The sequence below is a fragment of the Chryseobacterium sp. JJR-5R genome, assembly GCF_034047335.1.
Taxonomy (GTDB): domain Bacteria; phylum Bacteroidota; class Bacteroidia; order Flavobacteriales; family Weeksellaceae; genus Chryseobacterium.
In genome coordinates, this window is sequence record NZ_CP139137.1 from 1153425 (window position 1) to 1211095 (window position 57671).

The 57671-nt window shown below is 40.5% G+C and carries 50 protein-coding genes, 1 tRNA gene and 1 pseudogene (2 of these 52 cut by a window edge); 18 read left to right on the forward strand and 34 right to left on the reverse strand.

From position 1 onward, the window contains the following. Positions 1-270 carry the 5' end (the start) of a ketoacyl-ACP synthase III gene (locus SD427_RS05420; protein WP_320560260.1) on the reverse strand. The gene continues 792 nt to the left of window position 1, outside the view, so the window shows 270 of its 1062 coding nt (coding positions 1-270); its start codon is at positions 268-270; its stop codon lies beyond the left edge, outside the window. Positions 271-880: 610 nt separating this feature from the next. Next, positions 881-1180 carry a helix-turn-helix transcriptional regulator gene (locus SD427_RS05425; protein ID WP_320560261.1) on the reverse strand — a complete coding sequence of 100 codons (300 nt, stop codon included), beginning with the start codon at positions 1178-1180 and terminating at the stop codon, positions 881-883. Positions 1181-1239: 59 nt separating this feature from the next. Between SD427_RS05425 and SD427_RS05430 the strand changes: the two genes are divergently transcribed. Both SD427_RS05430 and SD427_RS05435 read left to right on the forward strand, forming a co-directional pair. After that, positions 1240-1581 carry a hypothetical protein gene (locus SD427_RS05430; RefSeq protein ID WP_320560263.1) on the forward strand — a complete coding sequence of 114 codons (342 nt, stop codon included), beginning with the start codon at positions 1240-1242 and terminating at the stop codon, positions 1579-1581. A gap of 170 nt (positions 1582-1751) precedes the next feature. After that, positions 1752-2015, forward strand: a complete 264-nt coding sequence (locus SD427_RS05435; protein WP_320560264.1) for a hypothetical protein — start codon at positions 1752-1754, stop codon at positions 2013-2015. Between the two features lie 636 nt (positions 2016-2651). Here the strand turns inward: SD427_RS05435 and SD427_RS05440 are convergent. The 13 genes and pseudogenes from SD427_RS05440 to SD427_RS05500 all read right to left on the reverse strand — a co-directional run bounded on the left by SD427_RS05440 (position 2652) and on the right by SD427_RS05500 (position 20935). After that, on the reverse strand, positions 2652-3563 hold the full coding sequence (locus tag SD427_RS05440; protein WP_320560265.1) for an NAD(P)/FAD-dependent oxidoreductase: 912 nt from the start codon (positions 3561-3563) through the stop codon (positions 2652-2654). 31 nt (positions 3564-3594) lie between these two features. Further along, positions 3595-3825 (reverse strand): annotated as a pseudogene (locus tag SD427_RS19050) (GTP-binding protein); the annotation flags it as partial. 25 nt (positions 3826-3850) lie between these two features. Continuing rightward, positions 3851-4189, reverse strand: a complete 339-nt coding sequence (locus SD427_RS05450) for a MerC domain-containing protein (protein WP_320560267.1) — start codon at positions 4187-4189, stop codon at positions 3851-3853. Positions 4190-4816: 627 nt separating this feature from the next. Beyond that, positions 4817-5815 (reverse strand): acyl-CoA thioester hydrolase/BAAT C-terminal domain-containing protein, encoded by a 999-nt coding sequence (locus SD427_RS05455; RefSeq protein ID WP_320560268.1) that lies wholly within the window; start codon positions 5813-5815, stop codon positions 4817-4819. A 288-nt stretch (positions 5816-6103) separates the two neighbouring features. Beyond that, positions 6104-8233, reverse strand: coding sequence for a hypothetical protein (locus tag SD427_RS05460; protein ID WP_320560269.1), 2130 nt, complete (start codon positions 8231-8233; stop codon positions 6104-6106). Between the two features lies 1 nt (position 8234). Then, positions 8235-10940 carry a DUF6603 domain-containing protein gene (locus tag SD427_RS05465; protein ID WP_320560270.1) on the reverse strand — a complete coding sequence of 902 codons (2706 nt, stop codon included), beginning with the start codon at positions 10938-10940 and terminating at the stop codon, positions 8235-8237. Between the two features lie 59 nt (positions 10941-10999). After that, the gene (locus SD427_RS05470) at positions 11000-11692 is read right to left on the reverse strand and encodes a tail fiber protein (protein WP_320560271.1); all 693 of its coding nucleotides are present in this window, start codon (positions 11690-11692) and stop codon (positions 11000-11002) included. Between the two features lie 97 nt (positions 11693-11789). Further along, complete coding sequence (locus tag SD427_RS05475; RefSeq protein WP_320560272.1) at positions 11790-12425, reverse strand: hypothetical protein; 636 nt, start codon at positions 12423-12425, stop codon at positions 11790-11792. A gap of 13 nt (positions 12426-12438) precedes the next feature. Next, complete coding sequence (locus tag SD427_RS05480) at positions 12439-13941, reverse strand: hypothetical protein (RefSeq protein WP_320560273.1); 1503 nt, start codon at positions 13939-13941, stop codon at positions 12439-12441. 12 nt (positions 13942-13953) lie between these two features. Beyond that, a complete protein-coding gene (locus SD427_RS05485) occupies positions 13954-18030 on the reverse strand; it encodes a hypothetical protein (protein ID WP_320560274.1) in 4077 nt (1358 codons plus the stop codon). A 29-nt stretch (positions 18031-18059) separates the two neighbouring features. Continuing rightward, positions 18060-18995, reverse strand: a complete 936-nt coding sequence (locus tag SD427_RS05490) for a hypothetical protein (protein ID WP_320560275.1) — start codon at positions 18993-18995, stop codon at positions 18060-18062. Positions 18996-20010: 1015 nt separating this feature from the next. Continuing rightward, positions 20011-20090: transfer RNA gene (locus SD427_RS05495), tRNA-Leu, on the reverse strand. A 77-nt stretch (positions 20091-20167) separates the two neighbouring features. Beyond that, positions 20168-20935 (reverse strand): MBL fold metallo-hydrolase, encoded by a 768-nt coding sequence (locus SD427_RS05500; RefSeq protein ID WP_320560276.1) that lies wholly within the window; start codon positions 20933-20935, stop codon positions 20168-20170. Positions 20936-20989: 54 nt separating this feature from the next. Here SD427_RS05500 and SD427_RS05505 point away from each other — a divergent pair, with 54 nt between their 5' ends. After that, positions 20990-22417 carry a TonB-dependent receptor gene (locus SD427_RS05505; protein ID WP_320560277.1) on the forward strand — a complete coding sequence of 476 codons (1428 nt, stop codon included), beginning with the start codon at positions 20990-20992 and terminating at the stop codon, positions 22415-22417. 18 nt (positions 22418-22435) lie between these two features. After that, entirely contained in the window at positions 22436-22885 is a 450-nt protein-coding gene (locus tag SD427_RS05510) for a GAF domain-containing protein (protein ID WP_320560278.1), read from the forward strand. 111 nt (positions 22886-22996) lie between these two features. Here SD427_RS05510 and SD427_RS05515 read toward each other — a convergent pair whose 3' ends face one another. From SD427_RS05515 to SD427_RS05525, 3 genes are all read right to left on the reverse strand, one after another. After that, the gene (locus SD427_RS05515; RefSeq protein WP_320560279.1) at positions 22997-23728 is read right to left on the reverse strand and encodes a helical backbone metal receptor; all 732 of its coding nucleotides are present in this window, start codon (positions 23726-23728) and stop codon (positions 22997-22999) included. Positions 23729-23754: 26 nt separating this feature from the next. Next, complete coding sequence (mgtE, locus tag SD427_RS05520) at positions 23755-25059, reverse strand: magnesium transporter (RefSeq protein ID WP_414017717.1); 1305 nt, start codon at positions 25057-25059, stop codon at positions 23755-23757. A 385-nt stretch (positions 25060-25444) separates the two neighbouring features. Next, the gene (locus SD427_RS05525; protein ID WP_320560281.1) at positions 25445-25996 is read right to left on the reverse strand and encodes a pyruvate decarboxylase; all 552 of its coding nucleotides are present in this window, start codon (positions 25994-25996) and stop codon (positions 25445-25447) included. A 173-nt stretch (positions 25997-26169) separates the two neighbouring features. Here SD427_RS05525 and rpsO point away from each other — a divergent pair, with 173 nt between their 5' ends. The 3 genes from rpsO (at position 26170) to SD427_RS05540 (ending at position 30179) form a co-directional block, all read left to right on the forward strand. Then, entirely contained in the window at positions 26170-26439 is a 270-nt protein-coding gene (gene rpsO / locus SD427_RS05530; protein WP_027386233.1) for a 30S ribosomal protein S15, read from the forward strand. A 333-nt stretch (positions 26440-26772) separates the two neighbouring features. Next, on the forward strand, positions 26773-29106 hold the full coding sequence (locus tag SD427_RS05535) for a polyribonucleotide nucleotidyltransferase (RefSeq protein ID WP_320560282.1): 2334 nt from the start codon (positions 26773-26775) through the stop codon (positions 29104-29106). A gap of 638 nt (positions 29107-29744) precedes the next feature. Next, on the forward strand, positions 29745-30179 hold the full coding sequence (locus tag SD427_RS05540; RefSeq protein ID WP_056217291.1) for a cold shock domain-containing protein: 435 nt from the start codon (positions 29745-29747) through the stop codon (positions 30177-30179). 63 nt (positions 30180-30242) lie between these two features. Here the strand turns inward: SD427_RS05540 and SD427_RS05545 are convergent, their stop codons facing one another. The 7 genes from SD427_RS05545 to SD427_RS05575 all read right to left on the reverse strand — a co-directional run bounded on the left by SD427_RS05545 (position 30243) and on the right by SD427_RS05575 (position 35444). Then, positions 30243-31328: a DNA polymerase beta superfamily protein gene (locus tag SD427_RS05545; RefSeq protein WP_320560283.1), complete on the reverse strand. Its 1086-nt coding sequence runs from the start codon at positions 31326-31328 to the stop codon at positions 30243-30245. After that, complete coding sequence (locus SD427_RS05550) at positions 31325-31597, reverse strand: hypothetical protein (protein WP_320560284.1); 273 nt, start codon at positions 31595-31597, stop codon at positions 31325-31327. Before SD427_RS05550 ends, SD427_RS05545 begins: the two co-directional genes overlap by 4 nt. Before the next feature lie 333 nt (positions 31598-31930). Continuing rightward, positions 31931-32677 carry a tRNA(His) guanylyltransferase Thg1 family protein gene (locus SD427_RS05555; protein ID WP_320560285.1) on the reverse strand — a complete coding sequence of 249 codons (747 nt, stop codon included), beginning with the start codon at positions 32675-32677 and terminating at the stop codon, positions 31931-31933. Next, positions 32667-33101, reverse strand: a complete 435-nt coding sequence (locus SD427_RS05560; protein ID WP_320560286.1) for an AAA family ATPase — start codon at positions 33099-33101, stop codon at positions 32667-32669. The genes SD427_RS05555 and SD427_RS05560 overlap by 11 nt, the downstream gene beginning before the upstream one ends. Before the next feature lie 4 nt (positions 33102-33105). Next, positions 33106-33837, reverse strand: coding sequence for an ATP-grasp domain-containing protein (locus SD427_RS05565; protein ID WP_320560287.1), 732 nt, complete (start codon positions 33835-33837; stop codon positions 33106-33108). 188 nt (positions 33838-34025) lie between these two features. Next, positions 34026-34691 (reverse strand): SIR2 family NAD-dependent protein deacylase, encoded by a 666-nt coding sequence (locus SD427_RS05570; RefSeq protein WP_320560288.1) that lies wholly within the window; start codon positions 34689-34691, stop codon positions 34026-34028. 3 nt (positions 34692-34694) lie between these two features. Continuing rightward, positions 34695-35444: a nucleotidyltransferase domain-containing protein gene (locus SD427_RS05575; RefSeq protein ID WP_320560289.1), complete on the reverse strand. Its 750-nt coding sequence runs from the start codon at positions 35442-35444 to the stop codon at positions 34695-34697. Positions 35445-35875: 431 nt separating this feature from the next. Here SD427_RS05575 and SD427_RS05580 point away from each other — a divergent pair, with 431 nt between their 5' ends. Further along, positions 35876-36295 (forward strand): hypothetical protein, encoded by a 420-nt coding sequence (locus SD427_RS05580; protein WP_320560290.1) that lies wholly within the window; start codon positions 35876-35878, stop codon positions 36293-36295. Positions 36296-36449: 154 nt separating this feature from the next. On the opposite strand, the gene SD427_RS05585 is transcribed toward SD427_RS05580, so the two are convergent. The 3 genes from SD427_RS05585 to SD427_RS05595 form a co-directional block, all read right to left on the reverse strand. After that, complete coding sequence (locus SD427_RS05585) at positions 36450-36773, reverse strand: hypothetical protein (protein ID WP_320560291.1); 324 nt, start codon at positions 36771-36773, stop codon at positions 36450-36452. A 135-nt stretch (positions 36774-36908) separates the two neighbouring features. Next, positions 36909-39848, reverse strand: a complete 2940-nt coding sequence (locus SD427_RS05590; protein ID WP_320560292.1) for an ATP-binding protein — start codon at positions 39846-39848, stop codon at positions 36909-36911. Between the two features lie 81 nt (positions 39849-39929). Further along, on the reverse strand, positions 39930-41309 hold the full coding sequence (locus SD427_RS05595; protein ID WP_320560293.1) for an RtcB family protein: 1380 nt from the start codon (positions 41307-41309) through the stop codon (positions 39930-39932). A 97-nt stretch (positions 41310-41406) separates the two neighbouring features. Here SD427_RS05595 and SD427_RS05600 point away from each other — a divergent pair, with 97 nt between their 5' ends. From SD427_RS05600 to SD427_RS05610, 3 genes are all read left to right on the forward strand, one after another. Further along, complete coding sequence (locus SD427_RS05600; protein WP_320560294.1) at positions 41407-41739, forward strand: HopJ type III effector protein; 333 nt, start codon at positions 41407-41409, stop codon at positions 41737-41739. 364 nt (positions 41740-42103) lie between these two features. Beyond that, a complete protein-coding gene (locus SD427_RS05605) occupies positions 42104-43123 on the forward strand; it encodes a WYL domain-containing protein (protein WP_320560295.1) in 1020 nt (339 codons plus the stop codon). Positions 43124-43171: 48 nt separating this feature from the next. Next, positions 43172-43312 carry a hypothetical protein gene (locus tag SD427_RS05610; RefSeq protein ID WP_185116281.1) on the forward strand — a complete coding sequence of 47 codons (141 nt, stop codon included), beginning with the start codon at positions 43172-43174 and terminating at the stop codon, positions 43310-43312. A gap of 82 nt (positions 43313-43394) precedes the next feature. Here the strand turns inward: SD427_RS05610 and SD427_RS05615 are convergent, their stop codons facing one another. Both SD427_RS05615 and SD427_RS05620 read right to left on the reverse strand, forming a co-directional pair. After that, a complete protein-coding gene (locus SD427_RS05615) occupies positions 43395-44579 on the reverse strand; it encodes a DUF1501 domain-containing protein (RefSeq protein WP_320560296.1) in 1185 nt (394 codons plus the stop codon). A gap of 93 nt (positions 44580-44672) precedes the next feature. Next, on the reverse strand, positions 44673-46055 hold the full coding sequence (locus SD427_RS05620; protein ID WP_320560297.1) for a DUF1800 domain-containing protein: 1383 nt from the start codon (positions 46053-46055) through the stop codon (positions 44673-44675). A gap of 276 nt (positions 46056-46331) precedes the next feature. Between SD427_RS05620 and SD427_RS05625 the strand changes: the two genes are divergently transcribed. From SD427_RS05625 to SD427_RS05655, 7 genes are all read left to right on the forward strand, one after another. After that, a complete protein-coding gene (locus SD427_RS05625) occupies positions 46332-46895 on the forward strand; it encodes a transporter (protein ID WP_320560298.1) in 564 nt (187 codons plus the stop codon). 112 nt (positions 46896-47007) lie between these two features. Further along, a complete protein-coding gene (locus SD427_RS05630; protein WP_320560299.1) occupies positions 47008-48057 on the forward strand; it encodes a glucokinase in 1050 nt (349 codons plus the stop codon). A 165-nt stretch (positions 48058-48222) separates the two neighbouring features. Next, positions 48223-48789, forward strand: a complete 567-nt coding sequence (locus SD427_RS05635; RefSeq protein WP_320560300.1) for a YceI family protein — start codon at positions 48223-48225, stop codon at positions 48787-48789. A gap of 78 nt (positions 48790-48867) precedes the next feature. Next, positions 48868-49494 carry a YceI family protein gene (locus SD427_RS05640; protein ID WP_320560301.1) on the forward strand — a complete coding sequence of 209 codons (627 nt, stop codon included), beginning with the start codon at positions 48868-48870 and terminating at the stop codon, positions 49492-49494. 81 nt (positions 49495-49575) lie between these two features. Further along, positions 49576-50217 (forward strand): alpha/beta hydrolase, encoded by a 642-nt coding sequence (locus SD427_RS05645; RefSeq protein ID WP_320560302.1) that lies wholly within the window; start codon positions 49576-49578, stop codon positions 50215-50217. 106 nt (positions 50218-50323) lie between these two features. Beyond that, positions 50324-51667, forward strand: coding sequence for an ammonium transporter (locus SD427_RS05650; protein ID WP_320560303.1), 1344 nt, complete (start codon positions 50324-50326; stop codon positions 51665-51667). 190 nt (positions 51668-51857) lie between these two features. Next, positions 51858-53276: an L-serine ammonia-lyase gene (locus tag SD427_RS05655; protein WP_320560304.1), complete on the forward strand. Its 1419-nt coding sequence runs from the start codon at positions 51858-51860 to the stop codon at positions 53274-53276. 83 nt (positions 53277-53359) lie between these two features. On the opposite strand, the gene SD427_RS05660 is transcribed toward SD427_RS05655, so the two are convergent. The 4 genes from SD427_RS05660 to SD427_RS05675 form a co-directional block, all read right to left on the reverse strand. After that, on the reverse strand, positions 53360-54205 hold the full coding sequence (locus tag SD427_RS05660) for a prephenate dehydrogenase (protein WP_320560305.1): 846 nt from the start codon (positions 54203-54205) through the stop codon (positions 53360-53362). 254 nt (positions 54206-54459) lie between these two features. Then, positions 54460-56751 (reverse strand): cation:proton antiporter, encoded by a 2292-nt coding sequence (locus SD427_RS05665; protein WP_320560306.1) that lies wholly within the window; start codon positions 56749-56751, stop codon positions 54460-54462. Positions 56752-56850: 99 nt separating this feature from the next. Next, positions 56851-57240, reverse strand: a complete 390-nt coding sequence (locus SD427_RS05670; RefSeq protein ID WP_320560307.1) for a hypothetical protein — start codon at positions 57238-57240, stop codon at positions 56851-56853. Between the two features lie 106 nt (positions 57241-57346). Then, positions 57347-57671 carry the 3' portion of a response regulator transcription factor gene (locus SD427_RS05675; RefSeq protein WP_320560308.1) on the reverse strand. 386 nt of this gene lie beyond the right edge of the window, so 325 of the gene's 711 nt are visible here — the last part of the coding sequence; its start codon lies off the right edge, out of view; its stop codon occupies positions 57347-57349.

A 57671-nucleotide genomic window follows, 5' to 3' on the forward strand; every position in this document is an offset into this window, starting at 1 on the left:
AATAATATAATCTAAAGTTTCAGGATCAACTCCCGAATCTTCTATGGCAGCCTGAGCAGCAATAAGGCCGAGGTCTGAAGTTACATGCGTACTGCTGGCATATCTCCTTTCCTCGATACCGGTGATTTTCTGTAATTTGCTTGTAATAGCAGCGTTGTCATCCTTTAACAAAACACCCTGTTCATTCAGGAAAATATGATTGTCAAAAAATAACCTGGTGATGGTTTCTGATGGTATGTAATTTCCTACACCTGTGATTTTGCTTGTCATGTTCAAATAAGATTCTAATCTTTTTTTTCTTTAAAAATAAAACAGCTGAATAGGAGTTCAGCATAATATCAATAAACCTCCTCCATATTAAAAACAAAAATACGTTGCCTGATGATCTCAATTCAATTTAATTCAATCCGGCCGGACAGCCATTTATTTGTGATTATATCCTGATTATATTTTCATCAATCAATCAATCAATCAATCAATACGCTTCCTGAAATCAGATAACAGGTCCGGACAGCATGAAATACCAGAACGTTTTTGTGTTTTTGCAATTTTCGATAAAGGTAACTTATTAAAAATAAATAAACACGCAAAAAACCGATATCATAAAAATTTTAACATAATTAACGAGGACATGAATAGAATAATAACCTAAATGTAAAAATTTTAAAAGTTTATGATCATTATCCGTTTTTTTTGGAAATGAATAATGCTTTTAGTATTGATTTCTTCAGGGGCTTTTTCGCCGAAGATTATTACAGAATTGATCTGTATGATTATCACGTAAAACCCGCAGGCCCTACATCAACATACTGCTGCAGATTTATTTTTCCGGACAGAATTTTTATGATGTACGGAATTATCGGTCTGAAAAGATGTCGGCCTACAGTTCTTCTTCCAAGATGGCTACAATCCGGTCGATTACATCGCTTTTTTTAGACTTGTTTTGGTATTCAGCTTTGGGTTCAGAAACAATATGCTGTTGTTCCTTGCTGAACAGCGCGTAAAGGTCAATATCCGGATGGGTTTCAAGGTACCATGACAAAAAATTCAGAGGCATCGCATTCTTTCCTGAAAAATAAAGCTGGATAGACTGCGGCGTAACTCCATATGCATCTGCTATATGCTTCATGGTTTCTCCCTTTCCCTTACTGTACTCCCTAATTTTCTCGTAAATTTTCATGCTGATTGAAGTTTTTATTTAATGTTAAAAAAGAGTAAAACAATAATTAATTGTAAAAATTGCAACAAATTGTTGTTTTAAAAATATATAATTGTATATTTGCAGTATTATTGTCTTATGAAAGACAAGCACAAAATTACGAAAAAGGTTTAATAAATTATTTCATTTATATGGGCAAATTGTCTATCCCAAAGAATCAGAAAATGAACGGTGAAAAATTTGATTTCATTGATCAGTGGTTACCGGCGCGTTACACAAGTTCAGTAAATATAATTCTCAAAGAAGATAAGAAAGATCCTGTTTATATAAGACGGGTGAAAAAAACAAGAACTGATGACATGAAAGTTATAGATGCACTTTATAAAGTGGCACAACTTAATAAATTGCAGGTAGAAGACTGAATTCTGTATACATACAAAAAATTTCATCGACAAAGAATAACTGAACGGTCAACCTGCTGACAGGGCAGCGGCTATGGGGTAAAAGTACAGCTCAGTATTTGAGTGTGGTTATTAGTTTTTAACCGGCCGGCATGTGGCTGGCCGGTTTTTATATAACACAAATATGAATTATGGAAAAAACTGACATTACCATCACGGAATGCTTCAAATGCGGAGCCCGTTATGAAAACTATTTCAACGCATCACCCTGCTGCCGAGCCATCATTTTAAAAGTAGATGAACAAGGGAACCGTACCACCACTACTTTTCTAAGCACCCTTTCCCTGCCCTTATCTGATTACGTAAGAATAGAAAAACCGGAAAAGGAGGAAGCGGCAATATCTGAGGTTTTATATCGGGGCAGAAGTGATTTTTCAGATTTAATACAATTTTAGTTAACAGTTATGCAGGCATGCCGGGCATGGATCCAGCAGGACCTGAAACTGCCTTCATTTTTAAAATGCGTTTTCTTTCAATTTCAGCTGCTTTTAACAGTACAAAACCCATTTGATGGTCTTTCATCTGATCAATGGCTAATGACTGTTTCTGTCATTTCCGCAAAGGTAAGGTGTTCCGCAGGTCCGGTTGTTTTTCTGTCGATTGACAGGGAAGGGCACCGATACTAAAGATAGTGTTTTGACCTGTAAATGGCCTATGCATCTTTTTATCTGGTCTTTTTGCCGGGCTAAAAAACCCGTCACCACCGCGCATCATCACATCAAAACCAGGTTCTGCAGACATCTCAGCGATTTCAGCCCGGCATTTGTTCAGGCATAATTGATGCAGCAGCCTGCCGGCGCAGCATGGGTAACGGCTGCCGTAGTTACGTACCTGCTTTCTTCCCTTCCTTTTTAAATTTATGCAAGGCCGGAAGAGGGGTTTTCCCATCGGGACCTATAGCAAGCGAACCATTATTATGCTGAAACCGTCCCCGGAAGTGAGCAGAGCAGAAGCATTGGGGATTTACGTCTGTCTATAAATGAAATTTTTTCCGGTTTATACCTTATTTTCCTGAGGCAGTCACCTGAAAGTTAAAAAACTTCCTGTACCAGTTGATGGTTGGCCATTGCTCCGGCAACGTTTCCTGCAGAGACTGCATTGGCTACCGAACGCATCGATGAAGCGTTGTCTCCGCATGCAAAAACACCGTAAATGTTTGTTTTCTGAAAATTGTCTGCCCTGAGATGCCCGGTTTCCGTCAGCTCACAGCCCAGCTGCCCTGCAATATCCGAATGCTGCCGGAAGGGCAGGGAAGTATATAAAGCATCAACCGGGAAAGATTTTCCGTCTGAAAGATTAATCCCAGACAGCTTTCCGGCATGGTGGATGATTTCCGAAACAAGATCTTCAATAACCGGAATATTGTTTTTGCTGAGTTTATTCAGTTGTTCTTCAGAAAATTCACTTTCTCCGTTGGTAAATACCATCAGGTCATCCGTCAGGTTTTTAACCAGCCCCGCAATATGGAGTGCTTTGTCACCACGGGCCATAATCCCGGTTTTCTGATCCCGGAATTCATAACCATGGCAATATGGGCAGTGGATTGCTGAAATGCCCCAGCATTCTTTCAGGCCCCGGATATCCGGAAAAATATCTCTGATGCCGGTTGCCAGGATGATTTTCTTTGCTGAAAATTCTTCGGATCCGGTCCTGATGTCAAATCCTGAATTAGTTTTTTTGGCTTCAATTGCTTTCTGCCTGATAAATTCAACAGTTTTATATTTTAAAACCTGTTCCAAAGCAATCCCTGAGATTTCCGCCGGTTTTTTACCGTCCTGGGTAATGAAGTTATGGGAATGGGGCGTCTGCGCATTGCATGGGTTCCCGCTGTCCAGGATCAGAACTTTTCTGAGCGACCTTCCGAGTGCCATAGCTGCTGATAATCCTGCATAGCTTCCGCCGATGATGATGACATCATAAGGATTGGAAAATGATTTTTTCATTGATTAAATATTTTTAGGGAATGGGTCTTCAAATGAGGTTGTCTCTTAATGTACAGAAGATGCAGCCATTGCTCATTTCCACCAGTTTTTTTTCGGTCCGGAAAGCGGATTTTCACTCTGCATCAATATTAACCCCGCTCGTGTCATTTGCAATGACGGCAACTTTAAGATTGTCTTTGTTATGAATGCCATGATTGAGAAGCGTGTTTTTACCTGCGCCCGGGAAGCCGCTGAGAACGGTAACAGGAATTCTTTTTTGCATAAGTTCAGAATAAAACAGAAATCAGTCAGTGTTTGTGATTTCTAAAGTTGATGATGTGGGCTGTGATCAGGCCTGCAGCTCCGAAATAAATGAGCCCGGAATGAAGGTGGAATATAAAATCCAGTCCTACAGAAAGGGCAATCAGTGAAACAGAGACCCAGAAAAGTATTTTGAGCCCGGCGGAACGGATGGTTTTCGTAATCCTGAAAACAACAATTAAGCCGATTAACAGAAACAAGAGGTCTATTAACGGATGGTGCGAAATTCCTATTGGAATGATCATCAGTATCGGAAATAAAATACAGTGGATCAGGCACAGGGTTGCTGCTGAAATACCGATAAGGTCTAGAATTTTTAAGCTCATTTCTTATTGTAACTTTGTTGCAAAATTAGACAAAATTAACTTTAAATGCAACTTAGTTGCAATAAAAATAATGAAATAAATAAGAGAGATTAAGCCTAAAGCAGGAAATATGCCCGGATCATCAGCTTCAAGATAGCATTTTCACATGCCGAAATTATAATCTGATCGGCATTACAGGCAACAGCATGATGATATACCGTATATTGGATTGTCTTACCCGGGCAGGGCCGGTTCATAAAGTCATCAATACGGCGGAGCGGTAAAATATACGGCATGCCCTTATTTTGAAGGGAGATATCATCATGACCATATCTGCTTCAGCTGCGAAACCGTAGAAAGTAATCTGTACTGAAAATGCTGTTCCGTGATCCGGATTCCTGAAAAGTTACGGTACATGCCTGTAATTTCGTATTGAGCGGCATTTACCCGGAATACTGGTGCGGCATCAGATATATCCGCATGGGCCGGCTGATATCATAGCTTTTAATCCGTAAGCTCCATAAAATGACGGCAGCAAAAATGTATGGGATTTTGTTATCTGTATTTATCCTTTTCAAGATTTTAATCTGAGGACTCTTTTCCTGCAGTATTGAATCATATTCCCGATCCTTCAGGCTTATTAATAATTTAATGAGGATGTGCATTAATCCAATCCACTGCAAACTGATGAACTTCGTCAATGCGGTCAGTTTTAGGACTGTTCTCATCAGCCTGATCCTGAAAATAATGATTGCTGTCCGGATATACTTTATACGTAAGGTTATTTTTCCGTCTCCTTATGAATTCAAGTTTTGCATAATCCATTCCAACTATAGGCTGGTTATGATCTTTTCCCGCCGCAATATAAAGTATGGGGATATTTAATTCAAGCATATTTTCAAGGGGAGATTTTTTATTGAAGCTGCTCCATTTCAGATACGTCTCTCCATACCATTTCTTCTTTACCGACATCGGATCCGCAAATATCTTATCAAACTCTGAATAAAGTGAATCAATAACTTTCTGTCCTTCGGCGGCAGACAATTTCTTCCTTTCGATATCCAGTCTTACATTGGTTATAAAATCATACAACTGCGGCATCGCATTCCCGACAATTGAGACCACATGGGTAACTTTTTTATTGAGAACTGCTACACGCGGTGCTACCTGGGAGCCCTCAGAATATCCCATGACGACAATTTTACTTTTGTCGACAGGAATCTTTCTGCTTATAAAATTAATTGCTTTTGCCGCTGCGCCGGCTCTCCAGTCCAGGCTGTATAAATTTGTATATGTTTCATTTTCGGGATAAAAACGTCTTCCCGACGGTGAGGTCTGCAGGGAATCCCTGAACGGTATGCCAGGCTTGCTGATGAGCAGGATGTGGAAATCCTTTGCATATTTCCTGATATCCAACGGGATCGAAGTTGAATAATTTCCGGACTTTTTCTTATAATATAGGGGAAAGTTCCCTGAGCCATCCAGATAGACCAGCAGTGGCTTTTTAGCGGTACTGTCAGAACTGGCAAGATGGACCTGGAAGGTTTTAAGTTTATTATCGTGTATGGTGTAATGGCTAAAATGTTCTGTTTGAGCAAGGGCTATGCTGCCCAAAAAGAGGAATACAATACAGGAGATATATTTCATTGCGTTTTTAAGATCATTCAGGTTACTGTATGTTGGATTGTTCTGTAAAAATGATGCGTAAAATTGCAAAAAAAATGTAAGGGTACAAAAAATATTTTTAGAGGCCATAAAAAATTACTTTTGAACATCATCTTTTAAAAAGAAGACCTTCTCATATGTGTCAGATAACATCAGCCTCTTGGACATTAGAGAAACTTTTTACGCAGTACGAGGCTTTGTGTACTGTTATTTTGAACAGTTTAAATTAAATAAGCAACACAGCCGATCACAGTCCTATGTCATGAAATTTCAGGCAATTCCGTTTGTTATTTTAAAATCTACATAAGGCTGCTTATACAACAGTTCGAACGGTAATTTCCCTTCCGGTATCTCCTGACCGTTAATCATATACCCGCCGTCTTTTTTACTAATAAACTCGCCGGCATCTGACGTTTTGGAATATTCTACAGCGAAGTGGGCATTTTCATTCTTGAGATACATTTGTATTTCATCAAAATTTTCATCGGTAATGTACAGCCGTAAAGAACCGGTTATGCTTGTTACCACTTTAAAATTAAAGTTCCCGTTCAACTCTACAATAAGATGCGGCCAGTTTTTGATGATCTGAGACTGCAGGATGATACCGTACTGTTCAGTTTCATAATTGAATATTTCCCTGATGACTGCATTCCCCAGGACACAATTTTTAAAAACCCCTGCTTTTAATTTCGGTCCGGTACTGAAAATCCCGAAAAGGAATGCCAGCAGCCAGGAGTTATTAATTTTAAAATATTTACAGCTTTCACCGGTGCTTAAATCAGCATGCGGGAACAGATAATACAGTGGGAAATTTTCAAATTTTAAAAACCCGGCTACATAATTACACAAGATGGCGGGAATCTCATACACCGAATCATCGGTTGGCAGCTTCATGAGATGGGTCGTATGGTTTTGCTCCTCTATTAATTCATTCAAGGATAAATCATATTTCCATTTTTTGAGTGCCTGCAGCACTTTATTGTCGTTCATGATCATAAGGCGGCCTAACTGCCATGCTGCAGCATACGTCATGTCATACATTTTGGTATCTTCATTAAACAGGATAAGACGGTCTGCATGATCCGGCAGGTAATTTCCCGGAGAAGCAGTGTCGTTTTTTATAAACGCCTCTAAATCAAAACTATATTTCCTGTTGACTAAAGGCCCCTGGTACCAGGATACCATTTTTCCTCCGCCCTTTAGCTGGTGTTCCAGCGGAACTTTGGCGAGATTAAACAGCCGGTTGGCCGCTTCATTTTCAGTTACTAAATTAGTTTTGAATGCCTGGATCTCCAGCTCATGCAACAGTCCTTTCAGGGTTTTTCCGTTGTATTCCAGATACTCAAGGATGTGGTTGTTTTTTTCTTCAGATTTTTCCTGTTTTTCCTGAAACGTATGCGTGATATCATTATTTTCTTTTTTAATTGCTGCCGGATTCCCTCTGCCTTCCTCCACAGAAGAACGTATGGGATTTTCATCTTTAAGTTTTAGCTTGAACTTATCAAATTCTGCTTTTTTCTCATTCAGGAATTTCTCGTTTTCTTCAATGAGCCTGAGCAGCTCGCGGTATGACGGATTTTCCTTATGGCTTTCTATCATAGCTTTCAGGCCTTCGTAATCCAGTATTTCAGAATCTTCTGCTCCGGCAAAATCTTTAAAGTCCGGGTGGTTTTTAATTTTTTTTGTATCGATCTGATATAATTCTGTCCCTATGGATTCAAATGACCATTCATTCAGCACCAGGCATGAGGATGTTTTAGCTTCAGTCCGTGAAATCATGCCGGAAAGATGATTTATTTCGACATAATAGCAGACAAAAGCCCGGTATTTCGTATCAGGCTTTACCATACGGTGAGATATAAGGATGCCCGTTTCTTCCGGTAAGTTTAATGCCGATATTTCCTGATGCTTCTGAACGCGTACGTGTGCCAAAGAAGTCATCAGGTTTAACGGGGGCGTCATCTCCGGGCCGTCTTCAAAGTTCAGCAGGGTAATGATCTTTCTTTCGGATTCCAGAGAATCGGCTAAATAATCTGTGCTGCTTTCTTCTATTCTGACTTTTCCCTGTTGAAATTCTTCTTCCTTTACCAGTACCAGAAATAGGTAAGGCAGCATTTCCCCGTTAAAAGTGCACCGGTATTCCCATGGAAGCGTGCTTCTTCTGAACTGGATATGGGGAAATACTCCGGCATAATTTCCTTTTCCTTTATTAATGGGATACATGGCCAATACCTCATTCTGAGGAATCAGATTGTCGTATCCGGCTACGTAAAACTCTGTTTTCTGAGAAATCCCGGCATTCAGCCCGTTTTCCAGAAAGGCATTCACTGTATATTTCCCGGCCTGTACGGTAGGGATATGCGACAAACCGATCCCTGTTTCATTGATTTCATTTCCCATATTATACAATTCTGTATGTACCCGGAGCTGTTTTGTACCGGTACGTTTCGATGGTATTTTCTAAATCCGAGACATCGAATTCATCTTTTTCCATAAGATTTAATTCATCCAGGAAACCTTCCGGCCTGAAACCGCCGTTATTTACTTTTTCTACGGCATAATGATCAAAAGCATCTTCATAATTCTTAACTGCCGTATCGTATAAGGAAACCGGCACGGACTGAACCGGAACAACAGTCTTTGAAAATTCCAGTCTGATGCCTTTGCAGACTTCTTTTAACAGATTTTCCCGGGACAAAGCTTCATGATCCGAAATGCTGTTTTTATCATTCCAAATTGATCGGGCTACGGACTGCAGGTTTAATTCATGGGAAAAAGATGAAAAATCAATTTTTGTTTTCCCAAGAATCACTTCTATATGCAGGATATTCTTCAGCGGGGAAGAATCCGAATATACAGGATAGATTTTCTTATCAGCCAGGCCTGTACTGATTCCGGTAATCCCGGTCACCGGAATCTGGCTGTATAGGTCCAGAACGAAATCTTTGGGGTTTACAATGGTTTTCCCAGGGCCGCTACCTGTTCCGGTTTTTTTTATAATGCCTTTTGAAATGCTGCACGTCAGCATCTTGTCCGTATCGTTCAGGTACGCTTTTATAAAATCCGGCAGCAGGAGTTTCGGCTTATCTTTCTGTTTTTCCCCAAAATAGGTTTCCAGTTCGTAACCGGCAATCTTAATCAGTGCTTTTCCTCCGAAATCCGGGCCTGCCACCCATAACCGGGCAATGATATTCTGCCTGAAGCTGATGCTGAACCAGCCGATGCCCACTCTTAGTTCTATAAAAAGGCGGCAGGCGATTTCTGCTTCGTAAAAAAACGGGTTCCAGCTGATGATAAAATCAGCCTGGAACTGGATGGCAATATTTGCATACAGCAGGCCGCCTTCATATGTAAAGATGATCCCGGCTTCTATGCCTGCCATGATGCAGCCGGGCGTCAGCGCATAATATATTTTGCCATAGATATTTACGGGGCCTAAGTTCAGGTTAAAACCAAGCCTGGGAATATCATCAGGGTAATAGGAGGGTGCTTTAAATTTTGGATGATAACCGCCTACGGATAAAACAAAATCCCCGGCTTCTTCCCCTTTAAGCCATATTCCGAAAGCAAAACCACCTGTGAGCTTCAGTTCGGGAAGCAGAACATAGGATTTATCGGTAAGCTGCCCTCTTGCGATAAAAATACCGTCTTCGAGATCTGCCCGCAGGGAAAAGGCAAATTCGATATTGTATATTCCCTTCAAAGACATGGCAGACAGGCCCAATATATTCACAGAGGTCTTATTGCCAAAGGCGACAGCCAGAATTCCTGTGGTTACGATAATTTTATAGGTATCGAATTTGATCCCCGCAACAATGACATAGCTGTTTTCTTCGGCCGGTATATATCTGTTTAAATCTGCAAATATTTTCTGAACGCTGTCTTCTTCTTTTAACCCTCCGTTTTTAATAATTTTTACCAAAGGGAATTCCGCGACTTCTGAAATATCGGGCATCACGAAATTCCTGTTCAGCCCGAAACCCAGTGCAAGTCCCAGGATATTAAAAGACGGGTCTACCGGAATGGGGACTCCCAGGTATCCGAATGCAAACAGCGACGAATAGGCTGGGGTCTTGATGTATGAGCCGATGGCAACAATTTCAATCTTCCCCATTTTAAAGGTAACCAGCCCATTGTAGGTTTCTGTTTTTTCCGTCTTCCCGTCAGCCTTTTTTACTTCCACTATTTCTCTCATGAAAGCGCCCGATACCGATAAGGTAGGTGTATTGTAAGCGAGAGACAGCCCTTTTACTGCAAATTGTACTTTTGCCAGGGAATCAGGAAACCTGAAGCCGTTTAAAATATGAAACGGAATGATAATGCCCAGGCCCATGACCTGGAAAGCAAACGGCCCTATATTCAGTTCTGCCGAAAGGAGTATCTGAATACTTTTGTTTACAATTTCCGGCGTAATTTCCGTAATTCTTACCGGAGGCTTTTTCTTGGTTTCTTCTTTGCCGGGACCGGACTGTTCTTCCTGCTCTCCGTTCTTATCGGGCAGAGCATCTGCAGATGTTGCCTTTCCTGTGTTTTTTGCCGGGTAGACCAGGGTCTGTTTTAGTGCACCGGAATGGTATTCTACTCCTATATTAAAATGATTCTTTATTTTAAGGTCTTCATCTTTAATCCATACCGTATCTTTAAACTGTCTTTTTAAAAAAAATGCAGCTGCTTCAGAAAGGCTTTTTTCTTTTTGTGAGAAATAAATAAGGTCCAGCCCGGAGATCCCATACCCTTTGAGATATTCCCCTACCAGCGGAAAACCGGAAAACCCGATAGTTCCGTTCAGAGATAAGCTCAGCAGATTGAATTTCCCGGAAAGGAGGATCATTAAATTAAAGTAAGGGTACGCCAGCTCCAGCCTGGTGGCAGATAGATAATCAGCGCTCTTTTTATCTTTCAGCTTGTAGACCCCGAAGTCTGCTTCTTCAGGAATCAGCGGATCAATAGCCTCTGCAAAATCCTTATGTTCGTTGAAAATAGAGCTCAGCCGGTTCTTTGCATCAGACAGCCGGTTTTTAAGATGCATTTCGGAAAACTGCTCATTGTTTTCAAACGCACCTGTCAGATCCAGCTCGAAATCCTTGATTCCGACCTTTAATTCCAACTGAGTTATTTTGTTTTTACCCATACGTTTCAAACGGCAGCATAGCGAGACTATGCCTTCTATTTCAGTTTAATGATATATCTCAATGTAACATGGGCGGGCACGATACTGAAACTACGCCCTTCCAATCTTGACGGATTATAATACGGATCTTTAGGATCAATGTTATTATGGGTTACTCTCTTATCATATTCGATTATATGGCTGTTATATAATGCATCATTATTATTTGCACCATAAGTTCCCCATTTTGTCCTAGGTACAATTCTGGGCTCATAGTAAACATGGTTGTGGAAGGGCAGGTTTTCTGCTATCAATTGTATATTATCCGAGCCTCTTTCCTGTACAGAAAAGGAATCGGTCCCTCTGATAAATCTATTGATTAAGTTCGGTTTCCGTCCTCCTATAATTCTTTTTGCATCAGGGTAACGGTCATTAATCCATCCTCCATCGCACAATTCCCATCCGTCAGGAATCCACTGGCCGCCAAAAGCCACGATGGTACCGATGGGCACCGAGATCCATTCGTTATTGGCATACAGGCTGTTTTTAACTTCTGTTTTATCCAAATTGATATTGATGAGCTCTCTGTTCGATTTTATAATTTTCAGTTCATTTGCCAACATTTCAATCTGGCTTTTCAGCCTTAAAAACTCAACGGTTAACAGATTAGCCGTCCCTTCATTCAGTTCCAGCCGGTTAATTTCCCCGTGATCTGATTTAAAATCGTTTACATTTAGTTTTTCTGACATAATTCTGGGATTAATCCGAATACAATATTTTTCCTGTTTTGATGTAAGATCCGGTTTTCTGCTATGACATTCTTTGCTTAGGGGTTACCGGGAAAAATCAGACTGTCTTTATCATGTAAAGCATTTTTACATTGGGGGGCGTAATATTAATCGAACTGCCCCGGCCGGCCGGAGAAGTACTTGACTTACTTAGATTTTCCCTGCTGTCATAATAAAAATCAGCTCTGCTATCACTGAAGGTGCCGGACGATATTACTGCCTGTTTATTGAAAAAACTATAGGTTATCCGGTCATAGACGTGGGCATGAACCGGTAAATGTGCTTCGTTTAAGACAATATTCTTAAAACCTGCCTCTACTTCCTTATTTCTTGTTTTATTTGTTGTTCCAAAGATTACTTTATCGTCTAAGTTAGGGCCGTTTGTCCCGTCACACAGCTTCCAGCCTTCGGGGATCTCTTTTCCGGCAAATGCCACAATGGTTCCGATGGGCACCGAGACCAGCTCTTCATTTGCATACAGCTTGTTTTTAACTTCTGTCTTTTCTGAATTTATTTTTATTAATTCTTTCTTTAAATTACTCACTACTTTCAATTCGCTTTTCAGCAGTTCAATAGTCTCTTCCAGTTTTAAAACTTTAGAAACCAGATGATCAATAGTTCCATCAGTGGACGTTATGTTTTTAAAAATACTTTTACCTGATTCAAAATCGTTTAAATAGAGTTTTTCTTCCATAGAATACCGGTTATTAGTTATAATAGTAAAATATTTTTCCTGTCTTGATGTAAAATTTAGTTTTGCCGTTTCTGTATCCCGGGATGTTTCTGTATTCCAGGTAAAACGGATAAGACCCTGACGGAAATTTTCCTGAAGCAGCGTTGGCCTGTACTCCGGAAATCTCAATGTCTATCCAGTGATTTTCTGCCATAACGGCATCTTCCATTAAAGAAACTTTAAGATTACCATTACCATCTTTGGAAAGCATTAGTTCCCTGCCTTCGCTGGCTTTTACTTTGATATTGGCAGCCTGCAATACATCTTCTTTTAAAATCCCTATCTGGCGGGAAGTTATTTCAAAAGATGAGTTTGGCCGGAATGCTATGCTTTCACTTCTGTTATTCATTACTCTCAGGATAATGGTCTGCAATCTGCCGTCTCCGCCATTATACAGCGTGTCGTTACCGAAAACAAACACATCAAAAGGGCATGCCTCGGCACCCCGGCTGTCCTGTATGGAAATGGTCCGGTCTATGGTAACGGCATGATCGCCTAATACCGTTATATTTTTATGATCTGCTGTTTTCAGGGTACAGTTGATAAGTTCCAGCTGTATGAGCACCTGGTCCTGGTTCCTCAGGTTTACCAATTCTGCAAACGGAACAGGAACAGAAAGCTGATGGTTGCTTATTTTAGCAGGATCGCCTTTCAGCTGTATGCAGAAATCATCGCCATCCGTACGTACAGATCCGGTGTCTGAAGAACTTTCTTTCTTTTTGAAAAAACCTTTTTTGGCTTTCAGGATGATGTGTATGTCTTTTCCGGGATCAAATTCTACGGCGTAATTGCCAAAATCAATATCCAGAAACAGGTTCTGTTCATCATTTTCCAAAAATAAACGGTCTTTATATTCCTGTTTATTGTAAAGCCGGAAATGGATGGTACTGAAAACGGACAGATTATGTACGTTTTGATAATTTCTTATGCTGTCCAAGGCATATGCATTGACTTCCTCCTGAATATTCAGATCGGAAAGCTTAATATTAACCGTTTCTCCTCCCTGCAGTTTTATTTCTCTCACGGATTCCGGAGAAACCGCTGCATTTCCTATTTCTTTATTAAATAAAATCGTCTTTATTGCATCCCTGCTCATGGTAATGGTGATATTGTACCAGGTATTGGGGATAAGCGTTTCGGTAGGATCAGCATTAATCATTAAGACATTATTCCGGATCGACAGGCTGTACGTATTATCAATATTCAGCAGTGTATTGTCCGCAGCATCTCCTGATAGCGTTTCATAATTAAAAAACAGGTTAATGATGTATGATTTATCGGACTCAACGGCAAATGCATCAAAAGTAAAGTTTATGAAATCATGGTTTGCCAGCGATAAAAAGCTGCCTCTCCGGGTATCGAAATCAATCTTTGAGCCCGATAAGCCTGAAGAAACCGTCACGTTCTGATAGATGTTGATTATTTGCCGGTTTTCCAGACTGTCTAAAGGGAAATGATAAGAGATTATGTTGCTCATCTGTATTTTAGATTAGAGTTGAGTAGATTTAATGGATATCCAGCCTTCTTTTAATACCAATTTCGGAATATCAGGATTTGAAACCGTGAAATCCGGAATGGATATTTCGCTGCTTTCAATCCTCCGAATCAATTTTTGGTCGTCATCCGTCAAAGATTTCCGGTTTATAAATTCTCGGTATTTTTCCATATGTATATAATAGAGGTTCTCATCCGGAAAAAATGGGTCTTCATCAATCAACCCTTTATTTTTCAGGATTCTGAGATCCTTTTCTTCTACATTTTTTAAAGCCGGATCCTGTGAAATGCGGTTCAGGACGGGCTTGTTTCCGGCTGAAAGCTTTTCTTTTTTCATTTTCTGCAGATCTATCCAGGACCATTTATAACGCGTGTCTTTCAGCAATGAAATCTGCAGGCTCTCTTTAGGGGTTATGATGGGAGAAGTGAGCAGCGTAAGTTCGATTTTTCTGAGTGCATCTTTGATCTCATTATACGGCAGGGTTATATTTTTTTCAGGTAAAATCCCGGATTTAAAAAACAGGCTGGCTTTTGGATGCAGCAATGCAACAATAGATTTTTCACGGCCGTTAATTGTGGTAAACCCTTTGCTGTCTTCCGTTTTTGCGGCCATGGCAAATGTTGCAGCCAGATCATCCTGTGGAATAATATGAAGCTCCTGCAAAGTGTCCCAGATGAGGTTTCCTTTTTCAGTAAACTGTTTCAAGAGGTAAGCCTTGGAAATACTGCCTTTGTTTTCCTGTATATTTTCCAGCAGGCTGACCAGTGCTTCAAACTGGGTCCCTGCAGCATTTTTATTCTCTCCGCTTATATTGTTTGCGCTGAAATTCCCGGGATTGAGCAAGTTTGTAAAACGGTCGAGTAAAAACTTCATGTCAGGATTGATCAGGTCATTTGTGGTAAACCGCTCAAAGATATTCTGTGAACTGCGGGTAGTAATATCGGGTTTGCTAAGGGAGCTGATTAATGTATTCAGCATATCCCTGTTTAAAATATCTGCCAGCTTAGAACCTTCTTTCAACGCCTTCTTTAGTATTGCCAGGACATTTACAGCATTTGGAAGCGTGCTTCTGGAAACTTCAGCATGAAGAATACTTTTAACGGAATTATACACCTTAATGCTTTTTTGGGCACCGGAACTTATCCCTGAAACCGTCTCACTGTTGATATACAGCGTCTGGCCGCTGAAATCATCCGGATCTTTGTGCCAATAGCCGATCAGGCCGTCGTTATACTGGTTTACATCCCCGAAGCGGACCGGGAACCTAATACTGCCTAATCCGTTTTCATGGGCTGAATGATCAGATACGGCCTCTTTATTTTTAATATTATAAACGGATTTGCCTTTAGAAACCAGTTGATAATCTATTTTTGTGATCGCGATGGGTACGGATGCTATTGTTTCCATCAGAGAAGGATTCTGATCGTGTTCCGGAGCAATATGTTCTAAATTGTGCTGGATTTCCCTAATTACCTTAGCCATAAAGCCGGGTTTCTTGCTTTGTTCCAAAAACCAGTTAACGGTATTCCGGAGATCAGGATTTCCGATCTGTTCGATTGCTGTCTTATTTCCCTGGTCCGACGGGATATTGAAAGGCGTGGGTTCCCATTGGCCTTCATCATTTACTGCCCCTATGTGCGCTCCTCTGTTATCAAAAAATTCAAGATGCTGATTCAGGAAGACAGGTATCATCCAGCCGATGACCGGGCTTTTTTCCGTAGCTGAAGTATGATAATCGAATGTAACGTCTAAAGCGGCAGGCTGTAAAAGTCTCGGAGGCAGAATAACCCAATTTTCCTTATCTGAAAAGGTCTGGTTTTTTGTGGTAATGATTTTATCCGGATACAGTTTTTCTTCCCTTCCGAAACCGTCCACAATTCTGAGCCGGTTTATGCTTAATGCTCCGTTCCTGAGCGGATTGAATACAGACAAACGGTTTGTAGACAACAGGTTAATGCTGCCTTTATGCCTGTTGAGCAAGGCATGGAGTGTGCCTGCCGCTTTTTTATGGTTTTGGAATCCGTTAGGAATCAGGGGAAGCACCGCCATAGCACTGCTCCGCTGAATCATCAGGTTATTAAAATCAGAAAGGGTAAACTCGAACAAATGAGTATCATTAAGTTTAGACCTGTACTGTTCCAATAGCTGATAAATCGGCTGATTACCGGTATTTTCGTGATCAGCTGTTTCCTTTGCCCCGGTAATTTTATCAAGTACAAAATCCTTCACCGCACTGTCTACAAATGAGTTTCCGTAATAACTGTTTGCGGAGGCATGGTAAGCAATGTTATCCAGCCTGTAATTTTTGATCAGATCGGCATTCTGCTCATCCAGCTGATAGGTATCCGATAAAAAATCAGGAGAGAAATTTCCGTCTGCAGTGTTTAAATAATGCCCGTTCTTCTTTGGTAAAAACTCTGCATGCCATTCTACTTTGTAGGTTTTCCATACATTCGCTGCCACTTCAGTAACGGGAAGCACATTGTTTCCGGTGATCTTACTGATGATTACGTCTATAGGATCCTCTGTCTGTATATCACCAATTGCCGGTTCGGGGAGAATCTCCCTGTCGTTGAATGAACGGATCAGGGGATTTTTATCAGAGGCTGAAATAATAACGGTCGGAGGCAGCGCTTCATAAAAATTAAGCTTATTCTTCTTTTCAATTATTATTTTTGAAAATGCTGCATTTTTCAGTTCTTTTTTTAACGTCAATTCATCCCAACCCCTGTTGGAACCGGACCAATATTTATCGGAAACCGCCTGAATGTCATCTATTTTACTGATCAGATTATCAATAACGGCTTCAATATGCGGGTTATTTCTTATCTGATGTTCCAGCCCTGCAACTGCCTGATCAATTTTTCCTGCCAGCTGCCCGCAATATACTTCCCTGTATTGTAATGCATCAATGTTAGACCCGATCTGCTGAAGGAATGTATTCAGCTCATTATCCGCAGATTTTTCTAAAAACAGTTTTGAAAGGTAATCGGACCAGTCGATATAGGCATTCTCCAAATCAGAATGAAAATGATGGTGGGCAGCGTCACATTCTCTCTGAAGCCTGTTCAGTTCCCTGATCTCATCTGAAAATAATTTTTCAATTTCGTACGTCACCACCGTACTGTTCACGGGGAGATCATGTGCCTTGATCTGCCAGCCGGAAAATCCGCCGGTGACACTGAACTGTTTTTCATGCTGCTGATGGCGGAGGCGGGAAACCCGGTCTAATTTCTGATCGTTTAAGCTTTCAGCATTCAGTATCGATTCTATCTGCTCTTCTTTCCTGAGTCTTTCAACCGGTGTTTCCTCTTCATCGCTTAAATTTTCTACCATCAAAGCCGTTAAAGCTTCCGGAAGCGTATTGGCGACGGCAATGCTGAAGGCTCCTGCCTGCACCGGGTTTTCTTCATTTTTTATCCTGAAATTACCTGCAACAAAAGGGAGGTTTTTATTCCCTTCTACCCAGCCGAGGATAATATAAGACCCATCGGGAGCAGGATCATGGAATCCAAATATGCTTCTGCAGTTGGCAAAATGCATGTCAAAAGACAGGCTTCCCCAGCCCATTGCCGTTAGATGATCAAGATATTGATGAGAAGATGTGTTTTTTTTATTTCTCCATTCGTGATAGGAATATTTCCTTCCGACATAGCTGAAGGTAAAATCTCCTTCGGGCTTTCCTTCAAGATAGCTGCAGGTGTTGTACTTATCCAGATCCGGATCGTTGATGTCCCAGATATAATCACTCTCTATTATCCACTCTTTTGCTCCATGCATAATGTACCATCGGTTGGGAGCCTGGGGAAGATTGCCTGCATCATCAAATTTCTTAAAAAAATCCGGTAGGGTAAAATGCAGATGGACTCCCTTCTCCAGGTAGACAGCATTATCGTAAGAAAACGGGCGGGGAATGATTGAGCTTTTGTCAAAAGGGATATTTGGATTTTCAAATACTTCTTTTGGCCCGTTCATCCACGGAATATTTTCGAACCGGATATCCTGGCCGATAACCTGCCGCGGCTGATCCAGATAAAGTGCATTAATGTGTAAAGGGAGTACTTTTGCCATTCCGGGGTACGGATTTTTCCAGCTGGAAATTATTTCTTTTCTACAAGGAGGAGCTGGGTATTTTCATCCAGCTTTGCATGTAATTCTATCAACATTTCGTTAAAGTTATTACTTACATCCTGGGCTTCATAATGAATAAGGGAAGCTTTTTTGAACCTGATTCCCAGAGACTCCAAGAAACTGTCTTCATTCTGTATGTTACTTTTGGTAATCTCTTCCTGAGCATCTGCTACGGATTTTTTTGCTTCTTCAATTTCTGTATTGTTCTTTTCTTCCTCAGCCGTTCTCAGATAAGCCCTTGCTGTATTTAAATATTTTTTCAGTGCTTTATCTCTTGCTGCCTCAGTGCTGGTTTTCTCAGAAGACTCGGCAGCATCAGCCTTAGTAACAGCATCTTCCCAAGCTTTTTTAGCATCAGTAACATCTTTTTTGGCCACTTTATTTACCACATTCAGGTAATAAAGGCTCCGGTGTTCCACGCCGTTTACATCACAGCCTAATTCTCCTTTCAAACCATCTATATTGGCAAATTCAAGGGCAGACTGAATGCTTTGGTTTTTTATCCTGCTGCTGTCCACATTCCCTTTGCCGATCAGCCTTTTATCAGCACTTATATAAAGAGCATTGATATCTACGCCCAATACTTCTGCATTTCCGTAGATAATGGTATTGGAGGCATTTACATACATTTCTTTGCCGGCATCCGAATCCTTGAATTTAAATCCCTTTTTTCTGTCTTTGCAATCTTCAATATCAGCAAGATCATACACTAAATCCTCATCTGAAACTTTCAGGCTCGTTCTGATGTCCTGGCTTCCACTTTTTTCTAACTTGTTTTTTGTAAATACTGTTTTGTCAGCGTCGATAATTATTACGGTATCATACTTTTCACTACCACTTTCGGGTGTCAGGACTAAGTACGGTTTATCACCGTCAAACACTCTTTTAAAATTTTTTAATGCCATTTTTATATCATTTAAATTACTAATGTATTGCGGTTGTTATCCTGTTTTATACGGTATGATTTGTTTGTCAGGATTTTATTAAAAATTACAATTCCTACTTTAAGTTTCAACATCTTTTCAATTCATTTGGTCATTCCCGGCTCGAAATAATTAATCTGACTAAGTTTTCATATCCATTGAATAATCCCGTGAATTTTATAGCTATTCCTGGAATGACTTCAGCATGATTATGCAGACAGAGAATGTATCCTTTTATATGCTCCAGCAAAAATAACAACTCTATAAAGCATCCTGATACGTATAAATACGGATTTTGATTTTCTTAATAAAGTATTATCACTGCGTTAATATATGCTGTAGAAGATATTTTAGGCATCCCCGGCAGTTGCGTATGAAATAAAGCGTTTTTCCGACTTTAAACTAGATATTTATCAAGGCAGTAGTTATATTAAGAATCCATCAGATGAATTATTAAGCCTGTTATACGCTGCAGAGCAGGCAGGATCTATGAAGCATCAAGGATTTATTCCATTTACAGAATTATTACCGGATGTTTTAAAAGCGCCAAGAAAGTAAGCTGAATGATGGAGAAAATTATTTTATTACCTTTTTATTTATTTTTTGCTCCAATCAAAGTAAAGGAGTAAGGATAAAGATGTTGATATTATATTCCCGTTGTAACAAATGGCTGAGTGATGAGATTGTTAAAGCGCAATTGTTTATAAGCACTACTAAGAATACAGGTGTTCTTTCATTTCAAACTACTTGGATCATAATTTCAGGTATCTTGCTTAGTTAGGCTTGATTTTGCTGCAGCATCAATCTGGCTTATATTGTATTTATGAATTATGCTGATAATGAAGCTGACAATGAAGAATCGATTTGAATAAACATATTTTATATGCTAGTTTTGGTTATCACTATCACTATTGTTTAAAATTCTTATAAAATATGGCTGGCACATTTATCAAAAAAATAAAACCCTCTGAAATCATTTGATTTCAGAGGGTTTTCGTACCCAGGACCGGGATCGAACCGGTACTCCTAAGAACTGGTGTTTGAGACCAGCGCGTCTACCAATTCCGCCACCTGGGCTGGTGTTACCATGCTTTTAATTGGTGTGCAAATATAGAAACTTTTATCAATACTTAAAAATATTTTTGAAGAAAATTTTAAAAACTGATCTCCATACCGTCGTAAGCGAGATGCATGCCGGAAGGAAGCAGTTTGTCCTCAACATCATGCAGCCCCAGATGATGGCTGATATGGGTCAGGAACATTTTTTTTGGTTTAAGCTCTTCAAACAGGGCAATCACATCAGGAAGGATAAAGTGGGCAGGGTGGGGGTCAGATTTCCTGATACAGTTGACGATCAGCACATCAAGATCATGAAGCTTTTCCTTTTCCGTATCAGAGATAAAACCGGCATCCGTAAGGTAAGCCAGCTTTTTAAACTTATATCCGAAAGCCGTTATTTTGTAGTGGACCACTTCCACCGGCGTAATTTCCGTATCCAGTACAGTGAACGGTTTATTTTCAATTTCATGCAGGTCAAAGGCCGGCGCCCCGGGATACCGTATGTCGGCAAACGCATAAGGAAAACGGTTCCTGACTTCATTTCCCACCCTTGAATAGCAGTAAAGCGGCATATCTTTCCCGCTCTTGAAAATCAGGGGACGTACATCATCCAGCCCGATCACATGGTCATTGTGTTCGTGCGTGAGCAGGGTAAGGTCTACCGTATGTTCATGATTGGCCAGCATCTGCTGTCTGAAATCCGGGCCGCAGTCAATCAGTATTTTCCTTTGCTCATCCGTTGTTACCATCACAGAAGACCGGAGCCTGCTGTCTTTGGGGTTTTCTGACGTGCATACTTCGCAGGTGCAGCCGATTACGGGCACGCCTTGGGAAGTTCCCGTTCCTAAAAATTTCAACTTCATTTTCTTTTCAGGTTGGTTTAATTTTGGTAAATTTACGAAAAATTTAATGTCCTAATGTATCAGAAACTGACTCCTAAACAAAAAGCATTAACAATTAATCTAGATCCTACTATTTATGGTACTTTCGCGGAAATTGGAGCAGGGCAGGAGACTGTACGGCACTTTTTTAGAGCAGGAGGAGCTTCAGGGACAATCGCTAAGGCCATGTCTGCTTACGACAAGGATTTCAGTGATGCGATCTACGGAAAAGAGGTGAAAAACCGGTATGTTACCCAAAACAGGCTTCGGAAAATGCTTCGTTATGAAGTATCCCTTATCGAAGAACGGATTTCAAGGGAAAATAACCCTAACAGAAAGTTTTTTTCCTATGCCAATACCGTAACCACCATTAATTTTGATAAAACGGTAAAAGGCCACGGCTGGGTAGGCATCCGCTTTCAGGTAAAAGAGAATGAAGGCTATAATGAAATTGTTATCCATGTTAAATTCAAGGAAAACGATGCCACTTTACAGCAGGAAACATTAGGCAATCTTGGGGTGAACCTGATCTTCGGGGCATTCCATTATTATGATAATCCCAGAAACCTGATCGAATCCCTGTATGATGACGTTGCCAAGGACAACCTTGAGATTGACATGATTGATTTCAGCGGGCCGGGCTTTGAATATGTAGATAACAGGCTGATGTCCCTGCAGTTGGTGAAGCATGGGATGACAGATGCCGTTATTTTCAATTCCGAAGGAAATAATATGCTTCCTGCGGATGTTTTATACAAAAAGAATATTTTTGCAGTAAGAGGAAGTTTCAGGCCGGTAACGAAAGTGAATATCGATATGCTGAAAAACGGGATGGACATGTTCCTGAAAGATGCCATCTGTACCCATGAAGATACGGAGATCCTTATCGAGATTACCATTTCAAACCTGCGGGCAGACGGTGATATTGATGAACGGGACTTCCTGGACCGGGTAGATGTCCTGGCTAAATTGGGATATACGGTAATCATTTCCAATTATTCTGAATATTACAGGCTGATTGATTATTTTGCCTCCTATACCAATGGAAATATCGGTGTGGCAATGGGGGTTAACAACCTGCTGATGGTTTTTGATGAAAAATACTACAAGAACTTATCCGGTGGGATCCTGGAAGCGTTCGGTAAATTCTTCAGAAACGGAATGAGGGTATACCTTTATCCGTATAAAGACCCTGAGACGCATGAGCTGCTGGATTCTTCCACCCTGAAAGTAGAAGAAAACCTGAAGGAACTGTACAAATATTTCAAGCATAACGACCGTATCGTAGACATCAAAAACTACAATCCGGAATTCCTGGAGATTTATTCAAGAGATATTCTGAAAAAAATAAGCTGCAATATCAAAGGCTGGGAAACCCAGGTTCCGGAAGGCGTTGCGGAAATGATCAAAGAACGTGGAATGTTCGGCTTTAAAGAAGAGCTTTCCTTAAGACAATTTTCTTAAAAAAAACATACAATTACAATGTCAGAATTAAAGAAAAGGCTTTCGTCGATCCTGGAAAGCCCTAAACACAATACCGAAGAGAAACTTGAAAAGGTATGCCACCTTTTAGACCAGGAAATTTCCTATTTCAACTGGACGGGTTTTTATTTTAAAAACGGCAATAAAGACGAATTAAAGCTGGGGCCTTATGTAGGAGCGCCTACAGACCATACCATTATCCCCTACGGTAAAGGGATCTGTGGCCAGGTGGCCGTTTCCAATGAAACGTTCGTTGTTCCGGATGTACATGAAGAAAGCAATTACCTGAGCTGTTCCATCGATACCAAAGCGGAAATTGTAGTCCCTATTTTCAAAGACGGACAGAATGTCGGCCAGATTGATATCGATTCCCACACGGTTGATCCGTTTACGGATGAAGACCGAGAATTGCTGGAATGGCTTTGCAGCGAGGTTTCAAAAATTTTATAAGTGTATTTCAACATATTGAAACAGCTACTCCGGCCTTTCGGGCCGGAGTAGCGTGTTAAATATACTGGCTTGTTATATAAAAGCTTGTGAATTAAAATACGGAAATTTGCATTAAGCCGGTTCCACTTCTGCTATCAGTTCCCTGAAGTAGGTTCCGCATTTTGCAAGATGCGTCCCATACCAGGAAAAAGCTTCCCCGTCTACAATCATGATTTTTTTATCAGGATAAAATTCCTTTAGTTCTTCAATGTGTTTCTCTTTAAAAGGGAAGGGTTCGGAAGACAGCATGATCAGATCCGCCTTAGCCAGGTCTTCTGTCCGGATCTCAGGGTAGCGCGTTCTGTCTTCAAATACATTTTCAAAACCGATTTCGCTTAGTATTTCATGGATGAAAGTATCTGAACCGATTGTCATGTACGGGTTTTTCCAGATCAGATAGGCTGCTTTTATTTTAATATTGATTTTCGACGGGTTCAGGACTTCGTTGATTTTCAGATTGAAAAGCCGGGCTTCATCTTCCTTATTAAACAGGTTGCCCAGTTGTTTAAGCAGAGCGTAATTGTCTTCAATATTTTCAACATGGGTTACAATTACTTTATAATCATCCATCAGTGCTTCTACCTGTTCTTTGATGTTCTCTTCTTTGTTGGCAAGGATCAGGTCGGGCTGCAGGGCTTTGATTTTGTCAATACTGATGTTTTTCGTTCCGCCGATAATGGCTACATGCTGTACTCTTTCTTCAGGATGGATACAGAATTTTGTTCTTCCTACCACTTCGTTTTCGGTCAGGCCCAAATCAAATAACGCCTCGGTGATTGAGGGAACGAGGGAAACAATTTTCATAACGATATTTTTAGAGTTTGCCTAAATTACAAAAGTTTACCCGTTAAGAAAAGCCCGGCTACGGAAAAATAAATAATCAGGCCCGTAACATCTACCAGGGTTGCTACAAAAGGGGCCGAAGAGGTGGCCGGGTCAAGTTTCAGTTTTTTAAGGATAAAGGGAACCATGGAACCTGAAAGCGTTCCCCAGAGCACGATCATCACTAAAGAAACGCCGACACTTAATCCCACATAAGCCCAGTGCATGCCGTAATCGAAAAAGCCGGCTTTGTGCCAGACCATAATCCTCAGAAAGCCGATGATGCCCAAGATCCCGCCAAGGAAAAGCCCGGTAAAAATTTCTTTTTTCATCACATACCACCAGTCTTTCAATCCGATTTCCTGGAGCGCCATGGCACGGATAATCAGCGTGGCAGCCTGTGAGCCTGAGTTTCCGCCGCTGGAAATAATCAGAGGGACAAATAAAGCAAGGACTACCGCTTTCTGGATTTCATCCTCGAAATATCCCATCGCGGAAGCGGTGAGCATTTCGGAGAAGAAAAGGATAATCAGCCACATGCCTCTCTTTTTCACCATTTCCATCAGTGAAGTCTGGGTATACGGATCATCCAGTGCTTCCAGACCTCCGAATTTCTGGATGTCTTCGGTATTCTGGTGTTCAATCTGGTCAAGGATATCGTCAATGGTTACAATACCCACAAGTACGCCGGCTTCGGTAATAATCGGGAGGGCTGCCCGGTCATATTTTTCAAAATACTGTACTGCATCCTCTTTTGAGACCGTAGTTTCAATCGCAACAAACTGATTGTCGGTGATTTCGGATACCAGAGTTTCTTCTTCCGCCAGCAATAAGCTTCCGAGTGCAATATCATCGATCAGGCGGTTCCTTTCATCCACCACATACAGGTAGTTCATGGTTTCCACCCTGCTCCCGACTTTTTTAATCTGCTGAAGGCATCTTTTTATCGTCCATTCTTTACGGATCTGGATATAATAAGGCGTCATCAGACGGGCAATGGAATTGGAATCGTAGCCCAGCAGTTTCAGGGCGATCCTCCTTTCCTGCGGATTCAGGTGGTTGATGGAATATTTGATAAGTTCATCCGGAAAGTCCTCGAACAGGGCAGTCCGGTCATCAGGAGTCATCGCGTTCAGGATTTCAGAGACTTCATCGCTTCCGATACTTCGGATGGTCTCTTCCTGGAAGTCAGGATTTAAATGTGAAAAAACATCAGCTTTGTATTCCTTCGGAACTTTCAGGAAGGCCAGAAGCCTTTCGTCAGCATGTAATTCGCTGAGCGTTTCGGCAATATCGGCAGGATTGAAGGTCAGTTCGTCATTAGGATTCAAAACGTAATTTTTTAGCTATGCAAAAATAATTCAAATTTTTAAGATTGACCAGCGAACGGTAAAATTTAAGGATTTATTAAATTTTGCGTGTTAACAGATAAAAGCACCCGCAATTGCAGATGCCTGAAGAAATTTCTACTGAGATAGTTTGAATGAATTGTTTGTCCGACTAAATTAGTAAAAGAATTTGTATTATTCACTATACAATGAAATTTAAATCAGTGAATTTAAATGGAATGCATAATATTCAGCCTGTAATACTCTGTAAAAGGGCGGATGATGAATTGAATAGTGATAAAATTTTCAGTAAGTGTATGATAAAGATGAGGATTTAAATGATATTTAATACCGGCAGAACAGCAGTTGATTAAAATCCCGTTTCTTCCGAGGGTTTTGTTTTACGCAGTTGCTTTAAAATTCCTTTAATGGCCCCATGGGTACCGATCTTCACTGAGTTGGTAGTAGAGCCTAAAAGCCGCATGTTCTTTTTATACGTATCATAATCGCTTTCGGTAAGCAGGTTCCCGCCGGCATCAAAAAGCTTCATGCTGACGATGACCTGGTTGGAGAAAACGTATTTTCCGATTCCCACTTTAAAATATTTTACCTTTGGAACCACGGCAAAGTCTGCATCATTGTTCATACAATAATCTGAAATGGTTTGTTTGTCAATGCTGTCAAAGGATATCTGGATTTCCGTTTTCAGCATCCTGTTTTTCCGCTCGCTCAGATTATCGGAAACGGCACTGAAAAAGGCTGTATTGGTAGGCTCCTTGATCTCTTCGATGTCAGGATCCACTTCAGGATTGAAATACAGAACTTTCCGGGTTTGGTTATCTGCGCTTTTCTGCGCTTTCACGGAAGAAGCACAGACAAAAAGAAGTGTGGAAAAGGCAGTAAGGAATATAAATTTTCTCATCGTTGATTTCTATGCAAAATTACTGCCTTTTAATGGGATACCCTCGTCTTTTTAAGAAATATTTAACATTTTTTATCTATCGAATTTGATAAATGAACCTGATAATGTTTGCCGGATTAAAAATAAGTCGTATTTTTGCAGCCGTTACATAATAATCATTAAACAATATTGGAATGTACTTAACAACAGAAAAAAAAGCAGAAATCTTCGCAAAACACGGAAAATCTGCACAGGACACAGGGACAGCTGAAGGACAGGTAGCCCTATTTACTTTCAGAATCAACCATTTATCTCAGCATTTGAAAGCTAACCGTCATGATTTCAATACGGAGAGATCTCTGGTAAAACTGGTAGGTAAAAGAAAAAGTTTACTGGATTATCTTAAGAAAAAAGATATCACAAGATACAGAGCAATTATTGCTGAACTTGGATTAAGAAAATAATCTGCAAAGATTTAAAGATAAAAGCAATCTCGTTAGAGGTTGCTTTTTTTATGCCTGCCCGGAACCGTAGATTATAGGATATGAACATTACAGTTTGCCATGCCCAGCTGTTTATAAACATTTTCCAAACTGTTTTCCGTACCATCTTAATAAATATTTAACAGGAAATAGCCGCTTAAGTGTAATGAAAATGCAGGCAATACAGCCTTTTCCTGTGGATTTTGACTATCGCAGAGGCTTTAATCCAAATAATTACATTAAATTTGCAGACAATAATTCAGACGAAATATAAATATTAAAGCACTCAATACGGAGTGCAACACAAAACAATTTATGAGTATACCTCAAGCAATTACAGAGCTGATTACTCTTGCAGACGGCAGAGAAATCACAATTGAAACAGGGAAATTAGCCAAGCAGGCGGACGGATCTGTTGTCGTTAAAATGGGCGGAACCATGCTTTTAGCAACCGTAGTCGCCAATAAAGAAGCCAGTCCCGGCGTAGATTTCTTACCGTTGACGGTAGATTACAGAGAAAAATTCTATGCAGGCGGTAAAATCCCCGGAAACTTTTTCAGAAGAGAAGCCAGGCCTTCAGATCAGGAGATCCTGACCATGCGTTTGGTAGACCGTGTATTAAGACCCTTATTCCCGGATGATTTTCATGCCGAAGTTCAGGTAATGATTTCATTGATTTCTTATGACGGACAGTCGATTCCTGATGACCTGGCAGGCCTTGCCGCATCTGCAGCCATCGCAATCACGGATATCCCTTTCAACGGGCCGATGTCTGAAGTAAGGGTGGTAAGAATGAACGGTGAGCTTTCCGTTAATCCTAACTACGCAGACCTTAAGAATTCTGACCTTGATATCATGGTGGGAGCCACTAAGGATTCTATCGTTATGGTAGAAGGGGAAATGAAGGAAATCACAGAAGCGGAAATGCTGGAAGCGATTCAGTTTGCCCATACCGAGATTAAAAAACAGGTGGAAGCGCAGGAAAGACTTGCTGAAAAAGTAGGAAAATCTTTCCCGAAAAGAGAATACAGCCACGAAAACCACGATGAAGCCATCCGTGAGAAAGTGTGGAAAGAAACATACGATAAAGTATATGAAGTAGCAAAAACGCCTTCAGGAAAAGAAGAAAGAGGTGAAAAATTCAAAGCTGTACTGGCTGAATTTTTAGCGCAGTATGTAGATCATCCTGAAGAGCTGGAAAGGGTAACGCCTTTTGCAAAAGTATATTACCATGACGTAGAGAAAGAAGCAATGCGTCAGATGATCATCAACGATAAGATCCGTCTTGACGGCCGTGATCCTGAAACGATCCGCCCGATCTGGAGCGAAATCGATTATTTACCGGGAGCCCACGGTTCTGCCATCTTTACCAGAGGAGAAACGCAGTCTTTAACGGCTGTAACCCTGGGTTCGGTAAAAGATGCGAACATGGTGGACAGCGTAATGGTGAACTATGACGAAAGATTCTTCCTCCATTATAACTTCCCGCCGTTCTCTACAGGAGAAGCAAGACCTTTGAGAGGGACTTCAAGAAGGGAAGTAGGACACGGAAACCTGGCACAGAGAGCTTTGGCAAATATGATCCCTGAAGAAAACCCGTACACGATCCGTATCGTTTCCGATATCCTGGAATCCAACGGTTCTTCTTCCATGGCAACGGTTTGTGCAGGTACATTGGCATTGATGGATGCAGGGGTTCAGATTTCAAAACCGGTTTCGGGTATTGCAATGGGACTGGTAACTGACGTAAAGACCGGTAAATTCACAGTGCTTTCCGATATCCTGGGAGACGAAGACCACTTAGGGGATATGGACTTTAAAGTAACCGGGACGGCAGACGGAATTACAGCGTGCCAGATGGATATCAAAATCCAGGGGCTTTCTATGGATATTATGGAGAAAGCGCTTTTACAGGCTAAAGACGGAAGACTTCATATTTTAGATAAACTTACGGAAACCATTGCTCAGCCTAGGGAAGATGTGAAACCTCACGCTCCTAAAATGGTGATGATGGAAATCCCTAAAGAATTCATCGGTGCCGTAATCGGGCCTGGAGGAAAAATCATCCAGCAGATGCAGAAGGATACCGATACGGTTATTGCTATTGAAGAGATCGGCGAGATCGGAAGAATTGAAATTTCCGGTGTCAGCAGAGATAAAATCAATGAAGCGATTGCCAAGATCAACGAAATCACTTTTGTACCGGTAGTAGGTGAAATCTACAACGGAAGAGTGGTGAAAGTAATGGATTTCGGGGCTTTCGTAGCAATTGCGAAAGGAACGGAAGGCCTTCTTCATATTTCTGAAATCGAATGGTCACGTCTGGATAAAGTTCCTTACAATGAAGGGGATGAAGTGGAAGTGAAGTTCATGGGTTATGACGACCGTAAAAAAATGAAGCTTTCAAGAAAAGTCCTTTTACCGAGACCTCCGAGACCGGAAGGAAAACCGAGAACAGAAGGGCAGGACAGACCCGGCGGACAGGGAAGACCTGACAGAGACAGAGACAGACCGGCAAGACCGGCAAGACCGGAAGGCAGATCTGACAGGCCGCAGGGACAGAGAAGACCGGAAGGCGACAGGCCGGCCGGAGATCAGGACCAGAATCAAAATCATAATCAGGATCAGGATCCTTCATCGGAAGCTTAAGTTTCATCTTAACTTATACAGATAAATAATAACCACCGGATATTGATTCCGGTGGTTTTTTTATGTTCAGATCTTTACTGATGCTTTCAGTCTTTATTACAAGTAAAGCTGTATAGGACTGCAGATTCATATGATGCAGGAATTAGCATAATTTCGGAAAGGAGCCTGTTAAAAATTTTCAAATAGATTTAAAATAGCCTTATGTGTATTAACCTTAAGGACTCAACGATAGTACATTCAAACAATTTTTAAAGTTTTTTGAACTAAAATTCAACGGAGCTACGCTTTAACAGGATTTGTGTAAAATCTTCTCAATTGATAAAATAAATTGAATTCCAGCAGTTTGAACGTATCATCATTTGCATGTAAGTTTATTTTTACGTATCTTTGTTTACTTATTAAAAGAAATCTCTGTCTTTACTTCTGTGATCGTTTATCGATTTTATTTATTCCGGGTTAATTTTTAGTTGCCTTATCTATCTTAATCACAAGGCAATCACATTAATAAAAGCACTCAGAAAACCTTTAATAACATACAATTTCAGGAACCTTTATGATACTGCCGGAAGGCACATATAATATGAGTTTACCATGAACCTGTAGAACAACATAAACAGCAATTAATAATAAAAATATATATGGCGGATTCTTTCTCTAAAAAAGAAAATTTCAAGAAAAAAGTTCAAAAAGCAAAAGAGAAAGCTCAGAAGCGTGAAGAACGCAAGACGAGCAACAACAAAGGAAAAGGTCTTGATGACATGTTAATGTACGTAGATGCAAACGGTCAGCTTACCTCAACACCTCCTGATCACGTAGATAAGATTGAAATCGATCTTGACAACATCCAGTTGGGAGCTGCTCCGATTGAAGCAGAAGAAATCAGAAAAACAGGGATTGTTACCTTCTTCAGTGAAAAAGGATATGGTTTCATTACCGAAGACAAATCAAAAGAAAATGTTTTCTTCCACAGCAACAACTGTACGGAGCTTGTGAAGAAAGGGAACAAGGTATCATTTGAAAAAGAAAGATCACCGAAAGGATTTTCTGCGGTTGATATCAAACTGGTTAAATAATTTTATACCATCCATTTTAACAAACATATACATAAAGCTCCCAAACCGGAGCTTTATTTGTTTTTATCCATATCCATACAGTTCTTCCCGGATCTCGATTAAGCGGTGGGTCGTCTTCCAGGGGTCCGGCATTTCCGGCAGCGTGGAAACCGAATGGTAATGTTCAATCGACCGGATGAGGCCTTCAGCCTTTTGCATCACCTGTTCATACGGCCAGTTCCCGGCTTTGATATCCAGCAGTTCATCCCGGTTGTCCACACGGATATTCAGTGCGTTGGTTTTAAAAATCTGCTCGCACGACTGCAGCAGCCGGATCGTATGCATCATGTTCTTGCTGTCATAATTCTGCCCGTGCCGGCTGTTGACATTGTACCGGTCTTCATTGCGCTCTGAAACACATTTCCAATACGCTTTGTAATCTTTGCAGTAAGCAGAGTAGGCGTCCAGGTTGCAGAACAGGTACGCCACCGGCTTTTCTTCTTTCGGGACCGATGACACGGAAACCTGGTTAGCTTCTTCATCCTGCATGATCCCTTTATAATGCAGGTCCCCGGAATGGTCATAAAAAAGCGCATACATTCCCTTGGTATGATCAATGCTTACCAGCCCGCACTGTTCCTGGGAGAGTCCTTTCTGAGTTTCGGAGGAACGGAAGTCGTGCAGCCACTTTTGTAACGGAACCGAACCCTGGCCCTCCAGGACATAACAGAAATCCAGAACGGACTTCCTTTCCTTCTCTACCGGGTTCAGGATTTTTTTATTGAGCCCTTTGGCTTTTTTGATCTGCGAAACGGCATAACCGGCAAACGTATCCTTGCAGAGTTTCGACAGAAAATCTTCCGGTTTCAGCAGATCCATCAACGGATGTTGATGCTGAATACAGTCTTCCGGGCTGGCCAGGACTTCCAGGATATTCGGATTGTTTTTCTGCAGCAGTTCTACAAACCTCCCAATCTCATAATACGTAATGTCATTTGTCTCATTGGAAACCTGCGGCACATAATTCAGCCCGAAGAACTCTTCTTTTGACAGATAGTACACGCCCCGGATATCCGTATCTGATTTTTCCGTGGCGAGCCCGAAAGCGCGGCTGCCGGAGATGGATTCGAGGAGGATGAGGTTGTTGTTTTTTAGGGTTTGGATGGTCATAAATTTTCCTTTTCTTTAATGATAATTTCTCCTTCTGCAATTGGTTTATTGATGCTTGTAAAAACAGGATTGTTACCCTCTTTCCAAGTTTTATTTATATATATCAATGAAAAATATTTATATTTTTCTCTATTTTTTGCATTGAAACTGATGTGAAGAGTATCCTTTTCTTTAGGAGCATATTCAAAATCAAAAACATTTTCTGCAGTTAATTTTGCGATTATATTTTCTATAGAAATTCCATTATTGAAATTTTCTGTAGGAATCATGATTTTGCCTCGCCTGTTTGATTCTTTAGGGCCAAAATATCTCCTTAAAGTCCAAATGTAAATGTTTTTTATTTCATAAATATCTGCTTCGGCACAAGTGCAGAATTGTAATTCAGTATTTGGTATACACATAATAGTTTAATCTAAAAAATGAGATGAAAATCTATTTCCTGGATGTATCCGATAATCGGTGAAACATTATCATCATTCATTGTTACTTCATATTCATTACAGCTAATTCCTTTCAGTATTAAGAAAATATCCTTAAGTTGAGATTCATAATTTAATTTTTTGAAAATCCAGTTTAGAAAATTAATAAAATTTCTGTTGATTTTAGTAATATAAAAACCTGTACTTCAAAAACCTTCTATAATCTTCCCTCATCATCAGTTCTTTTTCCACAAACAACTCATTCCTCAGACAGTCAACTTTCTCTTGGGTTACCGGATTAAAGCCTGTTTTAATTACTTCTTTAGGATAGATGCCAATGCCGCGTTTCTGCCATGACGGGAGCGTGTTGTAATTGATTCCGTATTGAAAAAGCAGTTCGTTTTTACCGGCGTGTGATAGTTTTTCAATCCTTTCCGCCGCTTGTGCTGCATTAAATCCGTTATTCCTTAAAGTCCAGTAACAGTATGCGGAAAGGGAATTCCGGTGAGCATCTTCCTGCCGCCAGCAGAAATAATCCAGCAGCATTTCCTGATTCGGGAAAGCAAGGGTCCGGCAGTCGAAAACGCAGACTTCCTGAAATTGCAGGCTGAAGAAAGCACTGGCTTCCCCCGCCAGAACGGAATTGAATTTCCTCACTTCGTCATCTTTATGAATCAGCAGAGAAATTTCATCACTTTGGGTATAGCCGTACAGCGCGTTAAACCCGATGTTAAAAAGGTGTTTTGTTGTTGCAGTCATCACCTCGCTGAACTTTTCGTCAAAAGGTTTTTCCAGTGAAAGTTTTTCCTTGGTCAGTTTCGTAAAGCCTTTTCCGTCCAGTCTTACGACGATAAAGTTTTCCGGAAGGATGTACTGTTCTGCAAGGCTTTCGTTTTTCCGCATTAAAGTTTCAATGTGTTCAAATTTCATAGCTGCTGATTTCAAATGTATTATTTACGGTTTTCACACTGAATATTTTGTCAAACCCTTCCGTGAACAAAGGTTTTTCCAATGCTTTGTATTTTGCTTTGATTCCGATTTCATTGATGGGGTCTGTTCTGTTTTTATTCCTTTCGAGACAATCCTGAACATTGCTTTCAAAATAATAACCGGTGATTTCATATCGGTTCCGCTGAGCAAGATGTATGTATTTTCTTCTGCTTTCTGCCGTTACGTTGGTATTGTCGATTACCATTTTAGATTGGGTTTCAAAACCGTACTGCAGCAGTTTTCCTTCCTTATTCCGTGTATTCAGCAGATCCATGCTGATCCTGATGTGCGAATTGAAAAAAAGCTCCTTGTAAAAGGAACTTTTTCCGCTGGCGGGAATCCCGGCGAAGATGATCATTTCCATACATTTAATTTTTAATACAGCTTTTTACAATTACTTCCAGCGCTTTTTCCGCATCGCAGGCATATAAGCCTGAACACCACGCAGGATTCGCTTCAATCAAAGCCCAGCCTTTTCCTTTAATGATCCCGAAATCCAGGACAATGGCAGCAGGCAGCGTTTTGGCATACCGCTGCATAAAATCATTGAAAAATTCATACATTTCCTTTTGTTCGGTTTCCGAAAGCGGACCGGTATCAAAAGCGTTGTTCCGCCAATAGGAAGAATGGGTTTTTACTTCACCATTCAGGACAAAACACCGCACTTCAAATTCCCATTCCACCACTTCGGAAGTAAAGACCATAATTTCCGGATCCAGGGAATCAAAACCTCTGATGTTCTTCACCTGGTCAAAAACCCCGGCTTTAAAGCTTTTAAAATCAGAACACTTAATGAACATATTTTCTTCATGCACAAAATCCTTTAACGGGCCGTAAGAAATTTTACGTTTTGTATATGTTTCCGAAATCGTTGAAAGCCAGTCGTCATCAGGTTTGGTTAATGTAAGACCGCACTGTTCCGCCACAATCTCCGCGTAAATATCTTCACCATACACGGCAATCACATCATCACGGAATGCTTCAGGGACATCCCATTTTGCATTGAAGCGGTTCAGCTCGTAAGGTGAATTGAGTGATGCTTTTTTCAGGATATTGCTGTCATCGGTGTATATCGGGGACAGGGCGATGAGATTTTTCATAACGTCAGTTTTTAATGTACCTTTTATGGTATCACTTTTTCTATTATTTCTTTTATTTTAGCTAAAGTATCTCCCGCTTTCCCCTTTAGAAGCATATATTTTTTGGTTCTGGAAAATCGTTTGAAGAAATAGCTGTCTTCTTCAGTATTTATTTCCACTAGGTAACCGCCGTATTGCAGGACGGTTTCTCAAATCATTTGCGGTAAGGTCGTTGCTCCTGCCGTTCCGATGATAAAAAGAATGCCTGTATTTTTTGCCGCTCTTAATGCAGAATCCAGGAAGTACATTTTTTCATTATACGATTCGTCAAACCATAGGGTATTAGGCCGCAGCCAGTCTCCGCAGTCCGGGCAGCGAAGCAGTTCAAGATCCTTTGCTGTAAGGTCTTCGGTAAGCTCTTTGGATTTTATTTCCGAAGGGAACGGCATGATACCGCAGCATTCCGAAGCACACCGAACGGTCTGTTTGTTTCCATGGATCTCAAATATATTTTTGCTTCCTGCTTTTTTGTGGAGGCCGTCTATGTTCTGGGTAATCAGCTGAAATTTATCATTCAGTAATTTTTCTATCTCGGCTAATGTGAGATGTCCCTGACCGGGATCTGCCGCATCAATCAGTTTTTTCCAGAATAAATTGTATTGCCAGACTTCTTCCTGGTTTTGGCTGAAATATTCATGAGTTCCAAATTCTTCAGGCTTATGGTATTTTGTTCCTTTTATCCAGATCCCGTCGCTTCCACGATAAGTAGGCAGTCCGCTTTCAGAAGAAATCCCGGCACCGGTGAGGAAAGTAAAAAGATTTCTTTTTTCCTTTTTGTAGTTTTCCTGTATAAGTATTTCTAAAGCTGTTTCCATTGATTATAAATTTATGATTTCCCTAAAAACCCTTTCCATCTCGTTTTTATCCGCGTTTCCTGCTTTCAGGCCCTTTGCCCGTTCTTCATTCTCCTTTATCATTTCCTCCAGGAACCCGAAAAGTTCCCAGTCATTCGGATGGACATACGATTCTCCTTTAGTGGCTTTTAGAGCGACCAGGTTTTCTATTTTAGACCTTGTGAAGCCATCTGTCAATACCAGAAGCTCACTGAACATCACCGGCGAAACCGTTCCTTTTTCAAGGATCCATCTTGTAGTCAGCGCAGTACGGAGGCAGTAAAAATAACTTTTTAATTTCACTTCGTCATGCCGGCAGGCTTCCAGGTATTTTTTACTCATGCTCAAATAGTGGTAGGAAACCGCTATCGGGGAAAAGCAGGCGTCCGCCAGAGGTTTGAACAGTTCGTAAAACTTTTCGTTCTTCACATAGACTATTGGCGAGTAGAACCAGCTCAGCAGAGCGGCATTCGATTTCAGCAAAAGATGAAAAGTCTTCCGCAGGTCCCATCCGGAACCGTCCAGGTCGTCTTCCGTCATGAATTCTATGGTTTCATCTTTGTCCCACGGCAAAAGGTACCAGTCTTTTTCGTGACGGTAGATAAAGCGTATATCATAATCGCTGTCAGGGGAGGCAAAGCCCCAGGCCCGGCTTCCTGATTCTACGGCCAGCAATATTTCTATGCCGCGTTTTTCTTCGGTTTCTCTCAGTTTTTCCAGTATTTTCGGTGTCATTGTTTTTAATTTTATGGTACAAAATAAGATTCAGCCTGCGCAATCTTTTTACGCAGGCTGAATTTTTTATTTGTTGTGCTTAAACAAGCAGATTTTTCCTCCGGATCTGCTTGTTTTAAAGAAGCAAAGATTTTGGAAAAGATTACGGATAGGTCTTCGCTTTATCAGATCAGCAAGCTGATTTAGTTTTTGTTCTTATTCATTATACAGACAGAAGAGAAAAAATTTGCTTTAAATTATTTTAATCTTTCTGACACGTAATAACAATCTGAGAATTTACATGAAACTGTCTTTCTCCGTCTTATTTAAAGGAAAAAATCAAAATATATCCCATCTTTATAGAAGACAATTTTTATTATAAATCAAAACATCTGAATATTTTGTACGATAATTGTATTTAATGTAACATCACCAATCTAAATGATAATAATATGAAAAATTTAATTGCAGCAGCATTTATAGCAGGAGGTTTAATCACGGTGTCTGCACAGACTACACCCAGTACCGGAACAATGAACGGCAACAGCACGCTGAATACCGGTGCAGGAACCCTGAATACCGGAACCAAAGGTACATTAAACGGTAATGGTACGCTAAATAACGGAACCACCGGAACCCTGAACAGTAGTGGTACCCTGAACTCCGGAACCAATACTACATTAAACAGTAACAGTACGCTGAATACCGGAACCATGAATAATAATGGTATGCTGAATACCGGAACCAACAGTAACGGTACAACAAACACCGGAGTAGGAACTTTAAAAACCGGAACCAACAGTACTGTGAAATATGGAACTACCGGTACATTAAATACCAGCGGAACCATGAATAACGGTGCTCCTAAATAAAAAACTACCGGAACATAAATAATTAAAGTAACCGGTAAGCATAAAAAATCCTGAAAGTCCAGACCTTCAGGATTTTTTATGTATTCCTAAGAACTTGTTCAATTTAGTTTTAGGATATGTAGCCTTATATTAAATCTTTTCTGATCTAAGTCGGTTATATGAAAATTCCTGTGAAGCTGTCTTTCTCCAGCTTATCCAGAGAAAAATCAAAATCGGCTTCTTCTTTCAGGGAAACAATTTCCGCACCCGGTTCCTGAACCAGATGATTAAAGGAAACCGTTCCGTACCATTGCTGATACGGGGAGCTAGTTGCCATCGCGGAAACTTTGGAATCCCCTGAGGCGTACGAATGCACTGTGCCGAAATTCAGCAATACGAAACATTGTCTTCTGTATTTCGGCAGTAAAATTCCCAAAACCGTCTGCTTCTGAACGGAGCTGCACTTGGCTTCCGCAAAAATGTTGTCCGGGTTCATCATATAAGGGGGTCTTTTGCTGGCGCAAGCGTCTCGCTTGTGACCGCTGTATTTATTGGCAATGGGTACGAACGAGACGATCGCACCAGCGGGGGGGTATAAGTTGGAAAGCGCGGATTGCAAATCCGCATTACTGGTTTATTCAGCACTATTTGTCATAGTATTATCTGCCTTTGAAGTTAAAGAATCTAATGAAAATTCTTCTACAAACTCATCATATGCTTTAATTATATCATCTTTAGTTGTTGTTTTGTCAAATCTATTCTCAAAAACCCAATCGTAAACCTTATCATTTAAAACAACTGAGACACTATATCTATTTTCTCTTTCGTCATCACAATTTTCTATTACTACAAATGGAGAGGCCATTTTTGGATATTCAAAATCTATAATGTGACTTACATGAAAATGATATAAATACGGAAGTTTAGAATCAGTTTTTAATTGTAATTTATTATATCTTTTCAAACAAGGAATTATTTTTCTTGATGATCTATTCCAACTAATTGATTTTTTATACATTTCCACGTATTTTTCCGAAGGGAAAAACTCATTTCCATTATTTATCAAATCAAATTCAATATCATTCAAATATCTATTTCCATCTACCACGAAGTTTTTAACCGCTTTAATCTCTTTTTCAATCAGAGAAAAAATTAAAGCGGATATGGGAGAATTTACACTTTGATTAGATGATGTAATTGTCAAATGAGTATTATCAAGTGAATAGATATCTGTAGATGGATAATGGTTTCCCTCATTAAATATGAACTTAATTGTTTTCGTTCTATTAATTAAATCTTCCAAGTTCATTTTTGATCCGTCAGAAAATTCTATTTCAAAATTTTTCCATTGCTGGAATTGTGATAAATTGAAGTCAATTAAAAAATCATTTTCATTTTGATATAATTTTAAAAACATGCTTGCGATTTGTTTTTCTTTTTCTTCAATAAATATTTCTTTAAATTTTTCTGTTATCAAATTAAAGCAACTTATTAGAATTTCATCAGATAAATCATTTAAAGCTTCTGATTTAATTTTATTTCTATTTAATGTTAATATCTTATTAGCTTTCTGTTTATGAATATTGATGTCTAAAGCGATAAAAGGTAAACGACTAAATTTAGCTTCAACATGTTGATTCTTATAAAACGTTACTATATCGTTATATGTTAAGTTTGTGGAAATATTTATCTCTAGTGAATTGTTTTTTTCAAAAAACTTGAAATAGTTCTCTTCGTTTTTCAAAAAGTCATGTTGTTTCGAATTTATAAATAATTTTATAGGTATAATTGAAGCATTTTCAAATTCTAATATTTCATCTATAATCATTCCCAAATTGATGTCAAGTGAATCATTGGTCAATGGATCAAAATTACGAGCAATACTTAGTGCGTTGTTATGTTTATTTTTTATTGACCAATTTTGTGGAATTGCATCTGTTTTGTAAGCTATAGTTATAATAGAGCCAGGTTTTATACTATGGTTTGTTTTTTTCTTTTGAATCAAAACAGCTCCATCTTTGATACTGTTGGGACTATGCAATTCTATTCTCTGAAATTCTTCAGTAAAATAACTTTTTGTTTCAATAACAACTTCGTCTGTCAACATGAAAATGCTTTGAAAGCCTATACCAAATATTCCTGAAGGTCTAAGCCATTCTGGCATTTGGTCTACTATACTAACTTTTTTTCTGTTCTTAGAAGAACTACCTGTATTCATTAAGTATTTTAAATCTTCTGTAGAAATACCAGTGCCATTATCTTTTATGCTTATTAAAGATAGTTTTTCATTACCTATAACTTCTTTTTCTTCAATAGATACTTCGATTGGATAATTTTGTAGAAACTTAAAAAAGTTTTCATCTTGCGGAGTTTTAAATTCATGATCATCTTTATGCTCTAACCAAATTCGAATCAGGGTGGAATCTACTGCATTTTGTAATAGTTCTCTGATTGATTGATAGGCATGCTCATATAAGCCTGCTCCTTGGAGAAGTGATAGTGCTTTGTCAGTGTCAACCGAAAATTTTGGTTTCTTTTTACCATCTAAGTATTCATATTTATCTAACTCTACTTTTAAAGTTCCAATTGTTGGAAGGTATCCAAAATCCTTAAAGGGAATAATGTCATTCCAGTTAATCATTTGTGCTCTTATCTCAGAATCTATGTAATTAAACCAATGCTGAGTAATATTTGCTACATCATAATCATTACATTTTGCAAAAACTTCTATTTTTTGATTGTCAACTCTAAAAGATTCAATTGAAAGATGTTTGGTTTTATGATTTAGTGTATCTATAGGTATTTTACTTAATGTTCTTAGCATAACTTCAGAAAAACGATTATTATCTAAATCTAATAAATCACCTATTCTAAGCATACATGCGATTAGTCTCGGATGTGCATCTTCAACGTCAATACCTACTTCAGAAATGGGCAGTTTCATAACATCGTCAAAATCTTTTGTATGAGAAGAACAGATATCCCCAAGTATTTTAAATATACGATTTGGGATTACTCCTCTTGGTGTAGCTAAAGATACTTCACGCGTAGGATTTAAAATTATTTCTTTTGATCTATCAGAATGGGATCTCCGGAAAAATTCGGCTAGTATAAATTTTATTCCATCATGATACTCTAAGTTTAATTCATCGTGTTTATACTTGATTTTATTATTCGCAATTTCAAACTGATCTGCAAATTCATGTAAACCATTCTTTGAATCTTCCTGTAGATCTTTGAAGAAATCTAAAAATTCATTAGAGGTTAATGCTTTAACTAATTCATCACTTGTAACAACCATTCCTAAATCATGGCTATAACTTGCCTCAAGAATCAACCATAAATCTATTGCAGACAACTTTTTTATATTTTCAAATCCAATAACACGAACAATATTATTGATTATAGTTTCTGAATGAGATTCATCATGAAGGCTATAATGTGGGAATAAATTAGAAACAGCATTTAATGCGGATGGAATTATTTTTTTATCATAATTCCAATGTGCAAAAAGAATATCACTTTGTTTACCTAAAGTTTTGCTATATAGTAGCTCTTCAATTTCTTTTATCATAAGTTTGCTTTTTTTCAAAAGTACCATTAATTCGATAAAAAATTCAAGATATAATAAACTATTATGCTTTGAATTTCCTAATTATTTTTTAAACTTCTTTTTTTTCTTCCACGGTGCATTCTTCTGGACATCGCCCGCCATAATACATCCGTACGGCATTACCTCATCCAGTACTTCACACAATCCGTATTCCTCAATCTGTGCTCTCACATTTTTCGCGCTTTTATAAGCAGTCGGAAGCTCAGAAATATCAATTTCATTGGAGAAGAAACGGATATCCAGCCCTTGGGTTTCCTCGGTGAAGACTTCCTCGATGGTTTTATGGGCCAATGACCTTTTATGCTGGCTTCTGCTGAAATTCCTTCCCGCTCCGTGCGGTGCAAAACCAAGGTTTCTTGCATTGGTGGTTCCCTGAACGATCAGCACAGGCTCAGCCATATTTAAAGGAATCAGCCTCGGTCCGGTAATATCCGGTAAAAACTTATCGTCCAGTGGCGTGGCTCCTTTTGCGTGGTAGAACAGGTCGCCGTCTTTGAAGACAAAGTTATGCTCGTTCCAGTATCGATCCTGTTTTTCCGTTTCCATTTTGTTTAGAACCGCATCGTGGATCGAAGTATGGTTTTCCTTGGTCCATGCTCTGATCAGCTGCAAAGCTTCCCAGTATGATTGTCCTTCTTCCGTATCGTAAGGGATCCATGCATTTTCTTTTAGTGTTTCCGGTGAAATTTCCATTCTGAAACGGTTGGCCACCTTCATTCCTTTATCGTACAGCGCAGCGCCCGGAGCCCTTGACCCGTGATGGGTTACCAGCATGGTATTCCCTGTATTTCTGGAGGTTCCCACAAACAGGAAATGATTTCCGTCCCCCTGCGTCCCCATATGGGAACGGGCAATGCTGATTAGCTTTTCATCATTCAGGAAATCATTTTTCCTGAAGGCATTCATCAGCTCCTGGGACATCTCCATCTGTTCCCCTCTCGGCCTTCCTCCGTATCCGAAATGCGTCACCGAATGGGCGGCATCCAGAACTTCTTTGGGGTCAGCTTTCCCCATATCGGTCAGCATCACCGAACAGCAGATATCCGCACTATGGAATCCCGGGTGGATCGCATTTTTTGCCACCACGACGCCTCCCACGGGAATATGGCCTGCCGGGCCTGTCGGACACGCATCCGGCATGATGGCACCTTCTACAAGGGTAGGGGTTTTCATCAGCATACTCATGGTGGTGATTACTTTTTCCACATTATCCTGCTCGCTTTCGTGTTCAGCCCTGATGTTGATGATAAAATCTTTCGCCTTTTCATGAAGCGGAATAAGTTCCGGCTGCCTGAACTGTTGCAGGTATTCGCGGATCTGGTGTTCGTCCAGTTTATTTTCGTTGATATGCGCAATGGCTTCCTTAAACCATTTTGCTGACCTATACCCTAATTCAATTAAGTGGTTTCCGTTAAATTCCATGTTTTCTTCTATTTTATAATGCAAAGTAAAGGTGCAAGTGTGCAATGTTTTTGCGCAGATCAGATTAATTTGATTATTTTTGATAAAATTTTTAAAAATGCTATTGGAACAGATAAAAAACGCTCCTGAGACCATCCGGTTTGAAGAAGTGATTGCTTATATTGATGAACAGTATGATTTCACACCGACCCGGTTTACCAACGGAAACACCGTTAATGAAGCAGGTCAGAACAACGGCTCCTGCAAAGTGTTCAGCTTCGGAAAATTAAATAACCTGAATGAAGAAGAAGTATTAAGCCTTTTCGGTGATTTTTACCGGGAAGACGTCCTGAAAAACCCTGAAGGGACAGACCATCTGAATATCAGGAACTTTATGAAGGCCGGCTGGGCCGGGATTTCTTTTGACGGGGAAGCTCTGCATAAGAAATAGGCTTCTAAATAACTGCCAGAGCAGTCTCTTCATAATGATTTGAGAACCGATTGAATAATTAATCTATTCATTGATTGAATGCTTCCCTGGTAAGGATGCGGTCTCATCGTTATTTCAAGATTAATACGCTGCAGACCTTTGCCTTTGCCATGACCATCAGTCATCGACTGAAAACCGGGAAATACTGAATTACCACTTCATTTTGCGTGAGGGATGCGTAAGGTCCGACGGGAAGGAGGAGTTTATGCGCGGCGCGGAGCGCCGCGCATAAACCGTAACAAAGTGAAGTCTGAAGCAGCCCGGCCCGAAGCTGCAGAGATTTAGCCCGGAAACGAGGGACACGCCCTGATAAAAAAATAAAACCATGTCATCCAATAAAAATGCCCTGATCCGCTATAAAACGCTGGACAAATGCCTGAAAAACAAATACCGGAAATACACGCTGGAAGATCTGATCGATGAATGTTCCGAAGCCTTATTTGAATTTGAAGGAAAAGAATCTTTCGTGAGCAAACGGACCATACAGCTGGACCTGCAGAATATGCGCAGCGAGAAGTTCGGCTATGAGGCCCCGATTGAAGTATATGAAAAAAGATACTACCGCTACAGTGATCCTGAATACAGCATCCATAATATTTCCGTCAATGAAAGCGACCTGAAAGCGATGAATAATGCGGTGCAGATTTTAAAGCAGTTCAAAGATTTTTCGATGTTCAAGGAAATGAACGGGGTAATTCAGAAGCTGGAAGATTCTATCCATGCCCGGAGCCCGAAATCGATTATACACCTCGACAAAAATGAAAAACTGAAAGGACTGGAGCATATCGATATCCTCTATGAAGCCATCCTGAATAAAAGAGTGCTTAATATTGTCTATAAAAGCTTCAAGGCCAAAGAATCCGATTGCTACATCGTCCATCCGCAGTTGCTGAAAGAATACAACAACCGCTGGTTCCTGATCTGCTGGTGCAAGAATAAGATGTATACCCTTGCATTAGACAGGATAGAAACGATTGCTGTTGAAGAAAAAATTAACTATATTGATAAGGATTTTGATTCTGACCGATATTTCGGGGAAGTGATCGGCGTTACGGTTTCTGAAACACAGCGCCCGCAGAATGTCCTTTTTAAAATCAATGCGAAGCATGCACCGTACGTAACGACAAAACCTTTCCACCATTCCCAGGAAATCATGGCGGAAGATGAAAGCGGAACCACGTTTAAGATCTGCGTGCAGCTGAATTTTGAATTGGAACGAATGATATTGGGCCTCGGGGAGTTCATCACCGTGCTTAATCCGGAAAAGCTCAGGAACCGGATTGAAAAAAGCCTGCAGGAGGCCTGCCGGAACTACCACCGGGAAGATCCTGAAAAGCAGGGATGATACAATGGCTCAGAAATTGTATTAACGGAATTATAAAATATAACAATTATGAAATCAAGAATACTGAAAGCAGTAATAGCTGTAGTAGCGCCTTTGGTGATCGAATTTATTATTAAGAAAATCGCTGAGAAATTCGATGAAAAGCCGGCAGCAGATAAAAAACAGATTCCGGTACATAACTGGGAGTAATTCAATTTAAGATGATATAAAAGAGGCTGTTGTTTTCAACAGTCTCTTTTTATTTTGTAGTTTATCAGGTAATTAAACAGTCCTAAATGAAATCATAAATCCCGTTTTTCCATCCCAGCACTTTGGAAGCATCTGCTTTCAGCCAGTTTTTAAGAATGGTGGCATATACTTTCCGGAAGTCTTCGGAATAAATCAGATCGCCTTCATTTAAATCAGTCAGCTCAGGGAGCGGGTTTAACAGTCCTTTTTTCTTCAATCCGCCGCTGATGAAAAACATCTGGTTGGCGGTTCCGTGATCGGTCCCGTTGCTGGCATTCTGGGCAACCCGCCTCCCAAATTCCGAAAAGGTCATCAGAAGGATATCATCAAACAGCCCGCTGCTTTTCATATCGGCCACAAAAGACCGTACCGCTTCATTGATGTCGCCGAAAAGTTTCTGCTGCCTTTCGTTCTGGTTCACGTGCGTATCAAAGCTTCCTACAGAAAGGTAATATACTCTGGTATTAATGTCCGATTTTATCAGGGAAGCCACGGTTTTAAAATCCTTGCCTAACTGGGAATCTGGATACCCCTGTTCCGTTTTTTTGGCTTTGCTTTTTTCAAAAATATAACCCGCATTGTTGATGGTGGATCCTAATGTCTGGTATAAATAGGAAACCGTTTCATCTTCATGGTGATGGTCATACAAAGACTTGAAGTATTTTTCCTGACTGGTCTGGTACAGCCTTTTCGGATCTTTGAAAGCAAAGGCTTTATTATTTTCACCTTTTAAGGCCAGGCTCAGCATATCATCCACTTCCAGTGCCTGGGTCGGGTGGTCGCAGCGGTAGCATTCTTCATCCAGAAACCTTCCGATCCAGCCTGTTTCAAGGTATTCGTCGCTTTTGCTTGCAGAATGCCAGATGTCCATGCTTCGGAAATGCGATTTGTCAGGATCCGGATACCCGACATTGTTCATCACTGAAAGCTCACCGTTGTCATGCAGTTCTTTAAAATAGGAAAGCGCAGGGTTGATTCCCGTCTCATCATTCAATGATAAAGAATCTTTAATCGAAATGCTGTTCCTTTCTTTAAAATAAATATCATTCCGTACCGGGATGATGGTGTTCAGCCCGTCATTTCCACCGGTAAACTGGAGCACCACCAGGATTTTCCGGTTCGGTTCCAGGGCTTCGTCAAAAGTCAGGGCTTGCAGGAAATTCGGCATCAGCAAGGAAGCTGTGGCCAGTGAACTTATTTTAAGGAATTCTCTTCTTTTGATTAACATAAAGTCAGGTTTTAGGTTAGAGATATCAGGTTGCTGTTGTACAGTTGTACTTTAATGGATTGATCGGTTTAAATCTGCCATCTGCCGCCTGAATTACATCAGCTGATATTCCGGAGTTGACATGATGTTGATGACGTTCATTTTCAAACTGTTGTCTGAGAAATTCTTCACGGAATCCATATCCAGTGATTTTGAGTTCTGAATGAGGTATTCTTCAACCCGCCTGCCTTCAAAAACTTTTTCAACCCGCGCCCAATCAATGGTAATATTGGGGTTTTTGAAAGTTTTGTTTAAAGCAGTTTCACGGGATTTCAGCCCCATGTCGATATCATCGTCCGGTCTCGGGGAATATTCCAGCGGCCGTAAGCCTGACCAGATCTGGGGAATCTGAAGCCTCAGCATGAGTGTAGAGCTGTCAATCCATGATTTTCCGCTGGGCCACCCGGCCACATTCGGCGGATAAAGGAGCATCTGACCCAATAATTTCTGGTAAACGATCAGGTTTTCAGGATTCCGGATGTCCATCGGAAGCGTCCTCATCATCCCGGCCATGAGTTCAATCGGTGATTTTATCCTGTTACCGATATTTTTCGCCTCATAAAACCAGGAGCTTGAGAAAATCTCAGTCATCAGCTTCCTGATATCGTAATCGGACCGGTAAAAGTTTTCACTCAGCTTTTTAATAATATTTTCATCAGGTATTTCATTGACAAAGAACCTGTAGATCTTTGCCGTGATAAACCGTGAAGCTGCTTCCTGTTCCAGAATGACGTTCAAGGCATCGGTACCGGTAAGGTTGCCGGTTTTTCCGAGAAATGTTTTTAAACCTTCATCATGGAGTTTCTTTCTTTCCGTAAAGTTCCCTTCCTTGTCATAGCCCCATCCGGTAAAAGCCCTGGCGCCTTCCCTGATGTCTTTTTCGGTATAGTTTCCACGTCCCAGTGTGAAAAGTTCCATCACTTCACGCGCAAAATTTTCATTGGGGTGGTCTTTTTTGTTCTGCTGGTTATTCAGGAAACTAAGCATTGCGGGAGCCTGGCTCACTTCAAAAAGCAGGTCTTTGAAATTTCCAAGTGCATGCTTCCGGATGATGTTCAGTATCTGCCTGTTGAATCTGGGGTTCTGTACCCTTGACGCAAAATGCCCATGCCAGAAAAATGCCATTTTTTCCCTCAGCTGTTCCCGGCTGTTTACTATTTTGCCGAGAAAATTAAGGTTCAGTTCCTCATTCTGCCGGCGGTTGATCTTCTGCATCTGCTTTTTCTTTTCGGCAGGAGACTGATCATTCATATAATCAGCTGTATCTGTATCAGAGCCTTCATAGGTAATTTCTGTAAATGCTTCTTCCTTCATCAGATCTCCCAGCATTGTTTCCGTATCTTTAGAAGCAAGGTCTTCAAACTGGCTGATGCCTGCCCCGAAACCTGCCCGCCAGAGAAGATGTTTATTATTAATGAATAACAGTGATGGTTTCATACAGATATTTATATTTTGATGTTTTCAGAGGTCGAAGGTTAAAATTAATAACGGTTAACAATCGTTAATCGTATTGTTTTCTGTCTTATTTTAATCACTGTAAATCACAACATCACAAAGCGGCTCAACTTCTGAAAAATATTAAACGGGCATTTGAATTTTAATGATTTGATTATCATTATTTTATAGGGTTAACCGCTGTTAAAGTTGATGATAAGGCTTCCGTTGGCACGATTTTTACATCTGTCAGCTTAGTAAATTTTAAAAATCAGAAGTATGAAAATGTTTAAGCAGGCGATAGTAGCAGCCGGACTTTTAACAGCTGGTGCGGTGGGTGCTCAGAGTACACAGATGAACAATATGATCAAGGTAGGAGCTAATGTTGGTCTGGCGGTTCCTTCAGATAACCTTTCTGCTGCGGTAGGAGTAGATGTAGCTTATCAGAACCTTATTACACCGGGCTTCGGACTGGGTATTGCCACAGGATACAGTCATTATTTCGGAAAAGAAAATAACGGATATGATAACAATGATGTAGGGGTAGTTCCTGTAGCAGCTTTGATCAGAATTTATCCTAAACAGATGGGATTCTATTTCGGTACAGACTTAGGGTACGGGTTTTTAGTAGGTGATGATAAGGTAGCTGCAAATTCTGCCATGGACAGACCGAACGGAGGTTTTTACATCAAGCCTGAAATCGGATATCATAATAAGGACTGGAATTTCTTTGTACAGTACCAGAAGGTATTTGTAGGAGATAACGGTGATATGCCCAACCAGGATTACAATGTAGGTAACATCGGAGTAGGGTTTTCTTACAATATTCCATTAGGAAAATAGTTAGATTCTATATAAACAATTATTAAACAAGCCTTTTCGATTTTTTGAAAAGGTTTTTTACTTACAGCGGGCATTTAAAAAAGTATTATTATATTTGATAAAATTTGAGGTTATGATTTTGAATCCAAAATTTCCACTTTATTTACCGGGAGTAAAAAACGGTAGCAATGATAATGTTTCTATCATTAGCGCAAACCTTCGTGAAGACATTACAACTTTAGGCTATTTCGTTTCCGGTAACGGAGGTCTTGAGATTAAAATCCAACAGAATTATCCTACCAAAGAATATGCTTCTTTTTCAGATATTTTAAAAAAATTTATTGAGGATAACAGTCTGAACAATGTAAAAAGACTCGGCATGGCAGTTCCCGGCCCTGTGCTTAACGGAAAAAGCCGACCGGAAAGATTGGGATGGGATCTCGATATGGAAGAATATTCCAGGGATTTCGGATTTGAAAAAGTTGATATGCTGAATGACCAGGAAGCTTCGGCTTACGGAATGGCGCTTCTTGAAGACAATGATCTTGACCCGATTTACACCAGCGGACACCTGGAAAAAGGAAATGTTGCCATCCTGGCACCGGGTAATGGGTTAGGTGAAGCCGGATATTTCTTTGACGGGAAATACCTGAGGCCATTTGCTTCCGAAGGAGGGCATTCCGAATTTTCTCCGAGAACCACCGTTGAGGTAGAGTTTTACCAGTTCCTTAATAATCTCTACGGGATTGTAAGCTGGGAAAATGTATTGTCTAAATCCGGCCTCTTTAATATTTACAGATTCTTAAGGGACGTTAAAAGACATCCGGAACCGGAATGGCTGGCAGAAAAAATCAATAATGGGAATTTCGTTCAGGAAATTTACAAAGCAGCCATGGAAGATGATGTGCTGATCTGTAAGATTGCCCTGGATACCTTCCTGGAATTTCTGGCAAGAGAAGCCAATAACCTGACCTTAAAGCTTAAAGCAACCGGCGGACTGTTGATATCGGGAGATATCCCTCAGGAAATCAGGACTTATATCAACAAAGATAAATTTTACGAAAAATATAAGATCAGCGATAAGATGGAAGAGATGCTTAAAAACATCCCGATCTACCTGATCAGGCAGGATCAGACCGCGCTCAACGGCGCAGCACTGTATACTGCTTATTATCAGGATTAAATACATCAGGCTCCGGTTTATCCGGAGTTTTTTTATGTATATCAGCCGATGCAGTGGTATCATTTATAAAAATAATCGTATTTATTGATGTACATCAAGGCCACCTTTCAAAACAGTTGATTACATTTGCAGCAGTAAACAATAAATACATAACTTTTATTTCAAATGAAAAAAATATTCTTATTAGCAGTATTGGCCGGCGGGCTGGCTTTCGGACAGGTGAAGAAAGTAACAGGTTCAGACGTTCAGTGGTGGGGGTATAAGATTGCAAAATCTGAAGCCAGTTCCCACAACGGAACAGTAAAAGTAAAATCCGGGGAAATGGTGATGAAAGGAAACCAGCTGGTCGGAGGTACTTTCGTACTGGACATGACTTCCATCAACGCTACCGACCTTACCGGTGAATATCAGCAGAAGCTGAACGGGCACCTTAAAAACGGCGATTTCTTCGAAGTTGAAAAGTTTCCTACAGCAGCCTTCAAAATTACAGGAGTAAAGAAAAACAATGATAAAGTGTATACTTCATTAGTATCCGGTAACCTGACGGTTAAAGGAAAAACCAATGCAGTTTCTTTCCCTGCTAAAATCACATATGCGAACGGAACTGTAACCCTGGCTTCAAAGAAATTTACAATAGACAGACAGAAATTTGATGTTACCTATAAGTCTTCCATGCAGGATGTCCTTGTGAAAGATGATATCGATATGATGGTAAAAGTAACAGCAAAATAATTTAATCAAAAAAAGATTGTTAAAAGTGTAGAAGTTCTGCACTTTTTTTTATTTTTGTTGAATTGTAAATAAAAAAGAATGAAAAGATTACTATTGTTTGCTATGATGTGCATCAGCATGTCATTTGTTTTCGCGCAGAAGAAAGGAGATAAGGTGGTAAAAGTAACCTCATCGGAAATCAGATGGTGGGGATATAAAGTGGTAAAAACGGTTCCTACATCACATTCAGGAACGGTAAAGCTGAAAAGCGGAAAATTCACTTTTGATAAAACGGTTCTGGTAGACGGTGAATTTGTCATTGATATGAAATCAATCATGGCAGGGGACGTTTCAGATGAAGATCAGGTAAAACTGACGAACGATCTTAAAAGCACCAACTTCTTCGAGGTTAAAAAATTCCCTCTTGCGAAATTTCACTTAACAAAAATTATTCCTCTGGCAAACAGCGAATACAACTCTACAGTATATGGGGATATTACGATCAAAGGGGTAAGGAAAACCATTACCTTTCCTGCAAACGTATATATCACTCAGTTCACGGTAGTAATTGAATCTGCCAAGTTCTCATTGAACAGAAGAGATTTCAAGGTATTCTACCAGTCTTCACTGAAAGATTACTTTATCAAAAACGAAATGGATATCCAGTTCAAGCTTTCAACGGAAAAGCTGGACAATGAAAACAGGGCTCCTAAAAAGAAAGGATAACATATCGGTTCTTTAAAATATAACGAGCGGTTCTTTCGGGGACCGCTTATTTTTTTGCCTGATTTTCTTTAAATTCGTAAGATGAAAATTTATGTCGTAAGCGGCCTTGGCGCAGATTTTACCGTGCTGGAAAAAATTCAGTTCCCGCAACACCATGAAGTTGTTTTTATTGACTGGCTGATTCCCATGCAGAAAGAAGGGTTCACGGATTATGTAAAAAGGATGGCCGGAAAGATTGACGGTTCAGAGCCGTTTTACCTGTTAGGATATTCATTCGGCGGAATTATCGTGCAGGAAATCCATAAAATAAAGCCTGCCCGGAAAGTGGTTATTCTTGGAAGTATAAAATCCGACAGGGAAAAGTCTAGGCTGATAAGGACCGGGCAGATCACCAGAATCCCGAAGATACTGCCTTTGAGCCTGTTCAATGACAAGGCCGCCAACATTTATGGTGTAGTCAGAAAACTTTTTGATCCCAAGAACCCTAAGCTGCTGCAGTATTTTAAGGTACGGGATCCCTACTACCTTAAATGGTCGGTTGAAAAAATATCAGACTGGAAATGTGAGGAAAATCCGGATGTCATTCAGGTGCTCGGAGACCTTGACATTGTTTTTCCAATCAAAAACTCCAGACCTGATCATATTATCAAAGGGGGTACCCACCTTTTTCCGGCAACAAAATGGAAGGAAGTGTCTGAAATTTTAGGGGATGTATTTAAATAATCTATAATTAATTCAAATTAAACATAAATTTATAGGGGTATTTTTGTAAATAATATTTTTTTATTAAAAATTATGTTTACTTTTGAAGGGGTAAATTTAATTTTTTATGAAAGTAGGATTAAAATGGATCGTTTCATTCTCAATAATAACACTGGTAGCCATCGGTGGATTGTTCTGGAGTCCTGCTGTTGATTTTCCGGATACAGGAGAATTTCTGCCAGAAGATAACATCGTAGGTGCAGATGTCGCATGGATTTTGGCAGCGGCAGGCCTTGTTTTACTGATGACTCCCGGCCTTTCATTTTTTTACGGAGGAATGGTGGGAAAGAAAAATGTAATTTCTACCATGCTTCAGAGTTTTATTGCGTTGGGGGTAATTTCTATTCTATGGGTAGTTATTGGTTTCTCGCTTTCCTTTGGAGATTCAATCGGCTTTACGGTGGATGGCGAACATTACGGAATCATCGGCAATCCCTTAAGTTATCCGTTTTTCAGCAGGGTAGGGGTGCTGCCTCACAAAGCAATGGCTTCAACCATTCCGTTTGTTCTTTTTGCCCTGTTCCAGATGAAATTTGCTGTCATCACTCCGGCTTTGATTACAGGATCTTTTGCCGAAAGGGTACGCTTTGTCTCTTATCTTTTGTTTATGGTGCTTTTCAGCATTTTTATCTATACACCGCTTTGCCATATGGTCTGGCATCCGGACGGTTTACTGAACAAATATTTCGGGGTTAAGGATTTTGCCGGCGGGACCGTTGTTCACATGAGTGCCGGTTTTGCCGCACTGGCAGGTGCTCTGGTAGTAGGAAACCGTAAAAAGCCGCACCATGAGCCGTCAAATATTTCTTATGTATTACTGGGAACGGGAATGCTCTGGTTTGGCTGGTTCGGGTTTAATGCAGGCTCTGCCTTAAGTGCCAATGCAACGGCAGCCATGGCCTTCGGGACTACGACAATCGCTTCGGGTTCGGCAATGATGACCTGGATCTTTTTTGACCGGATCAACGGCAGGAAGATTTCTGCTTTGGGCGCATGTATCGGGGCTGTTGTAGGCCTCGTAGCAATTACGCCGGGCTGTGGTTTCGTATCAATCCCGGAAAGTATTTTCATCGGTTTTGTCGCTGCCATTGTCTCGAACCTGATGGTAAACTGGGAAAAGCTTAAGAAAATTGACGATACCCTGGATGTTTTTGCCTGTCATGGTGTCGGCGGAATTATGGGAATGATCTTAACGGCTATTTTTGCACACGGTGAAAATGCAAGCCTTCTTCACGGCGGTATTGACGTTTTTGCACACCACATGATGGCTTTGTTTCTCGTGTCGTTATTTGCTTTTTTCGGATCATTGGCCTTATATAAGATTACCGATAAGATCATCACGCTCAGGGTTTCTGAAGAGTCTGAAGATCTCGGTCTGGACATTTCCCAGCATGAAGAGCGGCTTTCTTAAATGAATATGAATGTTGCTTCATAGGCGAATAAAAACTTAGAAGTAAAACAAATTGAAAGTCTATATAAAATAAGTTTATCTACAGTGTTCATATAGTTTAATTCGGGCCGGGGGTGATTTTTCATCTCCGGTTTTTGCATTTCGATTTATCGTGTATCTTTGCGTTTAGGAAAAATGTAGGATTTTCTTTATGGAGTCAATATCTGTTTTTGAAATTATTAAGGTTGGGATCGGCCCTTCAAGCTCACACACCATGGGCCCATGGAATGCCGCTTCAGCCTTTATCAGGATTATAAAGAGGGAAAGGTCGGTAGCCGAGGTGAAAGAGGTCTTTCTTGAGTTTTTCGGTTCCCTGGCGAAAACCGGGATCGGGCACGGAACGGACATTGCCGGCATGCTGGGCCTGAACGGCGAGGATTTTAAGACCATCAACACTTCAAAAATTGATGAGAAAGTAGAACATATAAAAAATACCCAAATCCTGAATCTGGGCGGCGAGAAGGAAATCCCTTTTATTTATGGATATCATTTGGTTTTAAACATGCAGAAATCGCTTGATTTCCATCCGAACGGGATGATCTTCAGGGCTGTTTTTGAAGACGGGACCGAACTTGTGCAGGACTTTTATTCTGTTGGCGGAGGCTTTATTGCAAGCCAGGAAAAAAACTCCATAGAGAAACACTGCGTGCGCACGCTTTATCCGTGCCACAGATCTTCGGATATTGTAAAGTATTGTCAGAAGCTGGGATTTGATAAAATTTCAGACCTGATTTTTATTAATGAAGAAAGCTGGAGAACCAAGGAGGAAACCAGGCAGGAGGCACTTTATATCTGGCAGCAGATCAAAGAATGTATTTATAAAGGCGTAAATAAAGAAGGAATTCTTCCGGGAGGACTGAATGTTACCCGAAGAGCTGCCGGAATAAACAGGAAGCTGCTGGGCGAGAAGATTTATAAAAATAAAGACGAGTGGTTTCAGCAGGTGGTTGATGCAGAGGAAAACTTCACCAACATCAATAAATGGATCTCCTGTTTCGCTTTGGCCGTGAATGAAGAAAATGCAAGCTTCGGGAGAATCATTACCGCGCCTACCAATGGCGCAAGCGGTGTGATTCCTGCAGTGCTGATGTACGCCCAGGCCTTTACCCAGGCAACCAGTGAAGATGACATTGTACGGTTTCTGCTGGTAGCCGGCGAAATCGGGACTTTATTCAAGAAAAACGCGACCATTTCCGCAGCCATGGGCGGCTGTCAGGCAGAAGTCGGGGTGTCTTCGGCAATGGCGGCGGCCGGCCTTACGGAGATTCTTGGCGGAAGCGTCGGCCAGGTACTGATGGCCGCAGAAATTGCAATGGAGCATCACTTAGGATTGACCTGTGACCCGATCAGGGGCCTGGTGCAGATTCCCTGTATCGAACGGAATACCATGGGTGCCATCAAAGCCATTACGGCTGCCAATATCGCATTGGAAAGCGACCCTGCAAAAGCAAAAGTAACGCTGGATGAGGTGATCCAGACGATGTGGGAAACCGCACTTGCAATGAGCGACCGTTTCAAGGAAACTTCCGAAGGCGGGCTGGCCATTGCCGTGAACGTTCCTGAATGCTAACTGGAAAAAATTAATTCAAAATAGAAAACCTTAGAATTATATACTCTAAGGTTTTTTTATGCCTTTAAATCATTTTAAGATTGCTACTTATCAAGGATACTCCGTATCTTGTTCGCATGGGCAATCAGTTCCCCTAAATATTCAAAGTTTTCTTTTTCCAACGCCGACTTGAACTTCCTTAACTGGGAAATATGTTCATTAAGGACATCAAGAACATTTTCTTTGTTCTGCTTAAAAATCGGAACCCACATTTCAGGATGGGATTTTGCGAGGCGCACCGTGCTGGAAAACCCGGAACTTGCCAGCTGGAAAATCGTTTCTTCTTCCCGTTCTTTTTCCAGGACGGTATTCGCCAGTGCGTAAGAAGTTATGTGTGAAATATGCGAAATGTAAGCCGTGTGGACATCATGGTCCTCCGCACTCATGTAAATCAAATGCATATCCAGGTTTTCGGCAATTTTTTCAACGGTTTTTAAAGCGTCGTCTGCAGATTCCTCTTTATTGCAGATCACGCCTGCTTTTCCGGAAAAGCTTTCTGAAACCGCAGATGCGGGCCCGTTGTTCTCCGTTCCCCACATTGGGTGAAAAGCAACAAACCTTGACCGTTTCGGGTGGTTCTGAACGGCATTTACGATTCCTGCTTTTGTTGATCCTGCATCCATAACGGTCTGACGGTCTGAAATTAAATCCAGGACCTCCGGCAGCAGTGTTTTGGCGGCATCTACCGGAATGGACAGTATAACCAGATCTGAGTTTTTAATACCATAGCTGAGATCGGCTGCGGCATCAATTATTTTTAAATCCAGTGCTTTGTGCAGGTGCTCACGGTTGTTATCGATCCCGTAAATAAATTCTGCAATTCCTTTCTGTTTTAACTTCAGGGCCATAGAGCCGCCGATAAGTCCTGTTCCTATAATGCTTATTTTCATCTTTTACTGAGCTTTTTTAAAATCAAAAAACCCCGTCCGCGGACGAGGTTGTATACTATAATCTGTATATCAGAAATCCTTATCCCGGCTGAGAGGTAAAAATTCCGTAATAATATGTTTCCTTGCTGATCATCATCAGACGAAGGTATGAATTTTTTTTTAAACTGAAATAAAAGATAAACAGCGGTCCGCTGTACAGACGGTTTTCACATAATTCGTTAAACTTCCGCCTGCACAACGCCATCCGCCATTCACTACTGAGGGTTGCTGATAATCAGGGTCGACGGAATATCCGACAGCCACAGGCTCTTGGTGTCAATCAGGCTTTTCCAGCTTTTGCTGCTGATCAGCATCAGGTCCTGCGCGTTCAGGAATTCTTTTTCGATCCTTTTTTCATTATATAAAGTGATGTGGTTCGGGGCAACCTGCTCAATACTTCTGATGAGTTCCTTTACTTCAATATTGCTTCTGATCTGCCCGGCAACATCGAGGATGATAATCTGCGAATTGTTATTGTTAATCAGTCTTTTTGCATATTCAAGGAGATAAAAATCACTTAGGTTAAACATAGGAACAAATACCTTGTCCGCAGATTTGAATTCTTTCTCTACCAGAACACCTACCGGGATATTGGTTTTGTCCAGGATCTGCAGCGTAAAATCGTCAAAGGGGGAGTTGTTGAAAATATTTCCTCTTCCTTTAACGGTGTTCAGGAGCTTTTCAGGGTTAATGATTTTTGTGGTAAAGCCTAACAGTCTTCCCAAAAGGCTCCCTTCATACATGGATTTCCCGAGCATGATCAGGAGGAGGTCGTAATTTCCTTTATTGGTAATGTTCGTAAGATCGCTTTCAACATCCGTGGATGCTTTGAACAGTGTGGTGATCTCAAGCTGGAGCTCATTGGAGGTTTCAACAACATTTTTGAACTGTTCTTTTTCAAAATCGTCGATTTCAAAAGCATGAAGTTCGTCAACAGGGGCAATATTCATTGCGGTTACACTTTTGTTCCCGTTCATTTTTCGGGTAAAATTATCGGCAAGCTTCAGGAGCGTACTGCCGGATTTTGCGGTTTCGAAAGATAAAAGCACCCTGTATTTGGCATCGTCATCTTCCTGCTCATCCTCTTCCGTCATGGATGTTTTTCCCTTGAAAAGATAATTGATAAGATCAAGGCAAGGACCTGTCATAAACGTGGTGAACAAAGCCATAATCACCAGCATGGCGAATAATTCCGGTCCTAAAACCCCCAGGTCATACCCGATGTTCAGAACGATAAGCTCAGTGAGGCCTCTCGTATTCATCAAAGCGCCTATGGTAAGGCTGTCTTTCCAGCTGATCTTAAGGAATTTTGCGGTCAGGGCACTTCCGACAAATTTACCCGTAACGGCTGTGAGGATAATAAATCCTCCGATTTTCCAGAGATGAGGATCATTCAGCAGTCCGATCTGGGTCCTTAAGCCGGTAAACACAAAGAAAAGAGGCAGCAACAGGACCAGGGCCACATCTTCTATTTTTTCTATGAACAGATTCCTGAACTTTACATTTTCCGGCATTACCGCGCCTGCCATAAAGGCTCCGAAAAGCGCATGAATGCCGATCACTTCCGTGGCATAGGAGGAAATAATCAGGATCAGGAAAAATACGGCAACCAGTGCTTTGCTGATAAAGCCTTTTCCTTTCTGGGATTCTGCAATCCTGTGAAGAAACGGACGTACTGCCTTGATCATGATGAATACATACAAGACGGCCATTAAAATAACGAATATGGATCCTGAAAAAGATCCTGCTTTTACAATGGCAATAACAGCAGCTAAGATGCACCATGCGGTAATATCATCGGCAGCCGCACAGGTGATGACCACGGTTCCTATTTTTGTTTTATGAAGGTTTCGTTCCTGTACAATACGTGCCAGAACGGGAAAAGCGGTAATGCTCATCGCAATAGCAATAAACAGGGCAAATGAGCTGAACTGGATTCCCTCCGGTGCAAATTCCTTGTAAATAAAATAGGAAAGCCCGACGCCTAATGCGAAAGGAAAAATAATACTGGCGTGGCTGATGACCACCGCATCATGGGCTCTTTTTCTAAGGACGCTTAAATCCAGCTCCATTCCGACAATATACATGAACAGAATCAACCCGATCTGGCTTAAGAACTGTAAATTCGGCAATGATTCCTTCGGGAAAATAAAGGCTGAAAGCTCCGGGAAATAAAGTCCGAAAAGGGAAGGCCCGAGCACGATACCCGCAATCATCTCACCGATTACCGAGGGCTGTTTCAGTTTTACACAGATCCATCCGAAAAGCTTGGCGACCAGGATAATGGTAATGATCTGCACCAGGAGCAGGGCCAGCGGATGGTGGAGATTCACCATAAAAGAATCGGTAAAGTTTTCCCACATCGTGGAGCCCGTAGTTTTGGGCACCGCAATGTTTTCCCCTATTTCCAGCGTTTTTCCTTCAATAAAAAACCAATACATCAGGCATGAAAAAAATGTGATGGTGCTGATGTAAAAAATAATGTTTTTATATTTTCCCAGACTCATAATTCCGTTATGTTAAAATACAAATTTCTTAAGAATTTATGGATGATGCCAGCCTGATTTCTTAAAATGCAGTGAATGCCGTAAATAATGTAATAAAATCTACCTGAAAGAATACCCCAGTCCGATTCCTGTTTTCCAGGCTCCGTTCTGTGTTGAAGTTTTGCTGTTGTAATACAGGGGAAGCTGCAGTGCGAATTTTTTGTAGAGCACTGTAAAGCCTGTACCCAACGTGGGCATCACCGCACTGTTCTTCGTTTCTGCCGAGCGGTCTTCCTTGATTCTGAGTGAAGGAAGCATTCCGAGCATTACCTTAAAGTCTTTGTTTTTGTAACTGATGTTCGGACCTGTAAAATTAATAAAAGCTCCGTGATCCACATATCCGGCCACAACGGAACCGTCAAAAAAAGAGGTTTTGATTTTAGAACCAGTTTCCTGGGAAAAGCAGATGCAGGGAATGAGAATTCCTGCCGCAAAAAGAATTTTTTTCATGATAATCACTTCATCAGCTGCAAAAGTAAGACGCGCCTAACATCAAAAGGGGATGATGTAATGAGAACTTCAAATTTTGCGGTGAACCTGTGAATATCTGAACCGTCTATTTTCCTAATAGCTCCATCAGTGAATTTTTATACGTTTCGCCGATCTGCAGTTTTAGAAAATTGTAATTGTCAGAAGGAATTGTGGTAATAATTTCGTTGGTTGAAAAGATTTTAATGGAGGATAAAGCAATAATTTCTTTTTTATTGACCTGAGCAAAATCTTTTGCCGGCAGCATTTCCAGCAGGTTCTTGAAATTCAGGTTTTTTAAAACGATTTTTGTTCCGTCACTGAGGATGATGTCTTTGTCACGGCTGTCGATCTCAGAAGTTTTGATGTATACAATCTGATGGGTAAAGATGACCGTTTTTCCGATATTGGTA

What these genes read in the sequence shown, in the direction of transcription:
- SD427_RS05425 (WP_320560261.1), bottom strand. Translation starts at nt 1,180, where the DNA reads ATGAAAATTTACGAGAAAATTAGGGAGTACAGTAAGGGAAAGGGAGAA.
- SD427_RS05435 (WP_320560264.1), top strand. Translation starts at nt 1,752, where the DNA reads ATGGAAAAAACTGACATTACCATCACGGAATGCTTCAAATGCGGAGCC.
- SD427_RS05440 (WP_320560265.1), bottom strand. Translation starts at nt 3,563, where the DNA reads ATGAAAAAATCATTTTCCAATCCTTATGATGTCATCATCATCGGCGGA.
- SD427_RS05450 (WP_320560267.1), bottom strand. Translation starts at nt 4,189, where the DNA reads ATGAGCTTAAAAATTCTAGACCTTATCGGTATTTCAGCAGCAACCCTG.
- SD427_RS05455 (WP_320560268.1), bottom strand. Translation starts at nt 5,815, where the DNA reads ATGAAATATATCTCCTGTATTGTATTCCTCTTTTTGGGCAGCATAGCC.
- SD427_RS05460 (WP_320560269.1), bottom strand. Translation starts at nt 8,233, where the DNA reads ATGGGAAATGAAATCAATGAAACAGGGATCGGTTTGTCGCATATCCCT.
- SD427_RS05470 (WP_320560271.1), bottom strand. Translation starts at nt 11,692, where the DNA reads ATGTCAGAAAAACTAAATGTAAACGATTTTAAATCAGATCACGGGGAA.
- SD427_RS05475 (WP_320560272.1), bottom strand. Translation starts at nt 12,425, where the DNA reads ATGGAAGAAAAACTCTATTTAAACGATTTTGAATCAGGTAAAAGTATT.
- SD427_RS05480 (WP_320560273.1), bottom strand. Translation starts at nt 13,941, where the DNA reads ATGAGCAACATAATCTCTTATCATTTCCCTTTAGACAGTCTGGAAAAC.
- SD427_RS05485 (WP_320560274.1), bottom strand. Translation starts at nt 18,030, where the DNA reads ATGGCAAAAGTACTCCCTTTACACATTAATGCACTTTATCTGGATCAG.
- SD427_RS05490 (WP_320560275.1), bottom strand. Translation starts at nt 18,995, where the DNA reads ATGGCATTAAAAAATTTTAAAAGAGTGTTTGACGGTGATAAACCGTAC.
- SD427_RS05500 (WP_320560276.1), bottom strand. Translation starts at nt 20,935, where the DNA reads ATGAAGTTGAAATTTTTAGGAACGGGAACTTCCCAAGGCGTGCCCGTA.
- SD427_RS05505 (WP_320560277.1), top strand. Translation starts at nt 20,990, where the DNA reads ATGTATCAGAAACTGACTCCTAAACAAAAAGCATTAACAATTAATCTA.
- SD427_RS05510 (WP_320560278.1), top strand. Translation starts at nt 22,436, where the DNA reads ATGTCAGAATTAAAGAAAAGGCTTTCGTCGATCCTGGAAAGCCCTAAA.
- SD427_RS05515 (WP_320560279.1), bottom strand. Translation starts at nt 23,728, where the DNA reads ATGAAAATTGTTTCCCTCGTTCCCTCAATCACCGAGGCGTTATTTGAT.
- SD427_RS05525 (WP_320560281.1), bottom strand. Translation starts at nt 25,996, where the DNA reads ATGAGAAAATTTATATTCCTTACTGCCTTTTCCACACTTCTTTTTGTC.
- rpsO (WP_027386233.1), top strand. Translation starts at nt 26,170, where the DNA reads ATGTACTTAACAACAGAAAAAAAAGCAGAAATCTTCGCAAAACACGGA.
- SD427_RS05535 (WP_320560282.1), top strand. Translation starts at nt 26,773, where the DNA reads ATGAGTATACCTCAAGCAATTACAGAGCTGATTACTCTTGCAGACGGC.
- SD427_RS05540 (WP_056217291.1), top strand. Translation starts at nt 29,745, where the DNA reads ATGGCGGATTCTTTCTCTAAAAAAGAAAATTTCAAGAAAAAAGTTCAA.
- SD427_RS05545 (WP_320560283.1), bottom strand. Translation starts at nt 31,328, where the DNA reads ATGACCATCCAAACCCTAAAAAACAACAACCTCATCCTCCTCGAATCC.
- SD427_RS05550 (WP_320560284.1), bottom strand. Translation starts at nt 31,597, where the DNA reads ATGATTCCTACAGAAAATTTCAATAATGGAATTTCTATAGAAAATATA.
- SD427_RS05555 (WP_320560285.1), bottom strand. Translation starts at nt 32,677, where the DNA reads ATGAAATTTGAACACATTGAAACTTTAATGCGGAAAAACGAAAGCCTT.
- SD427_RS05560 (WP_320560286.1), bottom strand. Translation starts at nt 33,101, where the DNA reads ATGGAAATGATCATCTTCGCCGGGATTCCCGCCAGCGGAAAAAGTTCC.
- SD427_RS05565 (WP_320560287.1), bottom strand. Translation starts at nt 33,837, where the DNA reads ATGAAAAATCTCATCGCCCTGTCCCCGATATACACCGATGACAGCAAT.
- SD427_RS05570 (WP_320560288.1), bottom strand. Translation starts at nt 34,691, where the DNA reads ATGGAAACAGCTTTAGAAATACTTATACAGGAAAACTACAAAAAGGAA.
- SD427_RS05575 (WP_320560289.1), bottom strand. Translation starts at nt 35,444, where the DNA reads ATGACACCGAAAATACTGGAAAAACTGAGAGAAACCGAAGAAAAACGC.
- SD427_RS05580 (WP_320560290.1), top strand. Translation starts at nt 35,876, where the DNA reads ATGAAAAATTTAATTGCAGCAGCATTTATAGCAGGAGGTTTAATCACG.
- SD427_RS05585 (WP_320560291.1), bottom strand. Translation starts at nt 36,773, where the DNA reads ATGATGAACCCGGACAACATTTTTGCGGAAGCCAAGTGCAGCTCCGTT.
- SD427_RS05590 (WP_320560292.1), bottom strand. Translation starts at nt 39,848, where the DNA reads ATGATAAAAGAAATTGAAGAGCTACTATATAGCAAAACTTTAGGTAAA.
- SD427_RS05595 (WP_320560293.1), bottom strand. Translation starts at nt 41,309, where the DNA reads ATGGAATTTAACGGAAACCACTTAATTGAATTAGGGTATAGGTCAGCA.
- SD427_RS05600 (WP_320560294.1), top strand. Translation starts at nt 41,407, where the DNA reads ATGCTATTGGAACAGATAAAAAACGCTCCTGAGACCATCCGGTTTGAA.
- SD427_RS05605 (WP_320560295.1), top strand. Translation starts at nt 42,104, where the DNA reads ATGTCATCCAATAAAAATGCCCTGATCCGCTATAAAACGCTGGACAAA.
- SD427_RS05610 (WP_185116281.1), top strand. Translation starts at nt 43,172, where the DNA reads ATGAAATCAAGAATACTGAAAGCAGTAATAGCTGTAGTAGCGCCTTTG.
- SD427_RS05615 (WP_320560296.1), bottom strand. Translation starts at nt 44,579, where the DNA reads ATGTTAATCAAAAGAAGAGAATTCCTTAAAATAAGTTCACTGGCCACA.
- SD427_RS05620 (WP_320560297.1), bottom strand. Translation starts at nt 46,055, where the DNA reads ATGAAACCATCACTGTTATTCATTAATAATAAACATCTTCTCTGGCGG.
- SD427_RS05625 (WP_320560298.1), top strand. Translation starts at nt 46,332, where the DNA reads ATGAAAATGTTTAAGCAGGCGATAGTAGCAGCCGGACTTTTAACAGCT.
- SD427_RS05630 (WP_320560299.1), top strand. Translation starts at nt 47,008, where the DNA reads ATGATTTTGAATCCAAAATTTCCACTTTATTTACCGGGAGTAAAAAAC.
- SD427_RS05635 (WP_320560300.1), top strand. Translation starts at nt 48,223, where the DNA reads ATGAAAAAAATATTCTTATTAGCAGTATTGGCCGGCGGGCTGGCTTTC.
- SD427_RS05640 (WP_320560301.1), top strand. Translation starts at nt 48,868, where the DNA reads ATGAAAAGATTACTATTGTTTGCTATGATGTGCATCAGCATGTCATTT.
- SD427_RS05645 (WP_320560302.1), top strand. Translation starts at nt 49,576, where the DNA reads ATGAAAATTTATGTCGTAAGCGGCCTTGGCGCAGATTTTACCGTGCTG.
- SD427_RS05650 (WP_320560303.1), top strand. Translation starts at nt 50,324, where the DNA reads ATGAAAGTAGGATTAAAATGGATCGTTTCATTCTCAATAATAACACTG.
- SD427_RS05655 (WP_320560304.1), top strand. Translation starts at nt 51,858, where the DNA reads ATGGAGTCAATATCTGTTTTTGAAATTATTAAGGTTGGGATCGGCCCT.
- SD427_RS05660 (WP_320560305.1), bottom strand. Translation starts at nt 54,205, where the DNA reads ATGAAAATAAGCATTATAGGAACAGGACTTATCGGCGGCTCTATGGCC.
- SD427_RS05665 (WP_320560306.1), bottom strand. Translation starts at nt 56,751, where the DNA reads ATGAGTCTGGGAAAATATAAAAACATTATTTTTTACATCAGCACCATC.
- SD427_RS05670 (WP_320560307.1), bottom strand. Translation starts at nt 57,240, where the DNA reads ATGAAAAAAATTCTTTTTGCGGCAGGAATTCTCATTCCCTGCATCTGC.